Here is a 56746-nt window from a genome sequence, read left to right on the forward strand (position 1 = left end):
GTTTGGCCGGGAATTACACGGTTTTTCCGCATAACTCCGTTCCCGAGCAGCGATCGGCCGGGAATTACACGGTTTTTCCGCACAACTCCGCTCCCCGCCGCGCGCATTCTGCGTGCTGCCTGCCGCAAATAGGCCTCGCCATCCTCGGCGAAGCCCTTTTCGACCTTGCAGCTTATTCGCGATTTTGCAGCCTATTCGCGACGTTTCAGCCGACTCGCGACATCCCCATCCGCACCCTTTTCACCAGCTGATTGACGACCTCGGAAAACACCAGCCCGACCGCGATCGCGCCGGACAGCATGAACGCCTTGGCCCCGAGCTGGACCGCGGACATATAGTCGTTCTGCACGACCCGCAGCATCGCGTCGTAGGCCATGCCGCCCGGCACGAGCGGGATGATGCCGGATACGCTGAATACGGTGACCGGCACCTTGAAGCGAATCGCCTGATAATGGGCGATGAGGCCGATGAGCACGGCGGACGCCCAGGTGGCCGCGATCGGGTCGGCGCTAGCCTGGATCAAGCCGTAATAAACGAGCCAGCCGACCATCCCCGTCAGGCCGCATTGAATCAAGCTGCGCTTCGGGATCTGAAAGATGACGCCGAAGCAGGCCGTGCCGACGAAGCTCGCGATGGTTTGCGATAAGTAATCTGCGATCATGCCTCGCTCGCCCCCTTATCCATTCAGCGTCAGCGCGATGCCGATGCCTGCGCCGATGGCGAAGGCCGTCAGAAACGCCTCCGCCCCCTTCGAGATGCCCGATACGAGATGCCCCGCCATCAAATCGCGAACCGCATTGGTAATGAGCAGCCCGGGCACGAGCGGCATGACGGACGCGATCATGATCGTGCTGTGCTGTTGGCCGATGCCGAGCCGCACGACCAGATAGGACAGCAGACCGACGGCGAGGGCCGCGATCAGCTCCCCGAACAGCCGGATCGAGCTGAGCTTCGCCATCCGGCCGAGCAGCCAGAAGCCCGTCCCGCCGCAGAGCATGGCCGCAGGCATGTCCGGCCAGGTCCCTTCGTACAGAATGAGAAAGCAACCGCTTGCGAGCGCCGCCAGCACGAGCTGGATGCCCAGCGGATAGACGGGCGCGCCGCGCTCGACTTCCTTGAGCAGCCTGCATGCTTCAGCCGGCCGCAGATGGCCGCCCGCGATGCGCCTGGAGATGTCGTTCACCTCGGTCACCTTGTTCAGGTTGGTCGAACGCTGCGAGATCCGAACGAGCCGCGTCGCCGACTCCGAGCCTTCGATGGCGAACATGATCCCCGTCGGCATGACGAAGCTCTGCGGCCCCTCCGCGCCGTAGGCGGACGCGATCCGTATCATCGTGTCCTCCACGCGGTACGTTTCCCCGCCGTTTTCCAGCATGATTTTGCCTGCCAGCAGGCACACCTCGACGATCTCTCCGCTGCGTGCGTTCATTGGTTCCATCGTATCGATTCCCTCGATCTCCGCCACCTCCCGCGCCGGCGGTCCCATCGGGAGGCCTTCGCTTGGAGATTGGGTACTTGTAAAGTAGTATGGGGTTAGAATAAGATGCAAACGGGGTGAGCGTCAAATGGCAGTCATTCGTATGGCGGACGGTCCCATCGTGACCGTCGGTCATGTCAAACCTTCTCGTCCGGATTTCCAGGTCGTAGGCGCCTTTAACGCGGGCGTCGCCCAACTGGGGGACGAGGTTATTTTGCTGCTGCGCGTGGCCGAGATGCCGCTGCAGCCGGAGTCCGGCGCCGTGCTGGTGCCGATGCTCGACGAGAGCGGCGGCCGGCTGGAGCTCGTCCGATTGGCGGCAGACGACCCGAATTACGACTTTGCCGATTCGCGCGTAATCAAAGGGTATGACGGTTCCTACGCCTACCTCACTTCGATGTCGCATCTCCGCGCCGCCCGCAGCCGGGACGGCGTGCGGTTCGTCGTCGACGAGACGCCCGCGCTGTTCCCGTCCGGCGAGGACGAGGCATGGGGCATCGAGGATCCCCGGATCACGCAGATGGGCGATAAATACTACATTACTTATAGCGCCGTCAGCTCCCGCGGCGTCGGCGTCGGGCTGGCGGCGACCCGCGACTTCGTCTCCTACGAGCGGCTCGGGATGATCCTTCCGCCCGAAAACAAGGACGCGATGTTTTTTCCGGAGCGGATCAACGGCAAATACTATATGCTGCACCGTCCCGTGCCGAAGTCGATCGGCGCGCCAGAGATGTGGGTCGCGGAGTCGCCGGACCTGCTCCATTGGGGCGGCCACCGCTACCTGATGGGCTTGCGTCCCGGCCTCTGGGACGGCGGACGCATCGGCGGCGGCGCCGTGCCGATCCGGACAGACCGCGGCTGGCTCGCGCTATATCACGGCGCCGACGCGGATAGCCGCTATTGCATGGGCGCGGCCTTGCTGGATCTTGACGATCCGGCGCGCGTGCTGGCCCGCTCACGCGTACCGATTCTGGCGCCTGAAGCCGACTACGAGGTGAACGGCTTCTTCGGCAAGGTCGTGTTCTCCTGCGGCGCGATTCTGGCCGGCGACACGATCCGCATGTACTACGGGGCGGCCGACGAAGTCATGGCCCGCGCGGATATCCCGCTCGCGGATATTTGGGACAGCTTCTGAACGATCGGCTGAACGCCCCCTAACGAACGCCGCCACGGGCCCGCAATCCGATATTCGATGAACGGAAAGGATGTCTGCTTACTTGTCCGCAAAATTGCCCGCTAAAATTTTAGTCCTCTTCACCGGCGGCACCATCGGAAGCCGGCGCGGCGCGCACGGCATCGACGTCGATGCGTCGGGCTCCTACTTCCTCATGGAGCAGTATGCCCAAATCGCCAAAACGCGAGAGATCGATTTCGAGACCGCGCAGCCCTGCAACCTGCTCAGCGAGAACCTCGTGCCCGGCGACTGGGCAACGTTGTCCGAAGCGATTCGCGCGGCCCACGGCGGCTACGCCGGCGTCATCGTCACGCACGGCTCCGATACGCTCTCCTTTACTTCGGCCATGCTCTCTTATCTGTGCTGCGACGCGCCTTTCCCCGTCGTGCTGACGGCGGCCAACTATCCGCTGGACGACCCGAGAAGCAACGGGCTCGCCAACTTCGCCGCGTCGGTCGACTTCATCGCGGACGCCGGACTGCCCGGCGTCTTCGCGCTGTTCGGCGACGACCGGGGCGACTCCGTCGTCTACCTGGGCACGCGTATCACGCAGGCGCTGCCGTTCACCGATCAATTCGACGCGCCGTACGCGGCGCCGTTCGGGCGCATGCGCGACGGCCGCTTCGAGCCGAACACGCATCCGCTCAACCCGGCGGGGGCGGAGCTCGCACGCCGGAATCCGCCGTCCCCTCCCGCGCCGCCGCCGCGGGAGGAAGCATGGCCGGCCGTGCTGTACATTAAGCCTTATCCCGGTCTGGACTACCGCGCATACGGCTTCGAATCCCGCCCGCCGCGCGCCGTGCTGCACGACACCTATCACTCGGGCACCGCAAACGCGCGGGACGGCGCGGAGGGGAGATCGCTCGTCCCCTTCATCTCTTACTGTCGCGAGCGCGGAGTCGACGTCTATCTCGTGCCGATGCGCAGTCCCGAAGGCGATATGTACGCCTCTTCGTCGCACCTGACCGGAGCCGGAGGGATCGCGCTCGGCAACATTTCGTCCGAGGCCGCTTTGATGAAGCTCCTCCTCGCCTGCGCCGTCTGCGCGGACGACCGCGAGGTCGAACGGTTCGTGCGAACGCCGTTGTTTTTCGAATACATGGCATAGTCAAACGAAAAGGAGGAACGGCGTCTCGATGCCGTTCCTCTTTTTTTGGATGCAGAGCTAGGCATGGAGCGTCGACGGGACGCCTTCTCGCGTCGCATTGCGCCCGAGACGCTTCGCCTCGTACAAGCCGGCGTCCGCCCTGGAATAAAGGGACTCGAACGTTCGGTCGTCGGGCCTCAGGGTAGCGGCGCCGATGCTTGCCGTGATGCCGAACGTGCCGCCGTGTCCATCCGCGATCACGGTGCCTACGATCCCTCGGCGGATGCGCTCCGCGCATTCGAACGCTTCGCCGGCCGACAGTCCCGGCAGCGCCAGCGCGAACTCCTCGCCGCCGATGCGGCCGAAGGGCCCCAGCTCTCCCGTCGTCGTCCGCACCGAATCCGCGAAGGCGCGAATCGTCCGGTCTCCCGTCAGATGGCCGAACCTGTCGTTCACGCTTTTGAAGCTGTCGATGTCGAGGACGAGCAGCGAGAGCGGCGTCCCCCGCTCCCTGGCGGTCTCCAGCACGCACGTCAGCTCCGCAATGAAGCCGCTGCGATTGTAGATGCCCGTCAGGCCGTCGGTTACGGCCGCGCGCCGAAGGGCGAGTTCCCTGCGGCGCTCCTCCGTCCGGTCGGTCAGCACCGACAGCGAGCCGAGCAGGGCGCGATTCCGGTGGAGGATCGGCCTAATCTTGGCAGTGAACTGCCGCTCGTCTTCCCCCTCCCCCAAGGCAAAGTCGAACGAGGCGATCTCGACGCGGTCCCGATGGGCCGCGAGCCACCGCTCCGAAGGCAGCGGCGTGTCGGAGATATACCGTCCCTGCCATTCGTCGCCGTCGACCCGAAGCATGCGTCTCGCGGCACCGTTAAGATCCTGAAGACGTCCTTCCCCGTCGAGCACGAGGATCCCCTCGCTCATCATGTCGAACAGGCGGTTGCGCGGAAAAGGAACCGAGTCGAACAAATGATAGCGGAACATGCCCCAGCCGATGATGACGAGCCCCGGCAAATAGGTGATGCCGATCGACGAAGCGTAGCCGCGCAGATCGATCACGCCGGTGCTGCGCAGGAGCGCGATCATCGAGGGAACGCACATCCCCGCGATCAGATACAACAACTGCCTGCGCTGGACTCCCCGCGTGTAGAATACGCTTCGGACGAGAACGAATAGGCCGACGAGCGACACGAGCAAGGTGAATCCGTAAATCGCCTGATTCAGTATCGTGCGCTGCGCGACGAGCATGCCGGCTTCGTCCAGAAACACCTTCGTGCGCATCAGGTGATGGAGCGGATCGGTGTAAACGAGGATCAGGCCTGCCGTCGGAATCGCAAGCGTCAAGGCTAGCGTCTGTCGGGACAGCCTGGAGCCTTCGCGCGTATACGTTAGGGCAAGCCAGAGCAAGGCGAGCGGGGCGTAAAGGTAGCCGATCTGCTGAATGTTGCGCCACAGCAGTTTGTCCTCCAGGCCGACGAGCGCCGCCTCCCTGCCCGAAGCGAACATGATGAGCCCCGTCAGGGCGAAAAGCGCGAACAGCGGAAGCGCGCCCGGCATCTTCCGCAAGCTATATGCATAGGCGACGCCAGTGAGCGAGAGGAGTCCGCCGAATAAGAACAACCATGCTGTCATGGAGATGGCACCTCCGTTCAGGCTTCCATTATATCACCTGATCGTTCGCGCCAATGGGATTTTCCGACAAGTTCCGCGCGGATATGATACCGCTATATAAATCTAATATTTCCTGATTTTTATATTTAAACTTCACTATTCGCATGGGCAGACGCGCGGCCATTTCCAAATATTGATCGGCCTTTCTTTGGCACCGAAGTGGAACATTTGCCTTCCCGGCTCCGTCAAGAAGTCAAACCTACTCGGAAACGGTGGTGTCCCTCATGTCGATCAAACTTTTCGGAACCGTCCTGCTGGCGGCCGTCCTGCTCGCCGGCGGCTTGCTCTTGAACGGCCCGTTGACGCCTTCTTTCGCCTTGTCCCCCGCCGAACAAATCGTGCCGCTGCCGCCCGTGCATCTCGACCTTCCCGCGCACGATCAAGGCGACGCAGCGGGCGGTCCCGCGGTTCAAGGCGACGCAGCCCGCCTGCTGAGCCTCATGAACGCGGCCGATGCCATCGTGACGGGGACCGTCATCGCCGAAGCGCATGCGCTTGACGGCAACTCCGCGGTCACGACGCTCGAGGTGCGCGATTGGCTGAAGGGCGGCACCGCGCGTTATATCCGCATCGTCCAATCCCCGAACGCAGGCGGCTCCCTGCTCTGTTCGGGAGAGAGCTACCTGCTGATGCTTCGCGCCGATCAGGCGCAGGCGACCGACTTATACCGCATCGCCGGTAAAGCAAGCGAGGGCAAGTTCGCGCAGCAGGACGGCCGCTGGGCGAACGACGATCCGCTGCTGACGACGGCGCTGCAGGCCTGGTCGCAAAAGCAGCCGGCCGCCCTAGTCAAAAAGTTGGCTGCCTGACCGCGATCCGGCCAACAGCTCCTATTCCGCCGGCCAAGCGATCGACGAGGCGTACCTGCTCGGGGACATGCCCTCCGTTTTTTTGAACAGCTTGCTGAAATAATACAGGTCGTCGATGCCTACGCGGGCGCCGACCTCCTCTACCGAGAGCTTGCGCTGCGCGAGCAGCTGCTTGGCCTGCTCCATGCGCAAGCGAAGCAGGTAAGCCGACACCGCGGCGCCCGTCGCCTGCTTGAACAGCGTGCCGAAGTACTTGGGCGAGAAGCCCGCCCGCCGCGCGAGCAGCTGCGCATCGATCCGCTCCGCATAATGCGCCTCCATGTACTGAATGGCTTCAAGCACCGCGTCCGCGTGCGGATGTCCGATCCGCACGCCTTCCCGCGTCATCAGCTCCTCGTACACGAGCCCGAGCAGCCGCAGCATGACCGACTTCAGCCGCAGTCCGGCGCCCACCCCGGCGCGGCCGAAGCAGGCGTTCAGCTCCTTGAACGTCTCGTAGAAGCCTTTGACGTCGCCTACCGCGATCGCCTCGGGAACGTCGAACTCCGACGGCTCGACGGCAGGCCGGTCGCCCAGGCGTACCGCGCCTTCCTCCGCGCCTTGCCCGAGGTATACCGCGTACGGCGAAAATTCATGTCCTTCTCCCAGATACATATAATCGAAATGCACGGCAAAGCAATCCATCGGCTGCGTCCCCGTTATCTCCATCGCATTGCTTAGATGGGGCCGGATGTAAAAAAGATCTCCCCCCTTCATCGCGTGCACGCGCTCGCCGAGCCGCAGCCTGCCTTCCCCGCGAACGACGAAAATGAACTCGTAATCGTAAATATGCCGATCGGCGATTCGGGCGCCGGCGGAGATCACGATCTCGTGCACATAGCGGACGTAAGGCGACAGCAAGCGATAATCGACCTTTTGCGGGACATTCATGTAAGCGCTCCTTATTTCCGACCTTTTTACAAATAGAGCGGAATTCCATCCATGCCAGCTCGCTCCTTTCCCCATTATGCTTGAAATACAGCAAACAACAAGGAGGATGAGCGAGATGACGATTCCGACTACAGTACAAACGCCGATCACGCAAGCGCATATCGACTTCTATCGGGACAACGGATTCGTGCAGGTGGACAACATGATCACGCCGGAGGAATTGGCCGAGCTTCGCGAGTATCTAGAGGAGGCTATGCAGAACGACGGCGACCGCGCCGTCCATACGGACAAAAAGGGCGGGCTCTATTACCGGGTGCTGAACCAGAAGGTGAACGTGTGGAGGGATCACGCTGGCATGGGCCGCTATACCGCGCATCCGCGCTTCGCGGAATCGGCGAGGTTGCTGACCGGGGCGTCCGGCATCCGTCTTTTTCACGATCACGGCCTCTGGAAGATGCCCGGAGACTCGAAGGAGACGCCGTGGCACCAGGATACGCCCTTCTGGCCGGTAAACGAGAAAAATCCCGGCATGATGTCGCTCTGGCTGACGCTCGACGACGTCGACGCGCGCAACGGCTGCATGGCCTTCGTGCCCAAGTCCAACCGGCTGGGGAAGCTGAAGGGCATCGACCTCGTCGACCCGCAAAATATATTCGACTACGTCGAGAGCGGCCAGGCGGAAGCGCAGAAGCCCGTGATCGTGCCGCTTACGGCGGGGAGCTGCACGTTCCATGACGGCCTGACCTTCCACTATGCGCACGCCAACGCCACGGACCGTCCGCGGCGCGTGTTAGCCATCATCTATATGCCGGACGGCGTCACCTATAGCGGCGACGCGCATGTCATCACCGACGGGAGCGGATTAGAGATAGGCAAACCCATCGCGGGCCCCCGATTCCCGCTGCTCGCGAAGGAGGGCTGAGCCCCATGACGGATACGCGCAAAAACGGCATTCGGGGAGCGGCGGATTAGCTCAAGGGCTTTGCCTGCATCGCGAAGCGGCCGGCACGGAATATGTGTACGCGGTATCTGATCCACCGCTACGACAAGGACGGATGCTGGCTGCAAAGCTGGGGTGGACGCGGAGACGGCGAAGGCGCCATTTATGTCGCGGAATGGGGGCCGGAGGGACGGATCACGAAGTGGGTGCCGCAAGGATAACGAAAAACAGCTGTCTGCCGCGTTGAAGAATAGCGGTGACAGCTGTTTTGGTTTTTTAAATGAATCCGCCGTTCGCGTGAACCGTCTGACCTGTCATCGAGCGGGACTGCTTGCCGACGAGCAGCTCAACCGCCGCAGAAGAACGAGCATAGCGGCAGTGGCACAGCGATTGCTGCATAAATGCAGCTATTCATTCTGCGCGCCTGCTATTTTTGAAAGTTAGCTGCAAATATGCAGGTAATGGAGCGCCATACGCGAAAAACGGCTGCAACCCGCTGTAAAAGCTGCGAATTTGCAGCTAATCCCGTTCTGCTCGAACGCCGCTTGGAATTAGATGCAGAATTGCATCTATTGTCCGTCCGGCCGAGATTCGGCGAAAATCGCAGCTCAACCGCTATTCCAGCGGCTTGACCGGAATGCCCGCCGCCACGAACTCGTCCAAATCGCGGTTCGCCTTGGTCTGGTTGCACAGATTGCAAGCGCAGACGCAGTTGTCCGGGGTCGTATGCCCGCCCTTGGAGCGCGGCAGCAGATGATCGATCGTGTCGCCGTATTCGCCGCAAAAATAGCAGGTATACTTGTCCCGGCTCAAGATCATCAGCCGGAAATCGCGGTTGCTCAGCAGCCTGCGGATCGTATGGCGATTGACGACGACGGCCGCGTGCTCCCGCACCAGCGTGACCGCCATCTCCAGGTCGATCTCCTGGTACCAGCCGCGCCCCTTGTCGGTTCGGCCGCGCATGCGGACGAACCCTTCGCGCGTCGCCTGGAGCTGCGACGCGTCATGCGGGTCGATGCCGCGCGCCGCGCCGCCCGGCGCGGTCGCCCGGGCGCGGGCCGAGCCGCGCGGCTGGACCCGCGGCGCAGCTTCTCCGGCCGGCGCACCCGGACGCTGCTTGGCCTGCTGCGGCCTCGCGGCGGCGGCCTTCGGCTGCGGCGAGGCCGCCCGTGCGGGCGCTGCCTGCGCCGCCGGCAGCACGGCAGCCTCGGCCGGCTGCTGCGCCGCGGGCGCGGGCGAGGCTGCCGCTGCGCCGCCGCGGCCCTTGCGCCGGCCGCGCCGCTTGCGCTTGGGCGCGCCCGACGCCGCGAGCGCGGCCGGCTCCTCCGGCGCCGCCGCCGGCACGGCCTGCTCCGGCGCGGGCAGCGCGCTCGCGCCGGCCGCTGCCGCCGAGCCGCGCTTGCGCCGGCCGCGGCGCTTGCGCTTCGGCGCGCCGGCAGCCGCTGGCGCAGCCTGCTCCTCCGCCGGCGCCGCGGGCGCGGCCGGCTCCGGCTGTGGCTGCGGCGCATCGCCGGCCGCGACGGGCGCTCCCCCGCGCCGTCGCCGGCGCTTGCGCGCGGGGCGAGGCGCCTCCTCAGGCGCGACGGCGAGCGCAGCCGCCTCGTCGAGCGCAGCCTCGGGCGCAGCCGCAGGCAGCCCGCGCCGTCGCCGGCCGCGTTTACCGCCAGGCGCCGGGCCTTCGGCGAAGCCGCCGGCGGGCATACCCGCCTCGGCCGCGGCAGACGGAACGCTCGTCTCGCCTGCCGCGAGATCCGCGCCGGAAGCGGCCGAGGGCAGGGACGCCCTGCACTGCTTGCAGATGCCCCTGCGCGCGTTCGCCCCCGCCCGCCGTCCGGATCTGCGGCGGAACTCCGATATCGGTTTAAGCTCGAAGCAGCTCACGCATTGCTTCAATTCCGCGGATGCCGCCTGGCCTTCCGGTGTCGATGTCGGCTTGCTCAACGCTGTCAGCTCCGTATCTCGTTAGTAGTGTTATGTCCATTATACTTGATTTGCCAACGTTTGGCTCGGTTGCCGCCCGCTCGTCGCCAAGCCGCGTTCCCCGCGCGCTCATTCCAGCGTCTCGCGACCGCCTTTTTCTCGAACCCGCGCGTCATTCATCCGCATTACATTTCGCATGACCCCGGTAACTTACCAATTACTGCATCTGCGTGCCACAATATGCCATAGTCGAACGTGCTTCAGCGGCGTTTGAGACGGAACGAACGAAGGAGAGATCGAATCATGAAGTTGAACAAAAACGCGCTTCGCCTGACTGCGGCGGCGGCGCTGGCCGTCGCGCTCATCGCGCCCGGAGCGGCCCAGGCGGCGGACGCCGTCGTCAAGACCGACAGCGAAAAGGGGTTCGCGGCCCTCCAGGTCGGCAACCGCGTGTTCGTGCACGACAGCGAAAAGCAGCTGTACCAGACGAACGGCAAATTCCACGACGGCAAGCTGATCGACCTGTTCACGCTGCCCTACGGACCGGCGACGATCCCGCTGATCCTCGTCTACAACGACAAAGCCGGCTTGACGGTGTTCAGCGACCTGTGGCCGGAGTTCGCCAAAGGCAAGGAAAAGAATACGACCGAGGAATACATGAGCGGCCATATCTCCTTCAAGCCGATGAAGAAGGCGGCCAACCGGACGAACCACAACTATGCCGAGCAGGTCGGAGACACCGTGCACGTGTATACGGCCAACGACTTCGGCGATCTGAAAAAAGGCTATCATGAATCCTACGCCGTTAAAGGCACGCTGCGCGGACTCATCCTGTACGATTGCTGTCCGTACGCGGTGCTCGAGAGCCCCGACGGCGGACTCGACGTGTACCATGCCGGCGAAGAAGGCCCGATGAAGGCCGGACATATCAATCTTTAAAAAATCCCGATCCGCAGGCCGGAGCGCTGACGCTCCGCTGCGGATTTTATGATCTGTCCCGCCCGTCCGCGCCCCACTCCTCGGGCAGCAACCGACTATATGGCGCCCGTCTGTACCGATCGTCGATCAATACCAGCACGCCGCTGTCGGACTCGCTCCGGATGAGCCGCCCGCCCGCTTGGAGCACCTTGTTCATGCCGGGGTACACGTAGGCGTAGTCGAATCCCGGCAATTCGGCGGCGTCGTAATGCGCCCGCATCAGATCCCGCTCGAAGCTCGGCTGCGGCATGCCAACGCCGACGACGACGACGCCCTGCAGCCTGTCGCCGGCCAGGTCGATGCCCTCCGAGAAGACGCCTCCCAACACCGCAAAGCCGATCAGCGCCTCGCCGTCGTCCGCTTCGAACGCCGAGAGATACCGGTCTCGCTCTTCCTCCGTCATCTCCGGCCGCTGCAGCATCGTGCGCAGGGCCTGTCCGCCCTGCGCCAGGAACGTCTCGTACACGGCGTTCATATAGGCGTAGGACGGGAAAAAGAACAAATAGCGTCCGGGCCGCCCGCCGGCCAGCCCCAGCATCCGGGCCGCGATCCGCTCGCGGCTCGTCTCCCGGTCCGCGTAGCGCGTGGACAGGGGCACGATCTCCGTAGCCCACTGCTCGGCTCGGAAGGGCGACGGCACCGATACGGAATAGTCCGTCTCTTCGGCGCCTAGCAGATCCATGTAGTAGCTCAGCGGGAACAGCGTCGCGGAGAAGCTGATCTGCGAGCGGTAGCCTTTGCGCATCTGGCGCAGCAGGCGGGACGGGTCCATGCAAAAGATTTTGAGCTTCAAATCCGCTCGCTGCCGTTCGGCATAGACGACGTGGCGTTCCGGGTCGTATAGCTTGACGGTACGCATCCAGTTGAGCGCCGCAAAATAAGCTTCGAGCAGCATCTCTTGCGGGTCCGTCGGCGCCTCGGCACTTTCATCGCGCGCTGCGGGCCCGCCCCTCAGAGCCTCGAGGCTGCCGCCGCTTGCTGAAGCGGATTCGTAATCGGCAGCGCGCCCGGCTACTTCCGGCGAAGCCTCGCCGTTCATCGCGATGGGCAAGACGTCGTCGCGCTCGCTCGCTGGCCCCCTTCTATCGAAGCTTCCGCTTCTCTCCGCCATGACCAGCGCGCTCTCGGCCGCGGCCGCGAACACCTCGACCGCATCGGCGAGCGCCTCGGGCACCCCTTCGGGCAGCAGAAACGCGCCCTGACCGTTCTCCCGCTTGCGCACGGCGAGCAGCGCGGCGTCGACCGCTTTGGCTGCGGCATGAACGGCGGCGTCCCTTCCCTTGAAGGCGCGGACGAGATTCAGAAAGTCCCGTTTGAAGAGCTCGGCCGAGTACATCTCCCGGGCGCGGTCCGGCAGGTTGTGCGCCTCGTCGACGAGCAGCGCGCAGGCGGCCTTCCACTCCGCCGCGACGCGCTTGAGCGAGATGCGCGGATCGAATATGTAGTTGTAGTCGCAAATGACGGCGTCCGCGATGTACGCCACCTCCAGCGACATCTCGAACGGGCACACGCGGTGCTTCCCCGCATACCGAAGCAGCTCCTCCTTGCGCATCAGCGTCTCGTTCGACAGCAGGTCAAGCACGGCGCCGTTGATGCGGTCGTAAAATCCTTCGGCGTACATGCACGCGCCCCCGGCGCATCCCGGGCCCCCGGATTGGGCGGCCGCCGCCGCGCAAAGCTTGTCCTTGGCCGTGATCGTCACCGCGTGCAGCCGCAGCCCGCCGTCCTGCATGCGCCGCAGCGCGTCCTCCGCCGACGCGCGCGTCGTCGTGCGCGCGGTCAGGTAGAACAGCCGAGCGAGACGCCCTTCGCCGATCGACTTCACGGCGGGGTACAGCGTGGACATCGTCTTGCCGATGCCGGTCGGCGCGCGCGCGAACAACTGGTGGCCCGCCTCGATGCTCCGGTACACCGCGCCCGCAAGCTTGCGCTGTCCTGCGCGGTACGCCGGATACGGGAAGGCCAAGCCGGCGATGCTCTCGTCGCGCGCTGCGCGATGCCGCAGCTGAAGCTCCGCGAACGGCGCATACAGCTCGACGTAGACCTGAACGCGCCGCTCCAACTCCTCGTAGTCGGCCGTCCGCTCGAAGGATCTCCTGGCCCCTCCGTCGCCCCGCGTCTCCACGTAAGTCATTCTCACCCGGATCCGATCGAGGCCCTCCGCCTTCGCATGCATGTAGGCGTAGCAATAAGCCTGCGCCCAGTGGACCTCCGGCGTCTCCGTCTCCGAAGCGGGCAGGTCCCCGCCGGTCGACTTGATCTCCTCGATCGTCACGCTGCCGTCTTCGCCGGTCAAGAGCCCGTCGCAGCGCCCCTCGACGACGAACAGCAAGTCCCCATGCTCGATCTCGGCTCTCAGCTGAACCTCGCGGCGATCCTGCTCGCCATAGGCTTCCTGCACCTGCTGGTGCGCCTTGACCCCGTCCGCCAGCGCGGATGCCTGGCGGAACCCGCTAATCAGGTCGCCGCTTCGCAGCGCGTATTCGACCAGCGGCCTGACCGCGATCGTGACCGTACCCCGCATATCGTCCGTCCCCCAAGCCATGTCGTGCTTCCCCGCCGGAACATTTGTTCTCTCATTGTATCACGAAGCGGACGGCATAGGAAAAGCCGGCAAAAACAAACCCGCCTGAACGCGATAACCGCGTCGGCGGGTTCGTCTCTTGCGGATGGCGGCGCGGTTAAGGCTGTCTTTGCGACAGCTTCTCCTGCGCCAACCGAATCATCTCGCGCACCATGGAGCCGCCGATCTTGCCGCCGATATGGCCGGCGTCCTCGGTCGTGAGATGGCCGTTGTCCCCCGGCGTCAGGGGCACGCCAAGCGACTTGGCGACCTCGTACTTCACGTCGTCCGGATGCGCGGGATCTACGGCATAGCCTTCCTTGCGCATAACCTCGGCCTTGAACGCGTTCACGCCTTGCTCGGCGCCCGGGACGGCGAGCCGCCGCGACCTTCTTCTGGACATCTCTCGCACCACCTTTTCGTCGGATGATGCTAGCTTGCGCGATCCCCGCGCCGTTATTCGGAAAAGAAAAGGAGCCGGCAGCAAATGCTGCCAACTCCTCTTGTCCCGCTTATTTGCCCAGCAGTTTGACGACGTCGCGCAGCTGCCATTGCAGCGCCGCGGCGCTGAAGTCGTTCCAGTGGCCGCTGTCGACCAGGTACACTTGGTTTTTCTGGACGGCCGGGATGTTCTTCCATGCCGAAGCCTTCAGCGAGTCGTACGTGTCGATGTCCGCTTGACCGTCGACCATGATGAACAGCCGGTCCGCATCCGCTACGTTGGCAGGTACGGCCTCTTGCGTCACTTCGGTCGTGGCGGTGAGCGTCTTGACGTGCTCGGTCGGCTGGAAGCCGATATCTTCGTACAGCGGCGTGAACACCTTGGTCGGATGCTCGTAAATCTTCTTGCTCCAGAATTGGAGAATGCCGACCTTCTCGCCTTCCGCGATCTTGCCCTTCAGCTTCTCCTTGGCGTCCGCGGCATCGGCCTTGAAGCCGTCCAGGAACGCCTGCTTCTGGTCTTCGACGTTCAGCAGCGCAGCCAGATCGTCCAACTGCTCGTACGGCGTGCGGCCGAACGTGGTCGCATAGGTCGGCGCGATCTTCTGCAGCGCGTCGACCACTTCGGGCTTGAAGTAGTTGCTTACGATGATCAGGTCGGGCGTCGCAGCCAGTACCTTCTCGTTGTCCGCGTCTTGGTCGCCTATGCTCTCGATACCCGCGACGGCTTCGGGCTCGTCCTTGTACTTGTCCAGGTAATAGTTGATCGTGCCGACCGGCTTGACGCCGAGCGCCAGCAGATCGCCGAAGTTGGAGATGGCGACGACGCGCTCCGCCTTCGCCGGCACTTCGACTTCGCGGCCCATTCCGTCAGTGACCTTCTTCGTTGTCGCGCCCGCGTCGGACGATGCAGAGGCGGAGGACGAAGCGCTTGCGCCCGCGGAAGCCGACGCGCTCTCGCTCGCGGACGGGGATGCGCCGGACGATGCGTTATTGTCGTTTTTGCTGCCGCAGGCGGTGACGACGCTGACGAGCAGCAGGATAAACGTGAGGAGCAGGCCGAATTTGCGAAGCTTAAACATGTAGGGATTCTCTCCTTGGAGGGTATGTTTGGTGTAAAGCGCTATCGTCACATTTGTAAACGATAACGATTCTCAATATCACTTGGACTATAATACCGGATATCGAGCGAAATGGCAAGACCGTTATTTCACGCTAACAATAGGCGAAAACATGCCGTCGCACCGTGCATCGCGCAAAAGTGCACGATAGACTTCCGTCTTGTTTACTTTTGCGTTTCTATCAAGCAAATCTGCGTGATATAACCCTTATCATCAACAATTTTGACGAAAGTAGGCGCTGTAACCTGCATATTTACACGATAGCTCCAAGCAAAAGCTTTTCCTCCGGTCTATCGTGCACTTTTGCACGATTCCGCATGCAGCCGCGGCGATTCGCTATCGAGTAAGCAAATATAAAAAAATCGTTCCCCGTCCGGCATGCGCCGGGCCAAGGAACGATCGGTAAGTCGATTCGACTAACAATGTAACGACTATTCAAGCACCGCGAACAAACCTTTGATGTGCGTCAGGTAGCGGATGTTGCTCATTTCCTTCATCAGCGTCGCAGGGAAGCCCTTGAAGCGGGTGCCGCTGGCGCCGACCGTGCCGACCGCGTCCTTGCGGCCCAGGCTGCCCAGCGTACCGGAGAATACCGGTTGGAACGTGTCTTGCACGCCGCCCTTGATCACGGCAGCCAGGTTGTGGCCGATGAGCTCGCCCATTTGCCAAGCCAGCTGCGCCGTCGGCGGATAAGGACGCGCGCCTTCGCCCGGGATGACGACCGCGCAGTCGCCTGCGAGGTAGACTTCAGGGTGCGAAGTCGATTGGAGCGTATCGGTGACCGATGCGCGGCCGCGGTTCACTTCGATGCCGCAGTTCGCGACGATCTCGTGACCTTGGACGCCGCCGGTCCAGATGATGGTGTTGGACTTCAGCGTACGGCCGTCCTTCAGGGAGACGGTGTCCTTGGAAGCTTCGGTGATCGCTACGCCGATGATGAACTCGACGCCGCGCTTCTCGAGGCTTGCTTGGGCGCGGGCGATAAGCTCCGGCGGGAAGATCGGCAGAATCGCCGGGCCGGCTTCGACCACGTACAGCTTGATGTCGGCCGGGTCGATGCCCTTGGCGCGCGCGACTTCAGGCAGCTTGTCGGCGAACTCGCCGACGAGCTCGATGCCCGTCAGGCCGCCGCCGCCGACGACGATCGTCGCGTCGGCCGGATCCTTGGACGCCTTGTAGGCGTCAAGACGCGCATGAACGTGCTCGCGGATCTTGTTGGCGTCGCTGACGGACTTCAGCACGAAGCTGTTCTCTTGCAGTCCCGGGATGCCGAAGTACGCCGTCTCGGAGCCGAGGGCGATGACGAGGTTGTCGTACGTGTACGAGCCTCCGCCGGCCGTCGTTACCTTTTTGTCGTTCGGCTTGATCTCCTTGACCGTATCGATGATCACATTGATGCCTTGGTTCTTCAGCAGCTTGGCCAGCGGCAGCGCGACAGCCGGTTCGCTGATCGTGCCTGCAGCCAGACGGTGCAGCTCGGTGATGATCTGGTGGGTCGGATAACGGTTGATGACCGTAATCGCCGCTTCGTGGACGCTCAGGTGCTGACGAGCCGTCAGCGCGCTCAGCAATCCGCCGTAACCGCCGCCCAGGATCAAGATTTGTTTAGCCATGGTCCATCCTCCGTTCGTGAGTCAGTGGTTTGGGGATTAGCGTTGCTGCTGGCGCTCCGCCAGTACGTTCAGGAATGCTTGGGTATAGCGCAGCGTCTTCTGCACTTGCGGATCCTTCAGCATTTTGAGCAGGCCGAACAGGCCGACTGCCTGCGTGTCGGCTTCGGCGCGGTCGCCCGCTTCGATGGCCGCGGATGCGAGGCCTTTGGCCTTGTCGACGACTGGCGTGAAAAACTCGACGATTCCCGCCTTCGTGTCGTTGATGAAAACTTGGTCCTTCGCGAGGCCGGATGCGAAGTCGTACGCCGCGGTCAGCGTCGTCACCATCTCGGTCAGCTTGGGCAGGTTGTCCACCAGCGTAGTGAGCGATTGTTGAACTTCCGGCTTCATCAGTTGATCCAGCACATCCTGGGCCTTTTGCGCGTCGACGGCTTGCTCGGCGCCTTGCGTTTGCGGTGTGGTAGTCATGAGACAAAGTCCTCCTTTACAGTAAGGTCATGCGGTCTCTTGCGATTCTCCGTCTCGGCGGACGAAGGGGCACGGGGAGGCGGGCGACATTTGTACCATTTTTCACATAAAAAGGCGTGCCGCTATTCCTTTGGCTTCTTCGTTTTCGATCCGGAAGGTCGAAATGAACCCTTGTTCACCATTTTACACCCGTTTGCGTCCTAGATGTAAAAAAATTAAAAAGGTTAATTGTGTCTATTTTGTGTCATCGCTTGTCGAATCCGCAGACGCCTGTGCGGAAGATGACGATACGTAGGCGGCGCGGCTCGATCCGAGCCCGAATACCGCAGCAAGCGCTACGACGACGACCATTACCACGAGCGGCGTCTGCCAGCCGCCGGAGCGGTCGTGCACGAAGCCGATAAAAGCAGGGCCGACCGCCGCCACGAGATAACCCACGAACTGAGCCATGCCGGACAGCTCCGTCGCCTCCGTCGCGGTCCGGGTGCGCAGCGAGAAAAACACGAGGCAAAGGCTGAAGCTCGCGCCCGCGCCGATCCCGATCAGCAGAACCCACGCGACCGTCAGAGGTCCCGTGCCGGCATCGAAAAGCAAGCCCGCGTAGCCGACGAGCAGCATCGCCATCACGACCGCCATGATACCCCGCTGGCTCGAACGCCGAGCGGCAAGCACCGGCGCCAGAAAGTTCGCGGGCAAGCCGATGATTTGCATAAGCGACAGCATCCATCCTGCCGTGCCCGCGCTCATGCCGCGGTCCTGCAAGAGCTCCGGCAGCCAGGTGACGTTGACGTAAAAAATAATCGATTGAAAGCCCATGAACAACGACACCTGCCACGCCAGGGGCGAACGCCACGGGCGCGCGGACGTCAAAGACGAGCTGCGGACGACACGCTCTCGCCGGCCGCGGCTCACTTGCGGCAGCCAAGCGACCATCGCCAGCGCCGAGGCAAGCCCCCATACGCCGAGCGCGCCGCGCCAGCCGAAGCCCGGCGCGTCCGCGATCGGAATGCTGACGCCGGACGCGATGCCGGCGACGAGCGTCAGCGCGACAGAGTAAATGCCGGTCATGAGCCCGGCCCGGCTCGCGAAGTCCCGCTTGATGAGCGCGGGCACGAGCACGTTGCCCAAACCGATGCCGACGCCGATCAAGACGGTGCCGGCGAACAGCAGCGCCGGGTAAGGCGCGGCCCGCACGATGACGCCGACCGTGATTAAGGCCATGCCGGCGAGCAGCGTGTTCTCCGCGCCGAAGCGGCGCGACAGCTTGGGCGCCGCCGGCGAGATCACGGCGAAGGCGAGCAGGCCGAGCGTCGTCAGCATGCCGGCGCCGGCGCCGGACAGACTTAAGTCGTCCTTGATCCGGCCGACCACCGGGCCGACCGCGGTAAGGGCGCCGCGCAGGTTGGCCGCGATGAGCACGATGCCGACGGCCAGCCAGAGCAGCCGTCCGCGCTTCGCCTTCTCGGCCCGCTCGCGCTCCTGGGCTTGTTCAAGGGCAAGCTCCCGTTCGAATTCGGACGGCGCGTCCGGACGCTCTTCGAGCCGCTCGCCCGTCATATAGTCTTTTTGCTTCGTATTGTTCTCCATCTTCATCGTTCCTCCGGGCATCACCTACAGCATACGCCAAACGCGTCGCGCGAATGCCGAGCCGGCGCTGTAACTTATCTCCGGCAATGCCCGAATTGTAACACACGGTGTCAAGTTCGTCACACCTCGAACGCCCGAACGAACCGCATAATCCGGCTTGACTCAAGGAAAACTACAAAGGCATTCGCATCGATGTTGAGGAGGAGATTACGATATGTCCGGACGCAACAGTAGACCCGAAAACGGCGGACCTGCGGGTCATCCCGGCAGATTGGACCAGTTCGGCGACAAGCTAGGCTCGCGCAACGAGGAAGAGTTCCGGTCCGCGGCGGATACGGCATGCAGCACCGGCGCGAAGGGCAAGAACAGAGGCTGAGCGTCTTTAGCGGTGGGATCCATTTTAAACAAAGAAATCATTGATCAGTCATTCCAAGGGGGTTCGCGGACATGAGCGATACGCATGCGTTCGTGGAGCAGGTCCATGACCGCCAACGCAAGGACAAGCGCAACAAAGCGCATCAGGGTCAGGGCACGCAAGGACAGAAGGTGTCTTCCCGCCAACACAGCACGAATAAATAATGCGGCGCGCCTCCGAACGAAAGCCGTTCGAAGGCGCGCTTTTTGCATTCTCCCGCCATCATCCCCGGCCGAGCGCAAGCTTGGCCAGTCTGAACGCCGAGCCGAGCCGAGGCCGCCGCAGCTTTTCCGCCACGTACCGGTAATCCGTCAGCTGCACGCCCGCTTCTTGCATCGCCGCCGCGAAGTCCGGATCGAGCATGAGCTTGTACTCCCACACCCGCTTTTCCCAATTCGGAATGCGCGCGCCGAGGTCGGCGTCCGGAAGCGCCGGGTGGATGTAGGTCTCCACGACGCCTTCGGGCAACGCGTACAGCTTGGCGATCAGCATCGCTTTAAACGAATCGTACGTCTCTCCCGGCTCGATCCCGTAGGGATGGCTGAGCAGATAGTCCGGCACCGCCACGCCGAGCGTGTCGCACAGCGCGACGGCCTTGGCCAGCGTCGCCTCCACGCCCGGCGCGTTCGCCGTCAGCGCTTCTTCAGGGTCGATATGGCGGAACAGCCGGAAAGGAAGCCCCCTGCGGGAGCACTGCCAAAAGACTTGCGGCAAATAGCTGCGGCCTGTGACAATGCCGTACAGGCTCCCCATATGATTGTCCGCGTGCGTCACGGCGATGCCTGCGCGATTGACGGCGTCGAACTGCGCGTTCATCTCGGCGACGACGTCCGCTTTGACGGATCCGCGTTCGAACGCCTCGACGGTCTTGTACATATAGCCGTCCGTATCCTGCAGCGACGGGCGGCCCGTCAGGCTCGAGAAGCGAACGGCGTCGTACTCGCTCGTGAAGGTCAGATGCAGGCCGATGCTCGCTTCGGGATGGCGCCTGCACCAGTCCGCGGCTTGGTCGAAGCCTTGGGCGGGCGTCATGATCGTGGCCGAGGAGACGCGGCGCTCCTCGAGCAGATGCATGATGGCTTCGTTCGCGGGCGCGCTCTGTCCGAAGTCGTCGCAATTCAAGATCAGCAGCTTGGCCATCAGGCGCCGATCCCTCCTTGCGCATGCGAAGCCGTAATGACCGGCTGCGGCTTGAGAAACAGCGAAATGACGAACGAGACGACGAGCAGGCAAAGCGGAACGATGCAAATCAGATAGCGGAACGTCTCCTCCGGATGCGGTCCCGGTTCGTCGCCGCTCACGTAGCCGAACATCTGCCCGACGGCGAAAAAGGCGAGCGCCGAGATCAGGCCGCTGGAACGCGTGAGAAAGCCGCCGACCGCCGTATACATCCCTTCTCTGCGGCGTCCGGTCCGCTGGGCATCCCGGTCGATGATCTCGCTGCTGAGGAGCGCCGGGGAGACGAGGAAGCCCGCCAATCCGAAGCCGAAGCAGATGCCGGCCGCGATGCCGGTCCCCAAATTGTTGGCGAACCAAAGCGGGATGACGGACAGCCCGTAGACGACGAAGGCGAAGCGCCAGCTGCGGTAGCCGCCGAGTTTTTTCACGATATAGAACCACACCGCGACGAGCGGGATGACCGATACGAAGACGGACGCCATCAGCAGCGTAACGTCGTCCTCCCCGACCCCGAGCGCGTACTTGGCGTAGAAGGGGATCATCGAGCTGACGAGGCCGTTCACCGTCTGGGCAAAGGAGCAAGCCACGTAGAACAGCCATAGTTCCTTGTTCTTCAGCGTCTCGCGGAACGCCTGTACGAGCGGCAGCGGCTCCTCCTTGGCGAACGCTTCGTCCTCGCGCACGTTCAGGACGAAGATCGTCATGAATATGCCGAATACGGCCGCGTACACGACGGACATCGTCCCGAAGCCAAGAGCCTCGTAGAGAATCGGCGTGAGCGCCGTGCCGATCAGAATGGCGAGGATCTGGTAGGCCTGCTGGACGGCGGATGCCTTCGCCCGCAGACTGTCGCCCGTGAAGAGCTCGGGGAAAAGCGCGCCGTAGTTCACCCATAAAATCGTGGCGACCGCCTCGAAGAGGATGAGCGCGACGAGAAACCAAGTAAATAAAGCGCTATCATGAAGGTTCGGCGGAACGGCGAACACCATGACGAAAGCCAGCATGAACAGCGGGATGGACGCGAAAATCCATGGCCTGCGGCGGCCGTGACGCGAACGCGTACGGTCCGACAAGTAGCCGGCCATCGGCTGGTTGACGGCGTCCCAGATGAGGTAGATCGTCCGCGCGAGCGTGGCCAGCCCCACGGCCAGGCCCAGCTTTTCGACGTAAAAATACGTGTAAAACGAACTGAAAGCCTGGCTGGGCACCATCATCGCGAACATCCCGAGCGCATAGGCCGTCGGGGAATTCAGGAACTTCCTGCTCATCGGCATTCTCCCGTCGCATGTAGATTCGCGGCATGCTCCGCCGGCTAGACGTCGGCCCGCGACGTCCGGCGCGGCACGCCGTTCTTCTACACCATTCTACAAACGGGTAGCAATTTCCTCCAATCCTGCAAAACACCGGAATTGCGAGGAGAAAGCCTTACGCAGACGGGTTTACCAGACCGGCCTGAACTTCGAGGCGCCCTCGCCGAAGGAGCGGACGATGTCGCGCATGCTCTGCGCCAACCGCTCAGCCTCGCGCTCCCCTAACCGCTCGCGCCATCTTCCTTCGATGGCGGCGAATTGCGCTTCGGTCGCCCGGATACAGGCCCATCCCCGCTCGGTGAGCACGACCAGCTTGCCGCGCCCGTCGCTCGGATGCGGACGTCGCTCGACGTAGCCGCGCCCCTCGAGATAGTCGATCATCTGGGTGGCCGCCTGCTTGGTCATATCCAGATGCTCGGCCAGCTCGATCCCCGTCGCTCCGCCGAACGAAAGCTTCTGAAACGCGTACCCGTGCGCCGGACGCACGTCGTCGAACCCCTGTGCGGCCAGCTCCCGGTGAAGCTCGTCTACCGCCGCGCGGAAGGCCGTCGCAAACAAAAACGTCAATTCGTAACCCCACGCACCCGTCTCGGACATGGCGCTTCCCTCCCGATCCCGTCCTGCTTGTCGCTGTCCATTGTATCACAGGAGTATCACAGGAGGCGGCGAGGGGTAGGAGCGCGTTGGAACCATTTGCCGACAAGCTGCGATGAGACGACGGGCCCGTTTGGCGGACATACGATCCGTTATTTTGTGGAACGGCCTTCATCCGCAGGCTTACCGGACCACAGATCCGTTATCATGACGATTTGCCTTCCATTCGCCCCATTCGGAACCCCGATAACGGATCCCCTGTCCACAAACGCCCATTTATCCGATGTATCGGGCAAATAGCGGATTCTGTGTCCGGCAAAATCGCCTTCGAGACAGTCATCTCCATTTTCCTAACAGGATCTCCCTCCCTTGACTACCCTCGCTACTTGCGCACCGGCGCCCCATTCACGCGGCAGGCAGGCTGCTCGCTGAGCTCCGCGCCGATCTGGCGCAGCAGCGCAGCGGTATCGAACAGCGCCCAATGCTCGGCGATCCGACCGTGCGAGATACGGTATTCCCTGTAAAGCTTGGCGTCGATCGGCTGCCCCGTGGCCGCCTTTCCCCTGAAGGTGCCAAGATGAGTGCCCGTCATCCGAAGCCGGACGACGACGCGATCCCCCTCGCTCGTGACGCTCTCGACCGTCGACCGCTGATCGGGAAACGCCGTCCGCAGCCTCTCCGCCATCGCGAGCAGTCCTTCCGCATTGCCCGGCTCGTAGGCATGATCGAGGTAGTCGTCCGTCAGACACTGCGAGATGCACGAACAATCGCCGGCGTTCCAAAAGCGTTCGATGAAGTCGAGCGCCACTTCCGCGGGTGCCGGCACCCCGTGTGCGGTCATTCTGTCAGGTTGATTGCCCCGCACGTTTTGCCCGATTTCGCTGCGTGGATTTGAAGCTTGCGGATGCTGGTTCAAAGGCTTTGCCTCCTTCAAATATAGTCAATTCAATTGACTATATGAGGATAGCATGCAACGAGCTATTTAGTAAAGTGAATTGACCAAAACGCACGGATGTTTATCGTAGACGGTCGGCGGGAAATTCGCGGCACGCTCCGCTATCGAGAGACTCGCTTGGCGGTCGCCCCCTCCCTCTCACTAGAGATGCACCCTTGTCAACCAGGTGATATAATCATGGTTAACAATTAAACGCAAGGAATGATGACGGATGACGATCAAGCTGCGCGGGCATCATCTGCTCTGCCTGCTGGGATACCGGGGCAAAGGGTACTCGGAGGGGTTCTGCGCGAATATGACGCGCGTATACGAGCGGTTGCGGACGGCGCCCGAGACGGAAATCGAGCTGATCCTCGGGCCCGACGACATCTGCGCGGCTTTCCCCGAGGACCAGGAGCCGCACTGCGAGAATGCGAGCGTGTACCGCAAGGACGAGGAAATCGCGCGGCAGATCGGCATTGCGCTCGGGGAGCGTCGCGCATGGGCGGACGTCGTCGCCGCCGTCGCAGAGCGCGTGCGGCCGAACGACATCGGCTCCCTCTGCAGCGATTGCAGATGGGAGCCGTATGGATTGTGCCGCGAAGGCGTCGCGCATGTTCATTCAACGCCCAGGCTGCGAGAGCTGCCGCCCGCCTGACGGCGTCAGACGGACGTGCGGCGCAGCAGCGCGTAGGATAGCGCCATGAACAGGAGCGTCAGCGGCGCGGTGCCGCCGGCGATCTCGAGCATCGTGCGGTCCGCCAGCCAATGGCCGAGATCGATCCACCAGCCTTGCTGCGTCATGACGTAGCTCCAGACCGTGCCGATCGCGAGGACGGCGATGGAGAGGATGAACATGCCGGTCTTGCCGAAGCGCTTGGCGACGCAGGCGATCAGGAAGCCGAGGTAGAACAAGAAGACGATCAGCAGGAAGTAGATGAGGAACTGAACTGGCGCGGAGCCCTCGCTGAGGTAGGGCAGGTGGAAGAAGTAGAGTCCGACTCCCCAGCCGTCGGTCCAATCGCTCTCGACGTACGACAGCAAGGTCAAACCGGCGGCGCAGACGGCGCCCACCAGGCCGATGACGCCCCCCGTCCCCCAGAAGTAATCCGACCTGCGGACGCTGAAGCCGAGCAAAAAAGGCAGGGTGCTCGACACCGACATAATGCCGGCCGCGAGCATGTAGATATACAAGGACGCGACGCCGCCGGTCGTGATGTCTTCCTGAGAAAAGAAAGCGATGACCAGATTCACGACGAAGCTCGATCCGGAGATGATCCAGGGCAGCAGGAACCAGCTGAATTTGTCCTTCAGAATCGTGGACGTGACCGCCTTCATTCTTCCGCGTTGGACGATATTCATAACGAGACCGCCTCCCTTTCCTCTTTTTTGCCGCCCGTCAGATGTACGATCAGCTGCTGAAGCGACACCGGCGCGAACTCCAGACCGCGCTCCGCCGCCTCTCTACGCTCCATTGCGCTTGCCTCTCCCATGACCGTCGCCGAAGCGATCGCGCCCATGGCGTCCCGCGACAACACCTTTTTCCCCGACACGAACGAATCGATCTTGGCGGCAGCGCCCACGACGCTGTAGGCCATTCCGGACAGTCGCTCCACGTCCTGGTCCAGCAGCAGCTTGCCTTGGTCGATCAGCAGTACGTGCTCCAACAGGCGGCTCACCTCGTCGATCAAGTGCGTCGACAGGATGACGGTGCGCGGATGCTCGGCATAGTCCTCCAGCAGCCGGTCGTAGAACAAGGTACGCGCGACGGCGTCCAGTCCGAGATACGGTTCGTCGAAGATCGTCAGGGGCGCCCGGCTGGCCAGCCCGACGACGACGCCGGCGGCGGACAGCATGCCCCGAGACAGCTTCTGCATCTTGCGCTTGAGCGGCAGTCCGAACGCTTCGGCCAATTCGGCCGCGTACGCCGCGTCCCAGTTCGGATGCAGCGAAGCGGACACTTCCAGCACGTCCTTCACCGTGAACATCGGCGGATACTTCTGGCTCTCCTTGATGAAGCAGACGCGGCGGAGTACCGACTCGTTCTCGAACGGCGCTTCGCCGAACACTTCAATGTCCCCGCCCGACGCGAACTGCTGCGCCGTCAGCATGTGCATGATCGTCGTCTTGCCGGCGCCGTTGCGGCCGAGAAGCCCGTAGATCTTGTTTTCCTCCAGCTCGAAGCTCACGCCGCGGACCGCCGCGGTGCCGCCGTAGGATTTGGTCAGGTTCGTTACCTTTACGATCGCGCTCATGACTTGTTGCCTCCCTTGCGGACCATGTCCGCGAGCTGATCCTGCGTGATACCGAGCTTCTCCGCTTCCCGCATCATCGCCACGACATATTGTTCGAAGAACTGCTCCTTGCGCTTCTCGACCAGGCTCGCCTTCGCTCCCGCCGCCACGAACATGCCGATCCCTCTCTTCTTGTAAAGAATGCCTTGCTCCGTCAACAGATTGACGCCCTTGGCCGCCGTCGCCGGATTGATCTGGTAAAATGCCGCGAACTGATTGGTCGACGGCACCTGGGACTCTTCCGGCAGCGCGCCTTCGATAATGTCGTTCTCGATGCGTTCGGCGATTTGCACGAATATCGGACGGCTGTCGTCGATCAGGAAGCTCATCGTTAACCTCACCACCACATTGGTTAATTACTTATGTAACTAACCATACAACACCTCGGATACTGCGTCAAGCGGGCGAGCGCCTTTTTTTAGAAAAAAGAGAAATTCGGATTCGAGCAATCGATGAGAAATCCGGTGGCGGAGGCGGCTACACTGAGGATAAACGCTAGATTAGTTAGTCGAGGAGCTTCGAGCGAACCGGCCGCGAGCCATGGAGGAGACAACCATGACCAAGGAATTGTGAATCAACCTGCCCAGCAAGGATCTGGCGCGTACCAGGCAGTTCTATCGCGATATCGGCTTCACCTTTAATCCGAACTTCCCCGGCGGCGATACTGCCGCGAGCCTGCTGGTCGGCAACCCGGCGGTCGTCGTGATGCTGTTCCCCGAGGAGACGTTCGCGGGCTTTGCTGCGAGCGGCGCCTCGGACGCCCGCGCGGCCGCGGAGGCGCTGCTGTCGATCGGAGCGGACAGCCGCGAGGAAGTGGACGAGCTGGCCGCGAAGGCGGTCGCCGCCGGTGGCCAGCTGTACGGCAAGCCCGGGGAGAGCCAGGGATGGATGTACGGCTGCGGCTTTGCCGACCCGGACGGGCACCGGTGGAACATGCTTTATATGGATACGGAGAAAATGCCGGGAAGATAAACGGCAGCGAGATGTTGGAGACCGCCCGAGGCGAACGCCCGGGCGGTCTTTGACGTTTCCGTTTTTTGTTTACGTTCGCGCGCCCGGCGCCTGTCTCGCGTTTGTTTTCCCGCGCCCGCCATTTGGGTTATGATGTGAACATACGCAGCTTAGCGCCGTACGAGCGCCAACTTGAGGAGGTGCCTGCCGTGAAGCAGGAATTAATCGACCGGTTCGTCAAATACGTGCAAGTGGACACCCAATCCGACGACAACAGCCCGTCGTGCCCGTCGACGCCGGGTCAATGGACCTTGCTACGCATGCTGGAAGAGGAATTGAAGAGCATCGGCATGGAGGAGGTAACGGTTGACGACAACGGCTATCTGATGGCGACGCTGCCTTCGAATACGAATGCGGACGTCCCGACGATCGGTTTTCTGGCGCATGTCGACACCGCTACCGACTTCACGGGCACGGACGTCAAGCCCCAGCTCGTCTACAACTACGCAGGCGGAGACATCGTGCTAAACTCGGCGCTCAAGCTCGCATTGTCGCCGAAAATGTTCCCCGATCTCGCCGGATACGTCGGCCACACGCTCGTCACGACCGACGGCACCACGCTGCTGGGAGCGGACGACAAAGCCGGCGTCGCCGAGATCGTGACCGCGATGGCCTATCTGATCCGCCATCCGGAGATCAAGCACGGCCGCATTCGCATCGCCTTCACCCCCGACGAGGAGATCGGCCGCGGCCCGCACAAGTTCGACGTGGCCGCGTTCGGCGCGAAATACGCCTACACGATGGACGGCGGTCCGCTGGGCGAGCTGGAGTACGAGAGCTTCAATGCCGCGGGAGCGGTCGTCACCATTAACGGGAACAACGTGCATCCGGGCACCGCGAAGGGCAAGATGGTGAATTCGGCCAAGATCGCGATGGCCTTTCATGCCCGGTTGCCGGAGGCGGAAGCGCCCGAGTTCACGGAAGGCTACGAGGGCTTCTATCACCTGCAGTCGATCGAAGGCGACGTGGAGCGGACGACGCTGCGCTACCTGGTGCGCGACCATGACCGGAGCCTGTTCGAGCGGCGCAAGCACGTGCTGGAGAATATCGCGGAGGAATTCCGCCAGACCTACGGCGAAGACAGCATCGAGCTGACGATGAAGGATTCGTACTACAACATGCGGGAAAAAATCGAGCCCGTCATGCACATCGTCGACATCGCCCGGGAAGCCATGGAGGGTCTCGGCATCGCGCCGATCATCAAGCCGATCCGCGGCGGCACGGACGGGTCGCAGCTGTCCTACATGGGATTGCCGACGCCGAACATCTTCACCGGCGGAGAGAATTACCACGGCAAATACGAATTCGCGTCCGTCGACAACATGGTGCAAGCCGTGAAGGTCATCGTCGATATCGTCCAGCGCTATGAGCAGCGGGCGCGTGTATAACGGGATTGGCGCAAGCGGGGAGCGTGCGGGTAACGCAGATGCGCAGGCAGGCGGTTCGGACTACGATCGCGCCTGGATGTCCGGGCTGCTGATCCTCGACCGGACGGACCGGCTGGAGGCGGAGGACCCGCTGTATACGTTCGCGCTGGACGAGCTGCTTTGCCGCGCCGCCGGCGTCGGAGGGCCGGCGATCTGCCATCTGTGGCGGCATCCCCGGGCGTTCGTCATGGGCCTGCGGGACAGCCGCCTCCCGCGTGCGCGGGAGGCGGCCGAGCGGCTCGCCGGCCTCGGCTACGACGTGGCGGTCCGCAATTCCGGCGGCGCCGCCGTGCCGCTCGATCCCGGCGTCGTCAACCTGTCGCTCATCCTCCCGAAGGACCGGGCCGAAGACATGGCGTTCCACGGCGACTTCGAGCGGATGTACGATCTGATTCGGCTCGCCGTCAGGCAGCTTGGGGGAGAGGCTTCCAAGGGCGAAGTCGTCGGCTCCTACTGCCCCGGGGACTTCGACCTGTCGATCGCGGGCCGCAAGTTTTGCGGCATCGCCCAGCGCAGGCAGGTGAAGTCCTATAACGTGCAGGCCTTCGTCATCGCCGATGGCGAAGGCGACGAGCGGGCGCGGGTCGTGCGGGAGTTTTACGAGCTGGCGGCCGAAGGCGCCGACCCGTCCGCGTACCCGGACGTCGGCATGGACCGGATGGCGAGCCTTGCGGAGCTGACGGGCGCGGATAGTGGCGCGGGCAATGCCAGTATTGGGAGCGCTGCAGGTAGGGCCGATTCTGGGCTTGCCGCACGATTCGCCGCCGCGGTAAAAGACGTCATCCGCTCGCATCAAACGCCGGCCGGCATCGCAAGCGCCGAAGCTGCGCTAAGCTTGCCCGCGCCGGACGAGATCGAGGCGATGGCGGCTTCGCTGCGAACCCGCTACGGCTTGTAGAGCGGCCCGGCATCGCGCGTTCAGCTCTAGTCCATCTAAGCGTAAATCATCTGTCCCTTACATGTGAAGATCCAGGCCCGTCTATCGCGCAAAAGTACACGATTTTAATCACCACCGCTACATCGTTCCGCCTATCGCGCAGAAGTGCAGGATGATCTCTTGAAACACACTAGATCTCACTCAACGAGGTGAGCTACCGTGCACTTTTGCGCGATAGATCGCCATAACCCGCCATTTTGGCTTTGGATGATGTAATTTTGCATGATCGTACTAGGTAGACCTTCAAACGTAAAAATAGCGGTTGCCATCCGCCCGCCATGCGCGCGGATCGTCCAACCGCTATTTTTACGTCTTCACCTCCGACAAATGCAGCCGCGCTTTCCTCGCTTACAGCCCGGTCACTCCACCCTGCACACCGTGCGGGCCCACCAGCCCGCCGGTCAAGCGAACGCCTCGTCCGTCATATCTTCGTTGATGCCGATCGCGGCGCGGGAGCCTTCGGCGGCGGCTACGACGAGCTGCGCCGGCATGATGCACGCGGCGTCTCCCGCCGCGTATACGCCCGGCACGCTCGTCCGGCCCGCGCCGTCCGTCTCGATGCCGCCGTAAGGCGTCATCGCGCAGCCGAGTCGCTCCGCGAAGGGCGCCGCCTGACGCAGCCGCTCGGCGACGATGCCTCCCGCGCGCGCGACCTCCTCCCCGTCCGCGAAGCGCACGGCGGACAGTTGCCCCGCCTCGCCGATTAAGCGTTCGATCGGGCGATGATCGATCCGGATGCCGCGCTCCCGCAGCACGCGTTCTTCCTCCGGCTCGAGCGAATCGTAACCGTTGGTGCAGACGAGCAGGTCCTTGCTCCAATTAAAGACCGTCTTGGCTAAATGGAACGTATGATCGTTGCCCGCGACGAGCACGAGCGGACGGTCCCGCATCTCCCAGCCGTCGCAGTAAGCGCAGCAGAACAGGCTCCTGCCATAAAATTCGCGAAGCCCCGGAATCTCCGGCAGCAGCTCCTTCAGCCCTGTGGCCAGCAGCAGTCTGGCCGCCCGCCAGCTTTCTCCCGCCGCATCCGTCAACCGAAAACCGCCATCCGGCTCCCTCTCCGCTTCCTCCACCCGGCTCCCGCAGACGCGAACGCTCGGATAAGCGGCCAGCTCGTCGTGCGCTATTTTCCGTATCGCGGCCGGCGAGACGCCGTCCCGCGTCAAAAAGCCGTGCGAGGCCAACGCCACCCGGTTCCGCGGCTTTCCCTCGTCGAACAGCGCGACGGATCTTCTTGCCCTGCCCAGGACGAGCGCGGCGCTGAGACCCGCTGGGCCGCCGCCTATGATTGCGCAATCGAACAAGTCCACATCCCCCTCCGTTACTCCTTCGTCCCAACCGTCGCCAATGCCTAATTAAGGTATTATACCCAAAACGCAAAAAGCCCCGCCGCGCGGGCAGGGCTGAAACATACTTCGGTTAGCTTGCATGATAAGCTGCATCGCCCGCGTTCAAGAGGAGATCGGCATCGGCAAAATGTCGAGGAAGGCGTCCACGACGTCCGGGTCGAAATGAACGCCGCGCTGCGCACGAATTTCGGCGATCGCTTCTTCGTGCGTCCATGCTTTTTTGTACGGCCGCTCGTGGGTGAGCGCATCGTAGAAATCGGCGATCGCGACGATGCGTCCCGACAAGGGAATTTCCGCTCCGCACAGGCCCCGCGGGTAGCCGCCGCCGTTCCATTTTTCGTGATGCGTCAGCGCGATCTCTCCCGCGATCTGCAGAACCGGGAACGAGCTCGTCTCCAAGATCCACGCGCCGATCAGCGTATGCCGCTTCATCTGCTCGAACTCTTCTGCCGTAAAACGACCGGGCTTCAGCAAAATCTCGTCCGCGATGCCGATCTTGCCGATGTCGTGCAGCGGCGTCGCCTGCTCGATCAGCTCGACCTCCTGCTGCGGCAGTCCCAGCGCGACGGCGACGTCGCGCGCCATCCGCCCGACGCGCTGCGTATGCTGGCCGGTCTCGTCGTCGCGATACTCCGCCGTGCGCGCGAGCAGGTGCAGAATCTCGAGCTTAGCCTGCTCCAGCTCGGACGTACGCTCCTGGACCCGCCGTTCGAGCGACTGGTTCTGTTCCTGCATCTGCAAGTAAAAATAGCGCGTCTTCAGCAAGTTGTCGATGCGGAGCACGACCTCGGACGCGTCGAGCGGCTTCGTGATAAAGTCGTTGGCGCCCAGATGAAGCGCCTCTTTGCGCGCGCCCGGAGAGTCGTCGGCGGTCAGCACCACGACAGGCAAAAAGCTGCTCTCTCCGATCAGGGGGCGCAGCTGCCGGAGCACGGCAAACCCATCGACGACCGGCATGTGAAGATCAAGCAGCACGATATCCGGCGACAGCTCGCAGAAGAGCGGCTCAGCTTCGGTCGAGTCGGTCGTACTGTGCAAATTCGCGAATCCGGCTCTTCGAAGCACATGCTCCAGCAGCATGATATTCGTGGGCTGATCGTCTACGATTAGGATCTTGGCATTCTGCGTCCACGCACGATTCATGGGCATCACCCCTCGGCAAATGTACCGTCATAGCCCTTTTTACCATCTACTCCGATTATAGGCGATCTTTGCCGCAAAGGGCAGACAGGATTCGCCAAATTTCGCAGTATTCGACGGACGTTAATCACAATCCTTACCCCATAGTTCCTAACTATAAACATAGTATATTTTATATATTTCCTATGGCGAAGAAGCGGCACTATGATTAAGGCAGTCAACAAACGAGGAGGGCATCCGATGAATCCGAACGTGAAAAAACAATTCGACGCCGCCGCAAGCCAGTACGACGAGCAGAGAAGAGGGCTCATACCTTGCTTTGACGAATTCTACGGCATGGCCGTCGCGCTGGCCGAGAGCGCGGAGGCCGCGCCTCGCGTGCTGGACTTGGGCGCAGGCACCGGCCTGCTGGCCGCGATGATGCGAAGCAAACTGCCGGAGGCCCGACTCTCCTTGATCGATATGAGCGAGAGCATGCTGGACGTCGCCCGCGAGCGGTTCGCAGGCGACCCGAACGCCCAATTCATCGTTGCCGACTACTCCGGCTATGCGTTCGCGCCAGGCAGCTACGACATCGTCGTCTCGTCGCTCTCGATCCACCATCTGACCCATGCGTCCAAGCGGGAGTTGTTCAAAAAACTGTATCAAGCGCTGGCGCCCGGCGGCGTATTCGTCAACGCGGACCAGGTCGCCGGCACGACGCCTGCCGCCGATGCGTACTATCGCAAAAGATGGTTAGCCGAGATCGCCGCCAGCGGACTGCCCCAATCGGCCATCGACGCTTCCGTCGAACGGAGAGGCGTAGATATCAACGCCAAGCTCGGCGATCAGATCGCTTGGATGACGGAGGCAGGATTCCCGGACGCGGAGTGTATGTATAAATATCTCGACTTCGCCGTTTTCTGCGGCTCCAAGCCCGCCGCCGCGTCTTAATTGACAATCTCGCTATACGTCTCGGGAGTATACGTAAAACCCGCTCCGGCGCTGCCAGCCGGTCGCAGTCCAAAAGGCGGCGCCCGCGTCATTGTCCTCCAGCACGAAAAGATGGCATTTGCCTATGCCGGCCTCCCGCAGCTTGTCCAGGCTGAGGGAGGCCAATTGCCGGGCAATCCCCCGTCCGCGATAGGCCGGATCTACGGCGGCATGGTACACGTAGCCGCGCCTTCCGTCATGGCCGCACAAGATCGTGCCCGCCAGCTCGCCGTCCGCTTCGCATACGAAGCTCATGCCTTCGTTGCGGCGCAAGTAGGCCGCGATCGCCTCTCTCTCGTCCGCCTCGCTCAGCGCCAAGCCTTCGATGCGGCGCCAAAGGGCGATCATCCGGTCGTAGTCGGCGATCTCCATGTCCCTAAATTCGATTTTCATCGGTCCGAATCCGTCCTCTCCTGCTCCAGCCGGGCCAGCTCCCGCTCGGCCTCTTCCAGCTGATCCTCTCCGAAAACCTTGAAGCCGTGCTTGCGCAGCAGCGCCGCCGTCTTTCCTTCGCCCTGGCGCTTCGCGCCGCTGAACGTACCGTCGTAGACGAACAAGCTGCCGCAGGAAGGGCTGCTTTGCTTCAGAATAGCCAGCGCCACGCCATGCGTTCGCGCCGCCTGCAGGGCGATCTCGGCGCCCCGATCGAACGCCTCCGTAAAGTCCTCCCCCTGTTCGGTCACGACCTTGTCGCCCCGAATCTGCGCCGGCGGACGCGGCGTCGGCAGCCCGCCCGCGACTTCGGGACATACCGACACGAATCGGCCTTCGGCCTGCCAACGCGCGAACCTGGGATCCTCGCACAGCTTGCCCCCGCCGTCGTAGCGCACCTGCTGACCGAGCAAGCATGCGCTGACCAGTATTTTCGCCGGCATCCGCTATCCATCCCCTTCCGGACTCGCCCCGTCCCATCTGCACTGCGCGAGGTCTACGCGGTAGTCCCCGTCGAACATCACGCCCTCCTCCTCGAGCAGCGCACGCTGCGTATACCGGGCTTCGTCGCCCGGCAGCGCGATCTCTCCCTTGGCGTTCACGACTCTGTGCCACGGAAGACCGTGCGCTTCGCTCAGCGAATGCAGCACCCAGACGACGCGCCGCGCGGCCCGCGAGCTGCCTGCAGCGGCCGCCACTTGCCCGTACGTCATCACCTTGCCGGCCGGTATCGCCTTTATTACTTCGACCACTTGCGCCGTAAATGGCTGCATGCCGTTCACCTCTACGTTACAGCTTATAATAGTTCGCTTAAAGACGCCAAGCCCCCGGGGCCGAAGCGCCCGGGAGCTCGATGATCCAGCTGTATTCGATTCGCCTGGAGCGTCGGCGTTAGAAGCCGCCGCCCGACTCCGCCGTGACCAGCAGGCCGTGAACGACCTTCGCCGCTTCGGCGCGCGTCGTAAAGCCCTGCGGCGCGAAGACGCCGTTGCCGCGGCCTTGCATCAGGCCTTCGTCCAGAATTCGACCGACCGACCCTTGTGCCCAGCTGCTGATCTTGCCGCCGTCCTTGAAGCTGGCGGTACCGGTCGTGCCGCCCGACTTCAGCGCCGGGATGCGCGCCAGCATGACCGCCATCTCCTCGCGGGTGATCGGCGCGTTCGGCGCGAAGCTGCCGTCGCCCTTGCCCGTGATGAGGCCGTTCGCGGACGCGATGCCCACGACTTCTGCATACCAGCTTCCCGATGCGACGTCCGTGAACGAGGCGCCGGTGCCTTGGGTTTGCAGCCCGAACTCTTGCACGAGCAGCTTGGCAAATTCGGCGCGCGTGATCTGCCTTTGAGGCGCGAAGTTCGCCGCGTCCACGCCGTCGATGAGCTGCTTGGCCGCCAGTTCCGCGATGACGTCCTTCGCCCAATTCGAAGCGGGAACGTCCGCGAAGCTGCGGTCGTACGTCAGCGCTGCATAGGTGCCAGGCTGCGTCACTTCAGTCGTCAACAGGCCGCCTTGCAGCTTGGCCTTCACGTAGACCGGCTTGCCGCCGTCGATGCGGTACAGGTTCGTCAGCTTCGCGTTCGCGCCGCTATCCGTCGGGATAGAGATCGCGATCGGCTCTGCGAATACGCTCAGCGTGCCTGCGGTGCCGCCGTCCTTCGTGACGGCCGTGAAGCCCAGCTTCGTCGCCGCGCCCGCCGATTTAATGTTCAGATTCGCGTTCTGCGAACCCGCCAGCAGCGTCGCCGCGGACTCGGTCGTCAGACGGCTATAGTTCAGCGACAGCGTCGCGTCCTTCGCCGCATCGCCCGATACGAGCTTTGCCGCATCCTCCAGCACCTTGGCCGGGATGGACAGGCTCACGCCGTTCAGCTCGAGCCTGACTTTGTTGCCTGCGCCAGCCAGCTCCGCGATGTTCAGCGGCAGCGAGATGCTGACGTCGGCCGCGCCGGCCGGAATCGTCACCGGCAAGCTCACGATGCCGTTCTCCGCCTTTGGCACGTCTTTCGCTTCAACGCTCACCTTCACCGGCGCGCCTGGCGTCGGGGTCGGCGTAGGGGTTGGCGTAGGTCCGCCCGGGTTGCCTGGGGTAACCGGCGGCGTCCCCGGTTTATTGTCAATGCGTCCTTCGATCTTGGCCGTGATCGGGCCGCCCTTGAACGTATCCACGATGTACTTGTAGAAAATGTCGAGGTCGGTCGGGCCCACTACCGCGCTCTTGGCTTCAGTGAGTACCTTGTAATTGTCGCCGCCCGCCGCCATGAAGTTGTTGACGACCGCCGTGTATTCCTTGTTGTCTTCGATCGGCGTGCCGTCCGTCTTCGTCAGGCTTGTGACGCGCTGCGGGACAGGCAGATCCTTATAGGCCGTATACTTCAGGCCCGAGATTTGCAGCGTCTTCGTGTCCGCGGTGCCGTCCGCCTTAACGCCCCACTGCTGCTGGAGCAGCGTGCGGATCTGCGCGCCCGTCAGCGTCAGCTTCACGAGCGTGTTGCCGAACGGCTGAACCTTGGCCAGGTCGCCGAACTTCACTTCGCCCTTCGGCAGATCCGCGCGGATGCCGCCCGGATTCATGAATGCGAAGTCCGATCCCGGGAACGCGCTGCGCATCGCGTCCGCGATTAGGTTGCCGAGCGGCGCTTCGTTGTTGTAAGCGTCGGTCCGGACGATCGATCCGTCCGTCGTGCCGACCGGATTTTTAAGCTCAGGGTGCTTGTCGAGATAGCTGTTTACCAGTGTTTCAGTCGCCTTATCCGGCGTCACGCCGTCCTGGAACGTCGTCGTGACCGTCGCCGACTTGCTCGTGATATCGCCCGTCGCCGGATCGACGACCAGCTTGACGTCCTCGAACGCCGTGCCGTAGGAGTAAGCTTGCACGACCAGCTTGCCGTCCACGAGGCCGTTGGCCAAAGCGTGGTTGTCGCCGGCCATAATGACGTCTACTTCGTCGTCGACGCTGTTCGCCAGATCGGCGGCTTCGCCCGTCGTCAGGCCGGTCGTCGCGTTCGTGGTCGCCGGGTCATGCGCGAGGATGACGATGCTCTTGATGCCTTGTTTTTTCAGTTCTGCTACCGCTTTATTCACGACAGGTGCCTGATCGACCAGCTTGACGCCCTTCAGCCCTTCGGGCGACACCTTGGTCACCGTCGCCATCGTGACGACGCCGATGAAGCCGATCTTCACGCCGCCGATCTCCTTCACCACATAAGGCGCGATGATCGGTTCGCCCGTCTTCTCGTCTACGACATTGGCGTTGATATAATCGAAGTTCACGCCTTTGTGGACGATCTTGCCGCCTACGGGATCGACGCCCCCGTTCAGCTGTGCCTTCAATGCAGCCACGCCTTGGTCGAATTCATGGTTGCCCAGCGTGCCGATGTCGAACTGCATCAGGTTCATCCATTCCAGCGTCGGCTCGTCGCGCTCCAGCGAAGAGACCGGCGCGGTCGCGCCTACGGAGTCGCCGTTGTGAACGAGAAGGCTATTTTCGTACTTGGCGCGCGCTTCCTTGATATACGTCGCCAGCGTCGCTGCCGTGCCCACCGGCTTGTTGTTCACGATCGAAGTCGTGTCCAGTTGGCCGTGGAGGTCGTTGATGCCGATCAAATGCACTTCGACAGGCTTGGTCGGCGTCGGCACCGACTCGCTCAGCTGCAGATTGTAAACTTCAAAATTGCCTTTTGTGTCGCCGCTGTCCGTGATCTTGCCGTTCGTTTGCGCCGCATACTTCGCTGCTGCAGGAGAACTCGTGAAGGTCACGTTCACCTTGCCCTTGATCGGCGCGAACGTCCAGTTGCCGTCCGCGCTCGGACTTACCGTCTTCATTTGCGAGATATAATCCATCAGCACCTGACGGTTCTCATCCTGGGAGTCGACAGCCAGCGTGGAGCCCTTAAGCCCCGGGAAGTTGCCGCCGCCGCTCGCGCGGTAGTTGTTGGTGACGACGATGAATTCCTGGTTGGGATCGATCGGCTCGCCATTATATTCGAGGTTCACGATCCGGCTGGACGACGCATTGTTGATGCTGCCGTCCGGCTTGTACTTGGCCGGCTTCGTTACGTCGATCTGATAAGTGACGCCGTCGATGACGTCATAGTTAAAGACGGAGAAATTCGGGTTCAACAGCGGCTGAGGCAGCGACTTCGTCCGATAAATCTGGTTGAAGGCGCCCGCGGACATCTCCAGCCATTCCTTGACCGTCGCGCCCTTGATTACGACTGCCTTCAGCGTATTGTCGTACAGATACAGATCGCTCGCGCTGCGGATCGTCAGCGGGCCCGTGTCGATGTCGGTATACTCGGACGGCCCGTTGCGTCCTGCCTTGAACGGCGCGCCCGCGCTCAGAATCGGCAGGTCTTTGTAGACCGTGCCGGCCACCGACTGCTTCGCGTACCATTTCTGCGCGTCCGTCACGATCTGGATCGACGGATCGTCTTGCACCATCGCGAAGTAGCTGTTGATCGGCGCATCCGTCTCTCCGAGCTTCTGCCCGGTATAGTCGATCGTTGCCTGATGCTCGGCATTGACCGCACTCACGACATCCGCATCAGGCTCAACATTGGCGTAGTTCACTTTGTCCACCGTGCGGTAGATCGAACGTGTGGATGACTGGGAGCCCGCCTTGTCCACCGCCCATTTGCCGTCTGCGTCCTTGACGAGCTTGAGGTCGATGAGTCCAAGGCTTGCGCCGCCGAAGCCCGATTGCACGGCGAATACGCCGTTGATCGTGCCGCCGCCGAGGCCGTAAACGTTGTTTACGACGCTGCTTGACGAGTTGTACGGCAGACCGGTAGACGGGTCCTTGAACAAGGCGTCCAGCGAGGTGTTGCTCGCCGTCGGGAAGACTTTATGCGTGTGGGAAAACGTAATCGCGTCGATGCCAGGCACCTTGCTCAGCGCGTTCACGTCGTTCTCCGAAAGATCGCCTATTTCCGCGTTCGCGTCGAAACCCGTGTGCGCGAGCGCCACGATGATGTCCGCGCCGGCCGCCTTCATGAGCGGTACGAAATGCGCTGCAGTCTCTGCGATATCCCGCGTCACGACTTCGCCGAACAGATTGGCTTTGTCCCAATCCATGATTTGCGGCGTCACGAGGCCGATGACCCCGATCTTGACGGTCTGGTCGACGCCTGCGTCGTCCTTGAACGTGCGGGTCAGAATCTCGAAAGGTTTGTATTTGTTGGTGGTCTCGCTGTCGTCGGCAACGCCGTCCTTGTCATCATCCACGTAAATATTGGCGTTTACATACGGCAGCGGATCGCCAGTGCGGTCTTTGGCGCCGGAGATCGCTTTGTTTAGAAAATCCAATCCATAATTGAATTCATGATTGCCGAAAGTCGCGGCGTCGTAGCCGATCAGGTTCATCGCCTTGTACATCGGATGGACGCTGCCCGGGTTCGACAGCTTGTCCACTTTGGCCATATAAGTGCCGAGCGGCGTGCCTTGGAGCAAGTCGCCGTTGTCGAACAGCAGCGCATTCGGCTGCTCGGCGCGTGCCTGCTTGATCAGCGTCGCGGTCCGGTCCAGTCCCACCGCTACCGACTCAGCGTTTTTAAAATAATCGAAGCCTCGAACATTCGTGTGCAGGTCCGTCGTCTCCATGATCCGCACGTGAAGCGGTGCATCCGTCGCAGCGGCAGCCTTGTCAGCCGCCAGCAGGCCGAATCCCCCGAACACCTGAGAGACCAACACCGCCGCGGCCGTCACGGTCGACGATCTTTTGCCCCAACCAGTCTTCCTGTTCAACATGCTCGCTCTCCCTTCGGTTCGCAATCTCTTCTAGTATAATAAAAGATATCGCTAGTTTGTCGCTTAATTTGTAAAAGATATGTAAAGGATCAAGAACAAGGGTGTTGGTAGAGGGGGGACACGTAACGCTGCAGAAGAAAGGGGGCAACCTCAAAAGGAGGCCCGTAGATCCACAAATGGCACGTTAGCGGGGAAGCGGCGCTCGATGTGTGCACGTAGATCAATAGTTGGCACGTTCGCGGGGGAAGCTGCGATCGATGCGTGCACGTAGATCAATAGTTGGCACGCTCGCTAGAAGGAGATTTGCAGAAAAACGGGACTATCTCCCGGGTCAAATGATTGACCCTGAGACACCCCCTCTTTGCGGCTCGAAACGCGAACCACTTCCCTATTTATATATACTGAATGTTCGACTGCGTCCCTAGCGGCAGCAGCTCGTAGAGGTACACGCCGAGGAGCTCGCGCTCGATCGGACTGATCGGCAGCGTCGAGCGGATCGTCAGATACACGGTCGCATTTACCCGATCGTAGCGCTCGAACGAGATGCGCCCGCCGGCCAGCATACGGTCCACGACGTCGATGATGTCGTGCAGGTCCGAGCCGCGGTTCATCGCCGCTTCCCTGACATCGTCCGGCACCTCCGGCGCGGCAGGCACCCGCTCCTCCCTCGTCAGTCCGTACGGCTTCACCTTGAAGCAGACGAATGGCGTCAGGTAGGCGGATGCGAACTTCAGCAGGTTCGCCCGATCTTCCTCGCGCAGTTCTAGTTGATCGTCCCAGGCGTAGATCGTCGCCGTCTGCTTGCCGCTCGTATGGATCCTCACGTATCGCAGATGAGGAAATCGCTCCCGGACGAGCGATTCGGACAACAGTCGCGTACTCATCGTGGGCCGCCCCCTTCTCGTTCGAATTTATACATTCAGTTTTGGCTACGCTTTCACAAGATGATGATTCGACGCCTCGGCTTCCCTTATGCTTCCCGTCGAGCGGAACGGAAGATATTCACTATTGTATTCCGCTCGCCGCGGGATGTATGTTCGCAAGCCTAAAGTTGCAGCGGAGAGAAGGGCAATGAACGCAAACAGGCCGCCGCCCGCAAGGGCGACGGCCATCTTCTTCGTTCAGGCTACCGGCTTAAAAACGCAGCTCCACCAACCGCGCCGTCCGCTCCCGCGGCAGCGTCACGCGCAGCGCGCCGGCTTCGGCGTCCCAGCGGACGGCGCTGCCCTCGTGCGCGGCCGGGTACGCGATGCGCACCTGCACTTGAACTTCACCGCGCGCGCCTGCATCGCCAACACCTCCGCCAGCTTCCGCCGCCAGCCAAGGCAGCGGCAGCGCGATCTCGGCGGATTCGCCGCCGATGCGCCAGACCGCGACATAGGCGCGGCCCTCCGAGCGGATGCCGAAGCAGATCCAGTCGTCCTGCTGCGTCGGCAGGCCGAGCGGCCAGAACGGCAGCCCGGCGGCGATGTCGGCGCGCATCGTCTTGTAGTAGTCGAGCGCCTCCTTGACGAGCGCGCGGCGGCGCGGGCTCAGTTCGGCGACGTGGCCGCTCTGGTGGACGCGCAGCAGCATCGCGTTGACCATGTTGAACACGACTTCCTCGTCGTCGCCCTCGCGCAGCGGATACGACCAGATGGCCGATTGCTCCGGCGTCAGCGCGGACGGAGAAGCGGCGGCGATCGCCGCGTATTTCACGTAGTCCTCCTGGTCGCTGGTGGACTGGATGCTATGCCGGCTCAGCATGGCGTAGTCCATGCGCATGCCGCCGCTGGAGCAGTTTTCGATGACAAGGTCCGGGTACCGCGCGAAGATGCAGTCAATCCAAGCGAGGTAAGCCCGGTTGTGCTGCAGCAGGCCGTCGCCGAAGCTGTCCGCGTCGGTCTCGGTGCCGATGCCCGCGTTGATGTTGTAATCCATCTTGATGTAGCCGACGCCGTAGTCATCGACGAGACGCCGGATAACTTCGTCCGCGTGGGCGACGACGGCCGGATTGCGGTAGTCGAGCTGGTAGCGGGAGCGGTCCTTGACCCGTTTGCCGTGGCGCATGAAAAACCAGCTGTCGTCCGCGTCCGCGAGCTTCGGGCTGTTGATGCCCATAACCTCGAGCTCCAGCCAGAGACCCGGGATCATGCCTTTGCCGCGGATATAGTCAAGCACGTACTTGATGCCTTCGGGGAACCGCGCCTTGGACGGCAGCCACTCGCCGACCCCGTCCCACCAATCGCCATCCGCATACCAGCCCGCGTCGATGCAGAAGTATTCGCTGCCGATGTCGGCAGCCGCGTCTATAAGAGGGAGCAGCTTCTCGGTCGTCGGCTGGCCCCACAGGCAGTTCATGTAGTCGTTGAAAATGACGCGCAGCAGCCGGTTGTCGTCGTTGGGGCGCCGGATCGCGCGACGGTAGCGCGTCAACTCGCCGATCGCCGCGTCGAAGCCGCCGCGCGTCGCGCCGACCGCCGCCGGCACGGAGACGAACGATTCGCCCGGCGCGAGCTCCAGCCACCAGTGATTGTCATGCTCGGTCGGACCGCTCACGAGCAGCGTCAAATAATCGAACTGGTCGATGATCTCCCAGTGCCACGATCCGTTGTGCTCGATCTGCCAGAACAGCTGCGTGTCCGTCTCGCGATTGTCCAGCACCGCCATCGGGATATGTTCGGCAGCCGCCCAGGAGCCCGTGTTGCTGCAGGCAATGCGCTTCGAGCTGCGGTCGGTCACGTGCGATAGGCCAAGCTCGGGCAGCGAGTACGTCCGCCATTGCAGCTCGCTCTGCCAGCCCATATGCGGAATGGAGACGGACATCTTGTCGTCGCGGTCCAGCGCGCCTTCTTTGTCGAGCCCGGTCAGCGCGAACGTGGATACGTACTCGACGCCCAGCGTCGCGGCGCCGCCGTTGCGCAGCGTCGTCCAGCAGCGCGCGACCGCAATGCCGTCGTAGAACTGGAAGTGCGACACGGCCTCGAGTCCCGTATCGGGATCGGCGAGCGTCACTTCGAGCTTGCGGCCCGGACCGCTGCGCGCGTCGCTGTGCGACCGGTACTGCATGCGCAGGCCCGGAAAGGTCGCACGGTGCGTGCGGCCGTGGTATTCGGCACGGTCTTCGCCGGTCAGTTGCAGCTCCAGCAGCCTGAAACCGGGCGCCTGCTTGACCGAGACGGCGCCCGGCCGGTAGAGCCCGGGTCCGAAATGCATCAGCCGCGCATCCCCCTCGTCCGTCACTTCAATATATAAATGCAGGCCGTTTTCGGCGATCTCGATCGCTTTGCTCATTGTCGCGCACGCTCCTTGCGTTCATTTAAGATGAATAAGGTCCGAAAACGCGCAAAACCCAGTCCCGGAGGGCTGAGTCTTGCGTGTTTCTATTCCGGTTCGGCGCCGGGCGCCTTGCCGTTACGATTATTATTGAGCGGAGCCAAGCTGCGTCCACGCTTGCTGAATCTCGGTGATCGCCTGGTCCTTCGTCTTGCTCTTGCCCACATAAGCCTGCATGATCTCGCCAAACTTCTGGTGGAACGTGTCGAGCGAGTAGTTGACGGACAGGTCGCCGGACTTCTCGGTCTTCAGGATCTCGTCCATCGCCTTCGGCATTTGCAGATCCGGCAGCGGCGCGTCCTTGATCGGCGGGATGACCTTCGCGACGTTGGAGAACCAGCTCTTGCCGTAGTCGGACGTATACAGCCAGTTGAAGAAGTCGATCGTCTCGCGGGCGACCTTGGAATCCTTGTTGATGCGCAGCGCTTGGTCGGCGCCCGTGATAATGACCGCTTGCTCCGGCTTGTCGCTGACCGGGTAGCCCATGATGCCGATCTGGATGTCCGGCGTGATCTTCTCGATCGCTTCTTCGTCCCATGCGCCCTTGCCGGTCATGATCGCGGCCTTGCCTGCAGCGAAGTCGCTGACTTCTGCGTTGCTGTCGCGTTCAAGCGGCTTGTCGGTGCCGTGAGCGATCGTCGTGTCGACGAACTTGAAGAAGTTGTCGGCCAGCACCGGGTGATCCTTGAATGTCGTCTTGCCGGCGATGAAATCGGCGACCAGCGACTTGGCGTCCGTGCCTGCATCAAGCGCGGCAGCATCCACGAAGTGTTGGAACACGTGCTTCCACGTCCACCATTCTTTGTAGGCGTTGGCGAAAGGCGTGATGCCCTTGGCTTCGAGCTTCGCGATCGCGTCGTCGAGCTGCGCGGTCGTCTTCGGCACCTCGGTGATGCCCGCTTCTTCGAACAGCTTCTTGTTGTAGATCAGCGTGAACAGGTTGCCCTTGACCGGCAGACCCAGCACCTTGCCGTCGCTGGACGTCATGTTGTTGCGCACGGCGTCCGTCATGGCTGCGGCCAGCGGTTCGCTGGTCAGGTCCGCGCTGTATTCGGCGAAGGTGTCGATATCTCCGCCTGCCGTCGTCTGGAAGACGTCCGGCGTGTTGCCGGAAGCGATGCGCGACTTCAGCACCGTGTTGTAGTCGGCCTGCATGATCTCGAGGTTGATCGTTACGTTAGGCTTGACCTTCTTGTATTCGGCGATATAGGCGTTAAAAGCGTCCGTGTACTCCGGCGAAGCCGTGAACATGTTGATGGTGACCGGCTTGTCCGAGGTGCCGGCCGAGGCGCTAGCCGACGAGCCTGCGCTAGCCGATGCCGCTCCGCTCGACGCCGCGTTGTTGTTGTCGTTGTTTCCGCCGCATGCGGCCAGCAGACCGGCCATCATCACCGCGCTGACGGATACGCCCGCGATCTTTTTGAGCATGTATGTTGCCCCCGATTCGTTTGTGATTTTGCGCTACGATGCTTATATTAAAGAACCGCGGTCGGCAACCCAATGCATTTAAGTAATCTTTTAAGGGTAAAAAAGCGGCCTGGCCGGCTGTTCGCTTTTTTACCCTTCTCCCGAACAAGGGAAGTTATGCGTGACAAGAGAGACCCGTTAGCCGATAAAATCGGCTATCTCCTCCAGCTTCACGCCCCGGGCGCTCCCGTTAGCCGATAAAATCGGCTATCTCCTCCAGAATCACGCCCCGGGTGCCCCCGTTAGCCGATAAAATCGGCTATCTTCTCCAGAATCACGCCCCGGGTGCCCCCGTTAGCCGATAAAATCGGCTATCTCCTCCAGGACCACGCCCTGGGGACCTCCGTTAGCCGATAAAATCGGCTATCTCCGCTCTCACCGCTCGCTTGGTGCGCATCTTTCGTGCTCGTATCTTCCATACTTGCATCTTCCGTACTCACATCAACCGTTCTCGCGTCTTCCGCTCTCACATCATCCATGCCCTTTGACCAGCCAAACCCCAACTCACGGCGCTTCCGTCCCCTGCGCCCGGTACTCCGACGGCGACAGCCCCACGTAGTTGCGGAACGCCTTGGAAAAGTAATTTTTGTCCTTGAAGCCGAGCATCTCGGAGATCTCCTGGATCTTCAGCTCCGGCCGGTCGAGCAGCGCCTTGGCCTTGTCCATGCGCACCTTCTGCACGTACTCGTGGATGCCGAAGCCGTATTGCTGCTTGAACAGCTTCATCAGGTATTCCCTGCTCAGAAAATAGCGCTCCGTAAACATCGAGATCTTGATGTCCTCGAAGTAATGCTGTTCGATGTAGCGCTTGATCTCCCCCACATCGAAGACGCGCTCCGGCGACAGCGAGGCGCGCGCCAGCTCGGCGTACCGCTCGCAAAGCCCGCAGAGCAAAGCCTCGTACTCGTCGAAGCCGGCATAATCGGCGGACAGTCCGAGCGCGCCCAGCGCCCCGTCGCCGCGGATACCCGCTGCAGCCCCGCCGTCCCCGCCCGAGCCGCCGCTCGCAGCGCCGGCTGCCGGCAGACCCAGCTCGAGCGCCAGCTCGCCGAGCAGGAAGATCAGCTCCTCCAGCAGCCGATCCGCCTGCTTGAAGCTGAAGCGGCCCCGCTCCCGCACGCCGGCCAGGAACTGCTGGGCGACCGTCCGCGCCTGCGCTGCGCTGCCCGCCTCGATCGCCGCGCGAAGCTGCGGCATTCGCGCCGCGAATGAAACGGCCGGCGCGCTCGCCTCCTTGCGTTCCGCCGCGGGCGGCGCCGGCTGAAGCGCGTCGCGGCGGAACAGGTCGGCGTCGTCCGCCGCCTCGGACGCGGCGCCGTAAGCGTCCGCCAATCCCCCGACCGCGACGCCGGGTCCGCTCAGACCCGCGACCGTGCGGATGCCGAACAGGTCGCTCAGCCCCTGCGCGATCTTGCGCGCGAAGTGCGCGGCGCGGAACGCGAGATCCTCGGGATAGCCGCCCGTCATCGAATGGATGACGATCAGCTCCCGGTCCCGCTTCGGATTCGCCAGGCCGAAGCTCTGGAAGCCCGCCTCGGCGAACTCGCCGACGACGTTGGCCGCCGCGTAGTGCAGCAGCGCCGTCTCGCCCTTGAACCGGCCGGCCGCGACCGCGTTCAAGTTCAGCAGGCGAAGCACGGTCACGCCGAACCGCGTACCGGGATCGTCCGCGCCGATGAGCCGCAGGTACGCTTCGCTGCTGCCGGCCCTGAACGTGCGGGCCAGCAGCGACAGGTAGATGTTTTCCTTCAGCTTGGGCAGCGACATGTTGAGCGCGATATCGCGGTCGATATGGTCCCGCTTGCTGTCTCGCCGGGCGTCCAGGACGCCCGCCGCCTTGGCGAGCGCCTGGTTGAGATCGCCCCGGTTGACCGGCTTCAGCAGGTAGTCGACGACCCGCGAGCGGATCGCCTGGCGCGTATAGTCGAAGTCGTTGTAGCCGCTGATGACGATCGTGAACAGATCGGGATAATCCCGCTCCACGACCTGCAGGAATGCCAGCCCGTCCATGACCGGCATCTTCATGTCGACCAGCACCAGGTCGGGCCGCTCCCGCTCCAGCAGCGCCAGCCCTTCCTTGCCGTCGGCCGCCTCGAGCACCTCGCCGATGCCGTGCCGCGGCCAATCTCCCAGGATGCGAATGGCTTCGCGGGTCGGCTCCTCGTCGTCGATGATCAACGCTTTATACAAGACGTCCGCCTCCTCCCGGGATCTTCATGCGCAGCTCCGTGCCGATTTCGAGCGCCTCGATCTCGAGCCCCGCTTCCCCGCCGAACAGCAGCTTCAGGCGCGCGTCCAGATTGCGCAGGCCGATACTGTCGCCGGTGCGGGCTTCCCATGCCTCCTCGAAGGAAGCGCGCACCTCCCGCAGGCGGTCCGGCGCGATGCCCGGCCCGTAGTCGCGTACGGCGATGACCGCCCGGTCTTCCTCCATATAGACGGATAGCGCGATCGTGACGGGCCGCTGCACCTTTTCGACGCCGTGCTTGATCGCATTTTCAACGAGAGACTGAATCGACAGCTTCGGGATCGACAGCTGGAGCAGCGCCTCCCCGATGTCGTAGGACATGGCGACGCGGCTGCCGAATCTCGCCTTCTGCAGCATCATGTACCTTTCCACGTGCTTCAGCTCCTCATTCAAATAGACGATATCCTTGCCGCTGATGCAGTAGCGGAGCGTGCCAGCGAGCGCGTCGACCATGTCCGCCACGTCGTCGTTGCCGCTCTTCAGCGCTTTCGTCGATATCGCCTGCAGCGCGTTGTATAGAAAATGCGGATTGATCTCGGCTTCCAGCGCCTTCAGGATCGCGCTCTGCTCCGTAAGCTTCATCTTGTACCGCTCGTTGATCAGCTCGTTCGTCCGCCGCGCCATCAGGTTGAAGTGCTTGGATAAATATGCGATCTCGTCGAGCCCGCGCACCTCGGTCACCGTCTCGAAGTCGCCCGCGCCGAACCGGCTCATCTCCTTGGACAGCCGCTTGAGCGGACGCGTGATCGCGTTCGAGGTCAGGATGACGAGCCCGACCGCGACGGCCAGGAACCCCAAGCCGATCCAGATGCTGATGCGCCGCGCCTCCACCGCCGTCCGATAGATCTCGCTGAACGGAATCGGCTTGACGAGCCGCCAGCCGTCCTGCCCGTCTACGTTTTCGACGACCAGATAGCGCCCGTCCGGTCCCTGCCAATTGAATCTCCCCTTCGTCTCCTCCGCGTGGAGCAAGGACGTGAAGTCCTCGTCGCCCGAGGCGGAAGCGTAGAAGCCGGGATCGTCGACATGAAACGGCGTGTCGTCCGCGTCCAACAGAATGGCGTGCTCTCCGGCGGTCTTGGGCATGTCGGCCATGATCGCGTTTTTGGCCGAATCGTTCACGTAAAAGCTGAGGATGGCGCGCGCCTGCCGATCCTTCAGCGAGCGCAGCACCCGGTGATACGCCATGTAAACGCCCTCCGGCGCGGTGCCGTAGCCGGTGGCGCGCGACAGGACCAGCGATTGCACGCTCCGGTTGTACGGATCCGCCATCGCCCGCTCGTACCAGGCCTGCCCAGGGATGCCGTCGTCCAGCGCGGCGCGCACCGTTACGTTGTATCGCTCGCGGGTTACGTACAGATACTTGCGTTCGTCCACCAGGTACAAGTAGATGCTCTGCAGATCGGACCTCGCGTAAAAAAGCGAACGCAAATAGTCCTCCAGATACAGCCGGGAGGCATAGTCTTCGTCCTCGCGCTCGATAGCGCGCATCAGCGGGTCGTAATCGATCTGCGGCAGCGACAGCTGTTCGAGCTCGCTCATGTACTTGGCGTAGTTCTGGTTTACCAGCTTCAGGTTGCTCCGGTTGCTCGCGATGCTGTTCGCCACGGATTCCCGCTCGATGATCTTGTATGCGATGACGGTGAGGCTCGAGACGATCAGAATGATGATGGAGGTGAACAGCAGGATCAGCTTGTTCACCAGCCTGCGGGAAGGCGCCTCGCGCAGCCGGCGCGCGGTCCGCCGCAGCCATTGCGGGAAAATCTGCATAAATGCCTCCAGTTCACCTTATTACCCTTAAGTGATTACTTAAATCCATTTAGGACGTATTCGGCGCCGTTTTATAATGCATTATAGCCTAAACCCGTCACACCACAAGAGAAAGAGGTGCCGCTATGGCCTCGTTTTACCGCAAATGGCGCGATAAGCTAGAGTTCGGCATATTCACGCTGCCCGTTCTGATCTGCGTGGCCGTCGCCTTTTACATTCCGTTCGTCATGACCGTCCGCTACTCGCTGACCAAGTGGAACGGCATCTCCAAGCATCCGAAGTTCATCGGCCTGGACAATTTCAAGCAGATCTTCACCGGCGACGCCAACTTCACGAACGCGGCCTGGTTCACGGTCAAGTACGCCGTGCTCTATATCGTGCTCATCAACGTGCTGGCCATTCTGCTGGCGCTCGTCCTGGATGCCAAGCTGAAGTCGAAGACCTGGCTGCGGGCAGCCTTTTTCATCCCGTACATTCTCAGCCTCGTCATCGTCGGCTTCATCTGGAAGTTCATCTTCATGCAGGGCTTCGAGTCGCTCGGCAACAGCACGGGCTGGCATATTTTCAAAATGAGCTGGCTCGGGGAGCCGGGACTCGCCTTCATCTCCGTCCTGTTCGTCTCGATCTGGCAGTCGATCGGCTTTTATCTCGTCATATACATCGCCGGCCTGCAGTCCGTTCCGGGCGATCTGAAGGAAGCAGCCGTCGTGGACGGCGCCGGCCCCGTCCGCCGCTTCTTCAGCGTGACGCTGCCGCTGCTCGCGCCTTCGATCACGATCGCCGTCTTCATGGCGCTGACCAATTCGATCAAAGTGTTCGACGTCATCCTCTCCCTCACCGGAGGCGGTCCCGGCGGCACGACGTACAGCGTCGCCTACGACATTTACCGCGACACCTTCACGAACAACCTGTACGGCTACGGCACCGCCAAGGCGCTCATTCTGTTCGTCGCCGTCCTGATCATCACCGTCATCCAGCTCACCATCTTCAAGCGCAGGGAGGTTGAAGCCTAATGTCCGCTTCTAATAAAGCGACCCGCTGGGCCCTTGAGATCGTCATGATCCTCCTCTCCCTCGTGTTCCTGTACCCGCTCTTCCTGGCGATCTTCAACTCGTTCAAGAGCTTCCAGGAAGTCATGTCCGACGTCATCGCGCTGCCGCATCACTGGACGTTCGCCAACTACTCGTACGTGTGGAAGTTTATCAACTATCCGCGCCTGTTCTTGAACAACACGATCATCACCGTGCTGGGGCTCGCCGGCATCGTCCTCGTCTCCTCGATCGCCGCCTACAAGCTGGCGCGCACGAAGTCGAGACTGAGCGGCATCGTCTACTTCATTTGCATCATGCCGATGCTCATCCCGTTCCAGTCGATCATGCTCACGGTGCTCAAGACCGCGCGGTTCCTGCATTTGTCCGACAGCACTTGGGGACTCGGCCTGCTGTACTGGGGCTTCGGCGCTCCGCTGGCCGTCTTTATCTATCACGGGTTCGTCAAAGGCATACCGAAGGAGCTCGACGAGAGCGCGATGATCGACGGGGCTTCCGGCTTCGGGCTGTTCTTCCGGATCATCTTCCCGCTGCTCAAGTCCGTCACGGCGACGATCGTCATCATCGACGTCATGTGGATCTGGAACGACTTCCTGCTCCCGCTCCTCATGGTCAACGGCTCGCCGACGACCAAGACGCTGACGCTCGCGGCCTACACGTTCGTCGGCCAGTACACGTCGGACTGGCAGTACGCGATGACCGCCATGGTGATGGCCGTCCTGCCGTCGATCGTCGTATTCATGTTCCTGCAAAAATACATCGTCAAAGGCGTCGTCGCCGGCGCGGTGAAGGGTTAATCGAAGCTTGACGCCATACGAAAAATACGAAGACCGCCTGGCTCGACGCCGGCGGTCTTCGATGCGTTTGATGCGTTTCTACCCTGCAGGCTGCCGGCTACGAATGTCGTGCGCGCCAGGCATCCAGCTGCCTTTGCACTTCCGCCCGCACCTCGTCCAGCCCTGCCTGCCTCAGCTCCGCATTGAACTTGGGCAGTACGGCATCCACGTCCACGCTGCCCGTCATCAGGCCCGGATAGTACTTTTCCCACACCGTTCGGATGTTGTCGATCTGAATGGACATGCCCGCCAGATCCGGCGTGAATCCGAACAGCTTGGATTTGACGTACTCGGCGTTGGCCGCCCGGTACCGGTCCCACTTATCCAGCGGATCCGGATATTCGCCGCCGATCGTCTTGAGGATAAACCAGTTGCCCTGCGTATACTGCACCCCTTCATAGCCGACCGCCGCGCCTTGATCGCCGCCGTCCCGTGAAGATTTGAGCAGCACCTGCCCGTTGTCGTCCAGCGTGTAGTGCACGCCTTCGATGCCGTAATTGAACAGATTGCGGAGCTCGGGATCCGTGTTGAGCAAATTCAGGAACTTGACGCTCTCGGCCGGATGCGCGGAGTTGGCGTTGATCGCCATGATCCCGCCGCGCGCGGATTCCGTCGTGATCAGAGGCAGCGTTACCGGTTGGGCGACGACCTTGTAGCCGCGATCCTTGCTCCAGCTGTTCTCCGCGAGCGGACCGCCCCCTGCCGGCTTCCAGAATACCAGATCTCCCCGCTTCAGATTCTGGCTCTCCCGGAGGGCCGCATCTTCATTAATGTAGCCCTTGAGATAATAGCGGCGGAGCGTATCCAGCACTTGCCTGGCTTCCTGCGTCTCGAAGATGTTGACCACCGGCGCTCTCGGATCCAGCGAACGGACCATCAGCGGCAGCGGCTTGTCGATCACGTACTCGTAGCCGTCCAGCGCGAAGAAGTTCTGGGAATCCTTGTCCAGCTCCATCGGCTGGTAGGCGGGCTCTTTGTCCTTGATCATGCCGAGCAGCGGCTCGAGCGATTCCAACGTGCCGTACTTGGCGATATCGATGCCGTACTTCCGTACGAGCGACTCCGGATACATCCACTGCATCCGGACCGCTAGCTCCTTGTTCGTCGGCACCCCGTAGATCCCGCCATCCTCCATGCGGACGCCCTGCCACAGCACGGGATCGATCGCGTCGTACATCTCCCGGCCGAGTCCGGACAGATAGTGGTCCAGCTTGAGCCACGCCCCCCGTTGCACGAAGCTCGCGTAGTCGGTCGCAAAGGCGATGTCGAAGGGCGTGCCCGTCGAGATCAGCGTATTGATCCGGTCGCTGTATTCCTGCCAGCCGACCTTTATATAGGTGATCGTGACCCCGATTTTTTTTGCCGTCACTTCATTGATCTTGTCGTTGACCATCTTCAGATCGGGATCCGGATTGCCGAGCGTGTAGTAGATCAGATTGACGGCGCCGCTCGCTTGAACCGGCAGATCTCCCGCGGCCGATTCGGACATGCAGCCGGACAGCGGCAGCGCCAGCAGCGCGGCAAGCATGGCCGCCTTGAGGATCGAGCCGCGGATTCGTCGGTATCGCATGGCCGCCCTATTCCTTTCTCCGCAGATCCGAAGGCGACTTGTGAAAGTACGCGTTAAAATGCGTATAAAAGTAATTCAGGTTGGCGTAGCCGACGGACTGGGCGATCGTCGCTATTTTCTCGTCCGTCGTCTGAATTCGTTCGCGCGCCCGAAACATTCGGTAGGCCATAAGGTACTCCGAAAATTTCATCTGCGTTTCTTTCAAAAAGAGCTGTCCGAGATAGGTTCCGTTCATGCGAAAGCGTTCCGCCACCGTTTTGAGGTTCAGATTTTGGCCGTATTCCGCCTTGACCATCTGCAGAATGCGGTTCGTCAGCTTGGACAGGCTGTCGTATCGCACGCCGAGTATGGGGTCCGCGTCGCGGTCGTCCGGTTCCGCCCCCGCCAGCGTACCGTTCAGATCTTCGACGATAATCCGCTGTACCAGCGCTTGCAGCTTGGCGCGCTCGATCGGCTTGAGCAGATAGTCCTTGGCCCCGCAATGAATCGCCTGCATGGCGTATTCGAATTCCTCGTAACCGCTCATCATAATATAGGTAGCCGGAAGCCGTATTTCCTTCAGCTTGCGGATGGCGTTATAACCGCGTTCCTTGCCGATGCAAACGTCGAAGATGGCCAGGTCCGGCCCGAACTCCACGGCTTTGGCGATCGCGCCCTCGTACGTCTCGCTGGTCTCGATCCTCGCGAAGCCGAGCTTCTCCCAATCCAGCGTTCGCTTGACGCCCTCCAGAATCTGCGGCTCGTCGTCCACGAGCAGAAGCTTATACATGGATTACGCCTCCTTCGCAAAGGTCAAGGTGATCTTGACGCCGGCTTCCTCGTTATTGTCGATTTGCATCGCAAAGCCTTTGCCGTGAAAAAAATGAAGCCGCGTATACACGTTTCGCAGGCCGATGCTCTCTGTGGCCGAATCCTCGTTCAGGGACAGATGCCGGCGGATCTCGGCCAGTCGTTCCTTGGAGATCGAGGTCCCGTTGTCCACCATCTCCAGCACGTACGCGTCCGCGCGTTCCGTGCCGTTCAGGACGAGCAGGTTGAACTCGCGGTCCGGATCGAAGCCATGGACGAAAAAGTTCTCCGCGAGCGGCTGCATCCAGAACTTCACGGTGGGCAGGGACAGCAGCGATTCGTCCACGTTAAGCTGGTAAAAAAAACGGTCGGGGTATTTGAATTCCATGATCTTCAAATATTTTTGCAGCAAGGCGAGCTCGCTGCCCAGCGGAATGATGTTTTCGTTTTTGACGATCTCGCGGTACAGCGCGCCCAGCGTCGCGATCGCTTCTGCCGTATCGTCCGAACGGCCCGACAGCGCTGAGGAACGGATAATTTCCAGCGTATTGTACAAAAAATGCGGATTAATCTGGTTTTGAAGCGCCTTCATTTCTGTTTGCTGCTGTTTCAGCTTGAGCAGGTATTCCGTCTGAATATGCTTATTGAGCTGCAGCGTCATATCGTCGAGCTCCGCAGCGATCATGCCGTACTCGTTTTTCCGGTAGCGCGCAGGGCTGACGGGCGTGAAGTTGGCGGATTTGACCCTTTCGATCGAATGGATGATCCGCCGCAGGAAGCCCGCGGCTTCGCGCAGATTGTACGCGGCCAGCAGGAGGATGCTGCCCATGGCCGCCCACACCACCAGGAATACGATGAGCAGGATGCCGGCCTTCTGCCGAAAGAGCGCGGACAAATCTACGATACTGACGAATTGATAGTTGAACGCCTTGGACGGATAGGTCACGTAAAACGCGCGGCCCAGTTCGCCCAGGCGAATGAAGCCATGGCCGCTTGGGTTCGCCGCGGCCTTGCGGAACAAATCCGCGTCGGCGCGGTCCCCGCCGCCGGCGAGATACACGTCGCCGGCACTGCTGACGGCGGCGGATGCGACCCGCCGATTGTTCCGCACGTCCGCGAACAACGCGTCGCTGCTGACCAGAAACCGGAATTCGCCGAGCTGGCGCGAGATTTGGTTCGGATCCAGCAGCTGCTTGCGAATGACGAATCCGCGTTGGATCGTCTCCCGGAATAGATCGTCCGTGTTCGGCACCTTGAACTTGAAGCTCGTGCCGCCGCTGCTGCCAAAGCGCACGACGTTGCCTTGTTCCCCGGTATGCAGGCTCACCTGCACGATGCGATTCTGTCCGCCGTTGCCGAGAAAAGCCTTCATATCCTCCGGAAACGAGACGAGCGTCTGGTCGTAGCGGCTGTTCTGGAGCCTGACCGTCAGATAGCCTTCCGCGCTGTTGCCCAAAAAATAGCGAACGTCGGCCACGAGGCCGCTGTTGGAGTAAACCCGCTGCAGGTAGGCGTCGATCCGCTCGGAATCGTTCTGAAGGGCGCTCTCCACCCTGGAAAAGGAGTCCGCGGACTGACTTTTCGCATTCTCGAGCCATTGCTCCAGCAACACGTAGGTGGCCAGCGCGCTTAAGCCCAGCCCCATTAGAAACGCAAAAACCGCAAACGCAATGAACTTGCCGCGATAGATTTGGATTTGAAAAAAGGAAAACATGCGGCGCTCCCTTGCTGTCGGACTTTTGACGAAGTCATAGTCTAACCATATACCGTATGCTTCGGATAAATCAATCCTCGTGCCCGCTGGATGCAAGACCGGAAAACCCGAACGTCCTGAGAGGCGCGTTCGGGCTCTTTTTATCCGTTTTTAGACTTAGGCCTTGAAGTAGGCGTCGATTTGCGCCTGCGCGGACTGAATGATCTTATCCATGCCGGCCTTCCGCAGCTCTTCCGCGATTTTCGGCACTTGCTTCTCCGGATCGGAAGCGCCGGTCACCAGCTCATAGCTGTATTTGCTCCAGACCGATTTCACGTTGGCGACTTCCGTGGCCAGATCGGTGAGGTCAAGCGCAAATCCGAGGATCGTGGAGGAGGTCGCGGCTTCGTTCAGCTTGCGCACCTGATCCCACTGATCTTCCGGCGCGCCCTTGGTGACGGCCAAGTTGAAGAACGTGCCTTGCGTATACGCAGCCAGCGGCCAAGTATCGGTTTTCCGCTCGACGACCTTGTCGCTGACATAATCGAAGTCGACGCCCTCTTCGCCGAATGCCAGCATGTTGCGCAGCTTGGAGTCGGTGTTGACCAGTTGCAAATACTTCAGCGCCTCTTCCTTGTACTTCGAGTTGGCGGAGATCGCGTTCATCGAGCCCTGGATCGTGCTGGTCGTATAGATCGGGCCCGCTATTTGCACCATGTCGTATTTCTCGATGCCCGCGTTGATCTGCCAGTTCACTTCGGCGCCGGGGAATGCCTGCGCGCTGAAGAACGGACGGTACGGATCCGCTTCGATCTTGGTCGGCGCGTCCGGATTGATGATGCCGTCCTGGTACCATTGGTGCATCAGCTTCAGGTTGGCCATCGTATCCGGCTGCTCCAGCACGGAGACGACCTTGCGCGAGGCGTCGTCGGTCTTGACGCCGATCGGCGCGAAGCCGAGCGTCATATCGTCGTAGGCGTTAAAGAAGCCGTTGAATCCCTCGCCTTGCGTCAAGGACAGCGGGTAGTAGCTCTTGCCTTCGCCGGCTTTGATATCTCGGAACGGTTTATCCAGATCCTGCATCGTCTTGATGCCGGCGAGATCGATGTTGTACTTTTTCACGAGCGCATCGTCGAATACCCAGTACTGGGTCGCGGACGAATCCTTGTAAGTCGGCACCGCATAGATTTTGCCGCCGATCTTGGTCCCGTCCCACACCATCTTCGGCACCAGGCTGTTCAATTCCGGGGTCGCGCTCTGCACGAGGTCGGTAATGTCGGCGAACGCGCCCATGTTGACCTGCTGGCTGTACTTGCCGTTATTCGTGAACATGATGTCGAAAGGTTCCCCGGAGTTGACGATCGTGTTGATCTTGGTATCCCATTCGCCCCATCCGGCGACGCGGAGATCGATTTTGACGCCGATCTTCTCGGCCGTGTATTCGTTGATCTTCTCGATGGCCTTGTCGTAGTTGGCCGGTATTTGCCCGCCGATCGTCCACCATACGAGCGTGGGGATATCGCCGGACTTCGTGGCGGGCGCGCTCGATGCCGCGGATGCCGTGGATGACGCGGAAGCTGCCGGCGAGCTGGCTGCCGCGCCGTTCGCCCCATTGTTGTTGTCCGATTTGGAGCACCCGGCCAGGCCGGTCATCGCCAACGCGGCTGCGCCGATTAAGAGCGGGGATTTCATGAATGATTTCATCTTATTTCCTCCCTCATGTCATTTAAGCGTGTACCTGTATGGCTGATATGATAAACCCGAGACGTCCGGGCTTATTTCGGCTTATCCCTTAACGGCGCCTACCGTTAGGCCGGATATGAAGTACTTCTGAAAGAACGGATAGGCCAGCGCGACCGGCAGGACGATGATGATCGCGACCGCCATGCGCGCCGATTCCTTGGGCATCGTGGCGACGAGCTGCGCATAGCTGACGCCCATCGTCGAAGCGTTCCTCGCCAGCGCGTCGACGTTGCTCATCAGGCTGTTCAGCAGCGCCTGCAGCGAATACAGGTTCTGGTCGTCGATATAGAGCAGCGACTGGAACCAGTCGTTCCAGTACGAGAAGCAGAGGAAGAGTCCGATCGTCGCCAGGACGGGCAGCGAGATCGGCAGCACGATCGTGAAGTAGATGCGGAACTGTCCGGCGCCGTCGATCTCGGCCGATTCGATCAAGCCGTCCGGAATCGTCGATTTGAAAAAGGTTCTGCAAATGATGACGTTAAAGGACGACACCGCGAGCGGCAGAATGAGCGCCCAGATCGTGTTCTTAAGCCCCAACAGCGACGAATTGATGTAGTAGCTGGACACCAGGCCGCCGTTAAAAATCATCGGGATAAACACGATCCACGTCAGCAGTCCGTTCAGCTTGTAGTTCGGACGCGACAGCACGTAGCCCATCGACGTGGTGAGCAGTACGCCGATCAGCGTGCCCGCTGCCGTGACGAGCACGGAGACGCCGAGCGCCCGCGTCATCATCGAGCCCTGCTTCACGATATAATTGTAGGCATCCCCGGACAGGACGGTCGGCAGGATGCGGTAACCGCTCTCGCGAATGGAAGACTCGTCGGACAGCGAGATGGACAGCACCACCACGACGGGAATGAGGCACAGCAGCGCCAACAGAATAAAGATCAGGTGAAAGACGAGGTTCGTTCCTCTGCCGATTCGATTGAATTTTTCCAGACCGGAATCGTAGCTCGTTTGCGTGGACATGTGGATGCCCTCCTCTCTAGATCATCGCGCTATCGGGATCGACTCTGCGAACGACCCAGTTCGCGGTCAGTATCATCGCGCAGCCCAGCACCGACTGCAGGAAGGAAGAGGCGGAAGCCATGCCGACCGTCGCGGTCTTGAGTTGCTTGAACACGAGCACGTCTACCGTCGTCGTCACGTTATACAGAGAGTTGGAATCTCGCGGCACCTGGAAAAACAGGCCGAAGTCCGTGGAAAAAATGTGGCCGACCGCCAGGATGAACATCAGCACGATAACGAACTTCATCAAGGGAATCGTAATATAACGGGTCTGCTGCCACTTGGTCGCGCCGTCGATGACGGCCGCTTCGTAATAGGTCGAATCCATGCTCGTGATCGTCGCCAGGTAGATGACCATGCCGTACCCAAGGCCTTTCCACATATTCATGAAAACGAGAAAATAGGGCCAGTAGGACGCTTCCATGTACCAGTTCTTGGGACTTCGGCTGAAGTCGGACAAAAATTGGTTGAAGATGCCCTTGTCATAGCTCAGGAAAGCCCAGACCACGGCGGATACGACGACCCAGGAGAGGAAGTAAGGCAGGAACATCATCGTCTGATAAACCTTGGCCGCCTTGCGGCTGTGCAGCTGTCCGACCATCAGCGCGAGCGTGACGGGGACCGCGATGCCCAGAATAATAAAGATGATGTTGTAACCGATCGTGTTGCGAATGACGATCCAGGCGTCGTTCGATTTGAAAAGAAATTCGAAGTTCTTGAAGCCGACCCACGCGCTGTTAAAG

General features: G+C 61.7%; 51 protein-coding genes (1 of these 51 cut by a window edge). 16 read left to right on the plus strand and 35 right to left on the minus strand.

What is annotated here, in order from left to right:
- The coding region (locus BM235_RS32380) for a hypothetical protein (RefSeq protein WP_218161361.1) at positions 1-251 on the plus strand (251 nt) is incomplete at its 5' end.
- Here BM235_RS32380 and BM235_RS25780 read toward each other — a convergent pair.
- Together BM235_RS25780 and BM235_RS25785 are read right to left on the minus strand one after the other, a co-directional pair.
- A complete protein-coding gene (locus BM235_RS25780) occupies positions 206-661 on the minus strand; it encodes a threonine/serine exporter family protein (protein ID WP_090117131.1) in 456 nt (151 codons plus the stop codon). The genes BM235_RS32380 and BM235_RS25780 overlap by 46 nt on opposite strands.
- A 15-nt stretch (positions 662-676) precedes the next feature.
- Positions 677-1438, minus strand: coding sequence for a threonine/serine exporter family protein (locus BM235_RS25785; RefSeq protein WP_369803558.1), 762 nt, complete (start codon positions 1436-1438; stop codon positions 677-679).
- Between the two features lie 127 nt (positions 1439-1565).
- On the opposite strand from BM235_RS25785, the gene BM235_RS25790 reads away from it, so the two are divergent.
- A complete protein-coding gene (locus BM235_RS25790) occupies positions 1566-2612 on the plus strand; it encodes a glycoside hydrolase family 130 protein (protein WP_090117132.1) in 1047 nt (348 codons plus the stop codon).
- A gap of 82 nt (positions 2613-2694) precedes the next feature.
- On the plus strand, positions 2695-3759 hold the full coding sequence (locus BM235_RS25795; RefSeq protein ID WP_158543781.1) for an asparaginase: 1065 nt from the start codon (positions 2695-2697) through the stop codon (positions 3757-3759).
- Positions 3760-3816: 57 nt separating this feature from the next.
- Here the strand turns inward: BM235_RS25795 and BM235_RS25800 are convergent, their stop codons facing one another.
- Positions 3817-5367, minus strand: a complete 1551-nt coding sequence (locus BM235_RS25800; protein WP_090117134.1) for a GGDEF domain-containing protein — start codon at positions 5365-5367, stop codon at positions 3817-3819.
- Between the two features lie 263 nt (positions 5368-5630).
- Here BM235_RS25800 and BM235_RS25805 point away from each other — a divergent pair, with 263 nt between their 5' ends.
- Positions 5631-6215: a hypothetical protein gene (locus BM235_RS25805; RefSeq protein WP_090117135.1), complete on the plus strand. Its 585-nt coding sequence runs from the start codon at positions 5631-5633 to the stop codon at positions 6213-6215.
- Between the two features lie 21 nt (positions 6216-6236).
- Here BM235_RS25805 and BM235_RS25810 read toward each other — a convergent pair whose 3' ends face one another.
- Complete coding sequence (locus BM235_RS25810) at positions 6237-7145, minus strand: AraC family transcriptional regulator (RefSeq protein ID WP_158543782.1); 909 nt, start codon at positions 7143-7145, stop codon at positions 6237-6239.
- A 115-nt stretch (positions 7146-7260) separates the two neighbouring features.
- Here BM235_RS25810 and BM235_RS25815 point away from each other — a divergent pair, with 115 nt between their 5' ends.
- Complete coding sequence (locus BM235_RS25815; RefSeq protein WP_158543783.1) at positions 7261-8067, plus strand: phytanoyl-CoA dioxygenase family protein; 807 nt, start codon at positions 7261-7263, stop codon at positions 8065-8067.
- Between the two features lie 92 nt (positions 8068-8159).
- Positions 8160-8306, plus strand: coding sequence for a hypothetical protein (locus BM235_RS32190; RefSeq protein ID WP_158543784.1), 147 nt, complete (start codon positions 8160-8162; stop codon positions 8304-8306).
- 394 nt (positions 8307-8700) lie between these two features.
- On the opposite strand, the gene BM235_RS33015 is transcribed toward BM235_RS32190, so the two are convergent.
- A complete protein-coding gene (locus BM235_RS33015; RefSeq protein WP_369803551.1) occupies positions 8701-10026 on the minus strand; it encodes an HNH endonuclease in 1326 nt (441 codons plus the stop codon).
- Positions 10027-10308: 282 nt separating this feature from the next.
- Here BM235_RS33015 and BM235_RS25825 point away from each other — a divergent pair, with 282 nt between their 5' ends.
- Positions 10309-10944, plus strand: coding sequence for a hypothetical protein (locus BM235_RS25825; RefSeq protein WP_090117138.1), 636 nt, complete (start codon positions 10309-10311; stop codon positions 10942-10944).
- 46 nt (positions 10945-10990) lie between these two features.
- Here the strand turns inward: BM235_RS25825 and BM235_RS25830 are convergent, their stop codons facing one another.
- The 6 genes from BM235_RS25830 to BM235_RS25855 all read right to left on the minus strand — a co-directional run bounded on the left by BM235_RS25830 (position 10991) and on the right by BM235_RS25855 (position 18776).
- Complete coding sequence (locus tag BM235_RS25830) at positions 10991-13528, minus strand: ATP-dependent DNA helicase (RefSeq protein ID WP_090117139.1); 2538 nt, start codon at positions 13526-13528, stop codon at positions 10991-10993.
- Between the two features lie 136 nt (positions 13529-13664).
- Entirely contained in the window at positions 13665-13949 is a 285-nt protein-coding gene (locus BM235_RS25835; protein WP_090117140.1) for an alpha/beta-type small acid-soluble spore protein, read from the minus strand.
- 109 nt (positions 13950-14058) lie between these two features.
- Positions 14059-15069, minus strand: coding sequence for an ABC transporter substrate-binding protein (locus tag BM235_RS25840; protein WP_090117141.1), 1011 nt, complete (start codon positions 15067-15069; stop codon positions 14059-14061).
- A 470-nt stretch (positions 15070-15539) separates the two neighbouring features.
- Positions 15540-16721, minus strand: coding sequence for an NAD(P)/FAD-dependent oxidoreductase (locus tag BM235_RS25845; protein WP_090117142.1), 1182 nt, complete (start codon positions 16719-16721; stop codon positions 15540-15542).
- A 36-nt stretch (positions 16722-16757) separates the two neighbouring features.
- Positions 16758-17189, minus strand: a complete 432-nt coding sequence (locus BM235_RS25850; RefSeq protein WP_090117143.1) for a DUF1641 domain-containing protein — start codon at positions 17187-17189, stop codon at positions 16758-16760.
- Positions 17190-17423: 234 nt separating this feature from the next.
- The gene (locus tag BM235_RS25855; RefSeq protein WP_255374603.1) at positions 17424-18776 is read right to left on the minus strand and encodes a CynX/NimT family MFS transporter; all 1353 of its coding nucleotides are present in this window, start codon (positions 18774-18776) and stop codon (positions 17424-17426) included.
- Between the two features lie 214 nt (positions 18777-18990).
- Between BM235_RS25855 and BM235_RS32200 the strand changes: the two genes are divergently transcribed.
- Together BM235_RS32200 and BM235_RS25860 are read left to right on the plus strand one after the other, a co-directional pair.
- Complete coding sequence (locus BM235_RS32200) at positions 18991-19152, plus strand: hypothetical protein (RefSeq protein WP_177244289.1); 162 nt, start codon at positions 18991-18993, stop codon at positions 19150-19152.
- A 71-nt stretch (positions 19153-19223) separates the two neighbouring features.
- Positions 19224-19355: a DUF4023 family protein gene (locus tag BM235_RS25860; protein ID WP_090117144.1), complete on the plus strand. Its 132-nt coding sequence runs from the start codon at positions 19224-19226 to the stop codon at positions 19353-19355.
- Between the two features lie 58 nt (positions 19356-19413).
- Here the strand turns inward: BM235_RS25860 and BM235_RS25865 are convergent, their stop codons facing one another.
- From BM235_RS25865 to BM235_RS25880, 4 genes are all read right to left on the minus strand, one after another.
- Complete coding sequence (locus tag BM235_RS25865; RefSeq protein WP_090117145.1) at positions 19414-20331, minus strand: polysaccharide deacetylase family protein; 918 nt, start codon at positions 20329-20331, stop codon at positions 19414-19416.
- Positions 20331-21638, minus strand: coding sequence for an MFS transporter (locus tag BM235_RS25870; protein WP_090117146.1), 1308 nt, complete (start codon positions 21636-21638; stop codon positions 20331-20333). Before BM235_RS25870 ends, BM235_RS25865 begins: the two co-directional genes overlap by 1 nt.
- A gap of 171 nt (positions 21639-21809) precedes the next feature.
- The gene (locus BM235_RS25875) at positions 21810-22277 is read right to left on the minus strand and encodes a MarR family winged helix-turn-helix transcriptional regulator (protein ID WP_090117147.1); all 468 of its coding nucleotides are present in this window, start codon (positions 22275-22277) and stop codon (positions 21810-21812) included.
- Between the two features lie 379 nt (positions 22278-22656).
- Positions 22657-23190, minus strand: coding sequence for an ester cyclase (locus BM235_RS25880; protein WP_255374604.1), 534 nt, complete (start codon positions 23188-23190; stop codon positions 22657-22659).
- Between the two features lie 250 nt (positions 23191-23440).
- Here BM235_RS25880 and BM235_RS25885 point away from each other — a divergent pair, with 250 nt between their 5' ends.
- Positions 23441-23866 (plus strand): DUF1284 domain-containing protein, encoded by a 426-nt coding sequence (locus tag BM235_RS25885; RefSeq protein WP_090117148.1) that lies wholly within the window; start codon positions 23441-23443, stop codon positions 23864-23866.
- 5 nt (positions 23867-23871) lie between these two features.
- Here the strand turns inward: BM235_RS25885 and BM235_RS25890 are convergent, their stop codons facing one another.
- The 3 genes from BM235_RS25890 to BM235_RS25900 are packed head-to-tail and all read right to left on the minus strand — an operon-like array spanning position 23872 to position 25831.
- A complete protein-coding gene (locus BM235_RS25890; RefSeq protein WP_090117149.1) occupies positions 23872-24570 on the minus strand; it encodes a hypothetical protein in 699 nt (232 codons plus the stop codon).
- Positions 24567-25463 (minus strand): ABC transporter ATP-binding protein, encoded by an 897-nt coding sequence (locus tag BM235_RS25895; protein ID WP_090117150.1) that lies wholly within the window; start codon positions 25461-25463, stop codon positions 24567-24569. The genes BM235_RS25890 and BM235_RS25895 overlap by 4 nt, the downstream gene beginning before the upstream one ends.
- Positions 25460-25831, minus strand: coding sequence for a GntR family transcriptional regulator (locus tag BM235_RS25900; protein WP_090117151.1), 372 nt, complete (start codon positions 25829-25831; stop codon positions 25460-25462). Before BM235_RS25900 ends, BM235_RS25895 begins: the two co-directional genes overlap by 4 nt.
- Positions 25832-26081: 250 nt before the next feature.
- Here BM235_RS25900 and BM235_RS32745 point away from each other — a divergent pair, with 250 nt between their 5' ends.
- The 3 genes from BM235_RS32745 (at position 26082) to BM235_RS25915 (ending at position 28838) form a co-directional block, all read left to right on the plus strand.
- A complete protein-coding gene (locus tag BM235_RS32745; protein WP_369803559.1) occupies positions 26082-26474 on the plus strand; it encodes a VOC family protein in 393 nt (130 codons plus the stop codon).
- Between the two features lie 188 nt (positions 26475-26662).
- Positions 26663-27901 carry a peptidase T gene (pepT, locus tag BM235_RS25910; protein WP_090117152.1) on the plus strand — a complete coding sequence of 413 codons (1239 nt, stop codon included), beginning with the start codon at positions 26663-26665 and terminating at the stop codon, positions 27899-27901.
- Positions 27894-28838, plus strand: coding sequence for a lipoate--protein ligase family protein (locus BM235_RS25915; RefSeq protein WP_369803552.1), 945 nt, complete (start codon positions 27894-27896; stop codon positions 28836-28838). Before pepT ends, BM235_RS25915 begins: the two co-directional genes overlap by 8 nt.
- 440 nt (positions 28839-29278) lie before the next feature.
- Here BM235_RS25915 and BM235_RS25920 read toward each other — a convergent pair whose 3' ends face one another.
- Together BM235_RS25920 and BM235_RS25925 are read right to left on the minus strand one after the other, a co-directional pair.
- The gene (locus tag BM235_RS25920) at positions 29279-30181 is read right to left on the minus strand and encodes an NAD(P)/FAD-dependent oxidoreductase (RefSeq protein ID WP_090117153.1); all 903 of its coding nucleotides are present in this window, start codon (positions 30179-30181) and stop codon (positions 29279-29281) included.
- A gap of 147 nt (positions 30182-30328) precedes the next feature.
- Positions 30329-31369, minus strand: a complete 1041-nt coding sequence (locus BM235_RS25925) for an HD domain-containing phosphohydrolase (RefSeq protein WP_090117154.1) — start codon at positions 31367-31369, stop codon at positions 30329-30331.
- 237 nt (positions 31370-31606) lie between these two features.
- Between BM235_RS25925 and BM235_RS25930 the strand changes: the two genes are divergently transcribed.
- Complete coding sequence (locus BM235_RS25930; RefSeq protein WP_090117155.1) at positions 31607-32299, plus strand: class I SAM-dependent methyltransferase; 693 nt, start codon at positions 31607-31609, stop codon at positions 32297-32299.
- Positions 32300-32311: 12 nt separating this feature from the next.
- On the opposite strand, the gene BM235_RS25935 is transcribed toward BM235_RS25930, so the two are convergent.
- The 9 genes from BM235_RS25935 to BM235_RS25975 all read right to left on the minus strand — a co-directional run bounded on the left by BM235_RS25935 (position 32312) and on the right by BM235_RS25975 (position 47312).
- Positions 32312-32731: a GNAT family N-acetyltransferase gene (locus BM235_RS25935; RefSeq protein WP_090117156.1), complete on the minus strand. Its 420-nt coding sequence runs from the start codon at positions 32729-32731 to the stop codon at positions 32312-32314.
- The gene (locus tag BM235_RS25940) at positions 32728-33213 is read right to left on the minus strand and encodes a 2-thiouracil desulfurase family protein (RefSeq protein WP_090117157.1); all 486 of its coding nucleotides are present in this window, start codon (positions 33211-33213) and stop codon (positions 32728-32730) included. The genes BM235_RS25935 and BM235_RS25940 overlap by 4 nt, the downstream gene beginning before the upstream one ends.
- Before the next feature lie 3 nt (positions 33214-33216).
- Entirely contained in the window at positions 33217-33543 is a 327-nt protein-coding gene (locus BM235_RS25945; RefSeq protein WP_090117158.1) for an MGMT family protein, read from the minus strand.
- A 118-nt stretch (positions 33544-33661) separates the two neighbouring features.
- A complete protein-coding gene (locus BM235_RS25950) occupies positions 33662-38512 on the minus strand; it encodes a bifunctional 2',3'-cyclic-nucleotide 2'-phosphodiesterase/3'-nucleotidase (RefSeq protein ID WP_090117159.1) in 4851 nt (1616 codons plus the stop codon).
- A gap of 392 nt (positions 38513-38904) precedes the next feature.
- Positions 38905-39396, minus strand: coding sequence for a hypothetical protein (locus BM235_RS25955; protein ID WP_090117160.1), 492 nt, complete (start codon positions 39394-39396; stop codon positions 38905-38907).
- 250 nt (positions 39397-39646) lie between these two features.
- Positions 39647-41785 (minus strand): alpha-galactosidase, encoded by a 2139-nt coding sequence (locus tag BM235_RS25960; RefSeq protein ID WP_090117161.1) that lies wholly within the window; start codon positions 41783-41785, stop codon positions 39647-39649.
- Between the two features lie 129 nt (positions 41786-41914).
- Positions 41915-43255 carry an ABC transporter substrate-binding protein gene (locus BM235_RS25965; RefSeq protein ID WP_090117162.1) on the minus strand — a complete coding sequence of 447 codons (1341 nt, stop codon included), beginning with the start codon at positions 43253-43255 and terminating at the stop codon, positions 41915-41917.
- 543 nt (positions 43256-43798) lie between these two features.
- The gene (locus BM235_RS25970; RefSeq protein ID WP_090117163.1) at positions 43799-45484 is read right to left on the minus strand and encodes a response regulator transcription factor; all 1686 of its coding nucleotides are present in this window, start codon (positions 45482-45484) and stop codon (positions 43799-43801) included.
- A complete protein-coding gene (locus BM235_RS25975; RefSeq protein WP_090117164.1) occupies positions 45477-47312 on the minus strand; it encodes a sensor histidine kinase in 1836 nt (611 codons plus the stop codon). The genes BM235_RS25970 and BM235_RS25975 overlap by 8 nt, the downstream gene beginning before the upstream one ends.
- 125 nt (positions 47313-47437) lie before the next feature.
- Between BM235_RS25975 and BM235_RS25980 the strand changes: the two genes are divergently transcribed.
- Positions 47438-48325, plus strand: coding sequence for a carbohydrate ABC transporter permease (locus BM235_RS25980; protein ID WP_090117165.1), 888 nt, complete (start codon positions 47438-47440; stop codon positions 48323-48325).
- A complete protein-coding gene (locus BM235_RS25985; RefSeq protein WP_090117166.1) occupies positions 48325-49158 on the plus strand; it encodes a carbohydrate ABC transporter permease in 834 nt (277 codons plus the stop codon). The genes BM235_RS25980 and BM235_RS25985 overlap by 1 nt, the downstream gene beginning before the upstream one ends.
- Before the next feature lie 97 nt (positions 49159-49255).
- Here the strand turns inward: BM235_RS25985 and BM235_RS25990 are convergent, their stop codons facing one another.
- From BM235_RS25990 to BM235_RS26015, 6 genes are all read right to left on the minus strand, one after another.
- A complete protein-coding gene (locus tag BM235_RS25990) occupies positions 49256-50767 on the minus strand; it encodes an ABC transporter substrate-binding protein (RefSeq protein ID WP_090117167.1) in 1512 nt (503 codons plus the stop codon).
- Between the two features lie 7 nt (positions 50768-50774).
- Complete coding sequence (locus BM235_RS25995; RefSeq protein ID WP_090117168.1) at positions 50775-51536, minus strand: response regulator transcription factor; 762 nt, start codon at positions 51534-51536, stop codon at positions 50775-50777.
- Between the two features lie 3 nt (positions 51537-51539).
- Entirely contained in the window at positions 51540-53270 is a 1731-nt protein-coding gene (locus BM235_RS26000; protein ID WP_090117169.1) for a sensor histidine kinase, read from the minus strand.
- Positions 53271-53426: 156 nt separating this feature from the next.
- Positions 53427-54953: an ABC transporter substrate-binding protein gene (locus BM235_RS26005; protein ID WP_090117170.1), complete on the minus strand. Its 1527-nt coding sequence runs from the start codon at positions 54951-54953 to the stop codon at positions 53427-53429.
- 81 nt (positions 54954-55034) lie between these two features.
- Entirely contained in the window at positions 55035-55964 is a 930-nt protein-coding gene (locus BM235_RS26010; protein WP_090117171.1) for a carbohydrate ABC transporter permease, read from the minus strand.
- A gap of 16 nt (positions 55965-55980) precedes the next feature.
- On the minus strand, positions 55981-56746 hold the 3' portion of the coding sequence (locus BM235_RS26015) for an ABC transporter permease (protein WP_090117320.1). Its footprint extends 179 nt past the window's final position; 766 of the gene's 945 nt are visible here — the last part of the coding sequence; its start codon lies beyond the right edge, outside the window; its stop codon occupies positions 55981-55983.

The organism is Cohnella sp. OV330, from assembly GCF_900112065.1.
GTDB lineage: Bacteria > Bacillota > Bacilli > Paenibacillales > Paenibacillaceae > Cohnella.

What these genes read in the sequence shown, in the direction of transcription:
- BM235_RS25780 (WP_090117131.1), bottom strand. Translation starts at nt 661, where the DNA reads ATGATCGCAGATTACTTATCGCAAACCATCGCGAGCTTCGTCGGCACG.
- BM235_RS25785 (WP_369803558.1), bottom strand. Translation starts at nt 1,438, where the DNA reads ATGGAACCAATGAACGCACGCAGCGGAGAGATCGTCGAGGTGTGCCTG.
- BM235_RS25790 (WP_090117132.1), top strand. Translation starts at nt 1,566, where the DNA reads ATGGCAGTCATTCGTATGGCGGACGGTCCCATCGTGACCGTCGGTCAT.
- BM235_RS25800 (WP_090117134.1), bottom strand. Translation starts at nt 5,367, where the DNA reads ATGACAGCATGGTTGTTCTTATTCGGCGGACTCCTCTCGCTCACTGGC.
- BM235_RS25805 (WP_090117135.1), top strand. Translation starts at nt 5,631, where the DNA reads ATGTCGATCAAACTTTTCGGAACCGTCCTGCTGGCGGCCGTCCTGCTC.
- BM235_RS25810 (WP_158543782.1), bottom strand. Translation starts at nt 7,145, where the DNA reads ATGAATGTCCCGCAAAAGGTCGATTATCGCTTGCTGTCGCCTTACGTC.
- BM235_RS25815 (WP_158543783.1), top strand. Translation starts at nt 7,261, where the DNA reads ATGACGATTCCGACTACAGTACAAACGCCGATCACGCAAGCGCATATC.
- BM235_RS32190 (WP_158543784.1), top strand. Translation starts at nt 8,160, where the DNA reads ATGTGTACGCGGTATCTGATCCACCGCTACGACAAGGACGGATGCTGG.
- BM235_RS25825 (WP_090117138.1), top strand. Translation starts at nt 10,309, where the DNA reads ATGAAGTTGAACAAAAACGCGCTTCGCCTGACTGCGGCGGCGGCGCTG.
- BM235_RS25830 (WP_090117139.1), bottom strand. Translation starts at nt 13,528, where the DNA reads ATGGCTTGGGGGACGGACGATATGCGGGGTACGGTCACGATCGCGGTC.
- BM235_RS25835 (WP_090117140.1), bottom strand. Translation starts at nt 13,949, where the DNA reads ATGTCCAGAAGAAGGTCGCGGCGGCTCGCCGTCCCGGGCGCCGAGCAA.
- BM235_RS25840 (WP_090117141.1), bottom strand. Translation starts at nt 15,069, where the DNA reads ATGTTTAAGCTTCGCAAATTCGGCCTGCTCCTCACGTTTATCCTGCTG.
- BM235_RS25845 (WP_090117142.1), bottom strand. Translation starts at nt 16,721, where the DNA reads ATGGCTAAACAAATCTTGATCCTGGGCGGCGGTTACGGCGGATTGCTG.
- BM235_RS25850 (WP_090117143.1), bottom strand. Translation starts at nt 17,189, where the DNA reads ATGACTACCACACCGCAAACGCAAGGCGCCGAGCAAGCCGTCGACGCG.
- BM235_RS25855 (WP_255374603.1), bottom strand. Translation starts at nt 18,776, where the DNA reads ATGGAGAACAATACGAAGCAAAAAGACTATATGACGGGCGAGCGGCTC.
- BM235_RS32200 (WP_177244289.1), top strand. Translation starts at nt 18,991, where the DNA reads ATGTCCGGACGCAACAGTAGACCCGAAAACGGCGGACCTGCGGGTCAT.
- BM235_RS25860 (WP_090117144.1), top strand. Translation starts at nt 19,224, where the DNA reads ATGAGCGATACGCATGCGTTCGTGGAGCAGGTCCATGACCGCCAACGC.
- BM235_RS25865 (WP_090117145.1), bottom strand. Translation starts at nt 20,331, where the DNA reads ATGGCCAAGCTGCTGATCTTGAATTGCGACGACTTCGGACAGAGCGCG.
- BM235_RS25870 (WP_090117146.1), bottom strand. Translation starts at nt 21,638, where the DNA reads ATGAGCAGGAAGTTCCTGAATTCCCCGACGGCCTATGCGCTCGGGATG.
- BM235_RS25875 (WP_090117147.1), bottom strand. Translation starts at nt 22,277, where the DNA reads ATGTCCGAGACGGGTGCGTGGGGTTACGAATTGACGTTTTTGTTTGCG.
- BM235_RS25885 (WP_090117148.1), top strand. Translation starts at nt 23,441, where the DNA reads ATGACGATCAAGCTGCGCGGGCATCATCTGCTCTGCCTGCTGGGATAC.
- BM235_RS25890 (WP_090117149.1), bottom strand. Translation starts at nt 24,570, where the DNA reads ATGAATATCGTCCAACGCGGAAGAATGAAGGCGGTCACGTCCACGATT.
- BM235_RS25895 (WP_090117150.1), bottom strand. Translation starts at nt 25,463, where the DNA reads ATGAGCGCGATCGTAAAGGTAACGAACCTGACCAAATCCTACGGCGGC.
- BM235_RS25900 (WP_090117151.1), bottom strand. Translation starts at nt 25,831, where the DNA reads ATGAGCTTCCTGATCGACGACAGCCGTCCGATATTCGTGCAAATCGCC.
- BM235_RS25925 (WP_090117154.1), bottom strand. Translation starts at nt 31,369, where the DNA reads ATGAATCGTGCGTGGACGCAGAATGCCAAGATCCTAATCGTAGACGAT.
- BM235_RS25930 (WP_090117155.1), top strand. Translation starts at nt 31,607, where the DNA reads ATGAATCCGAACGTGAAAAAACAATTCGACGCCGCCGCAAGCCAGTAC.
- BM235_RS25935 (WP_090117156.1), bottom strand. Translation starts at nt 32,731, where the DNA reads ATGAAAATCGAATTTAGGGACATGGAGATCGCCGACTACGACCGGATG.
- BM235_RS25940 (WP_090117157.1), bottom strand. Translation starts at nt 33,213, where the DNA reads ATGCCGGCGAAAATACTGGTCAGCGCATGCTTGCTCGGTCAGCAGGTG.
- BM235_RS25945 (WP_090117158.1), bottom strand. Translation starts at nt 33,543, where the DNA reads ATGCAGCCATTTACGGCGCAAGTGGTCGAAGTAATAAAGGCGATACCG.
- BM235_RS25950 (WP_090117159.1), bottom strand. Translation starts at nt 38,512, where the DNA reads ATGTTGAACAGGAAGACTGGTTGGGGCAAAAGATCGTCGACCGTGACG.
- BM235_RS25955 (WP_090117160.1), bottom strand. Translation starts at nt 39,396, where the DNA reads ATGAGTACGCGACTGTTGTCCGAATCGCTCGTCCGGGAGCGATTTCCT.
- BM235_RS25960 (WP_090117161.1), bottom strand. Translation starts at nt 41,785, where the DNA reads ATGAGCAAAGCGATCGAGATCGCCGAAAACGGCCTGCATTTATATATT.
- BM235_RS25965 (WP_090117162.1), bottom strand. Translation starts at nt 43,255, where the DNA reads ATGCTCAAAAAGATCGCGGGCGTATCCGTCAGCGCGGTGATGATGGCC.
- BM235_RS25975 (WP_090117164.1), bottom strand. Translation starts at nt 47,312, where the DNA reads ATGCAGATTTTCCCGCAATGGCTGCGGCGGACCGCGCGCCGGCTGCGC.
- BM235_RS25980 (WP_090117165.1), top strand. Translation starts at nt 47,438, where the DNA reads ATGGCCTCGTTTTACCGCAAATGGCGCGATAAGCTAGAGTTCGGCATA.
- BM235_RS25985 (WP_090117166.1), top strand. Translation starts at nt 48,325, where the DNA reads ATGTCCGCTTCTAATAAAGCGACCCGCTGGGCCCTTGAGATCGTCATG.
- BM235_RS25990 (WP_090117167.1), bottom strand. Translation starts at nt 50,767, where the DNA reads ATGCGATACCGACGAATCCGCGGCTCGATCCTCAAGGCGGCCATGCTT.
- BM235_RS25995 (WP_090117168.1), bottom strand. Translation starts at nt 51,536, where the DNA reads ATGTATAAGCTTCTGCTCGTGGACGACGAGCCGCAGATTCTGGAGGGC.
- BM235_RS26000 (WP_090117169.1), bottom strand. Translation starts at nt 53,270, where the DNA reads ATGTTTTCCTTTTTTCAAATCCAAATCTATCGCGGCAAGTTCATTGCG.
- BM235_RS26005 (WP_090117170.1), bottom strand. Translation starts at nt 54,953, where the DNA reads ATGAAATCATTCATGAAATCCCCGCTCTTAATCGGCGCAGCCGCGTTG.
- BM235_RS26010 (WP_090117171.1), bottom strand. Translation starts at nt 55,964, where the DNA reads ATGTCCACGCAAACGAGCTACGATTCCGGTCTGGAAAAATTCAATCGA.